Here is a 57,354-nt window from a genome sequence, read left to right as displayed (position 1 = left end):
GCGGCTGCAGCCCGTCTGATGGGCCGGGCCAGCGACCGCAGGCAGGTGACCCGCATCGACCTCGGCGGGCCGTCCACCGTGCGCCGTCAGGACACCCTGGCCGCCGAAGAGCCCCTGGAGATCCGCGTCGGGCACCGCCGCGGCCCCCGCCCGCCGCTGGCCGTCACCATGCGGACCCCCGGCGACGAGCTGGACCTGGCCCTGGGCTTCCTGCTCACCGAAGGCGTGATCGCCCGCGCCGCGGACATCCTCACCGCCCAGCTCTGCGCCGGTCAGAGCGAAAGGAAGGGCATCGTCGGCTCGCGTCAGCGAGACGACGATCAGCTCCGCACATCGGAACACGTAGAGGAAGGGCGCCTTCTCGACATCGGCGGGGCAGGAGGTGCGGCGGGGCAGACGGTCGCGGCCGGCCTGCGGGCGGCGGGAGCGCGCATGCTCGGTAAGCCCGTTGCGGCCGAGGACGAGGAGACCGCGTCTCCGGCGAACACCTACAACGTCGTCGACGTGGTGCTCGCCGACCACGTGCCGCCGCCGGCCGCCGGGACGGAGCGCAACTTCTACACCACCTCCTCGTGCGGGGTATGCGGCAAGGCCAGCATCGACGCGATCCGCACCCGCTCCCCGCACGACGTGGCCGCCGACCCGGTGACCGTCGACGCCCGCACCCTGGCCCTGCTCCCGGACCGGCTGCGGGCCGCGCAGCGCACCTTCGAGCGCACCGGCGGGCTGCATGCGGCAGGCCTGTTCACCGCCACGGGCGAGCTGGTCGCGGTACGCGAGGACGTCGGCCGGCACAACGCGGTCGACAAGGTCATCGGCGCTCAATTGCAGGCCGGACGGCTGCCGCTGGCCGGGCACGTGCTGCTGGTGTCCGGCCGGGCCAGTTTCGAACTGACCCAGAAGGCCTGGATGGCCGGCATCAGCATGCTGGCGGCGGTGTCCGCGCCGAGCACCCTCGCCGTCGACCTGGCCGCCGAGGCGGGCATGACCCTGGTCGGCTTCCTGCGGGGCCAGACCATGAATGTGTACGCAGGCCCGCAGCGCATCACCAGCTGACCCTGCCCGCCGCCTGCCGCCCGCCCGACTTTCAGCCGCACCCCCGCTGCTCGCCGACCAGAAGCGTTAAGAAGGTGCCCTTCCTCTACGTAATTGGTTTGGAAGGTGCCCCTCCTTCGCCTACGGGCGGAGGGCGTGGGTGCGGTGGTAGTCGCCGTCGGGGGTGATGAGCCAGGTGTGCTGGGGGGTGTCGGAGACCAGGGCGGTGGTGCCGGTGAGGCGGCACAGGCGGGTGGCCAGTTCGAGTTCGCTGACGCCGGTGGCGCGGGCCAGGGAGTCGCCGGCGCTCAGTTCGCAGCCGAAGGACGGGTCGCCGGCGTCGGGGTTGATCCACACGGTGGCGCGTACGTCGGCGGCGCCCATCAGGTCCTCGGCGGTGCCGGCGAAGATGTCCGCGGGGTCCAGCCCGTAGGCCTCGTGCAGCGCCTGGCGCAGGGAGCCGGCCGGAGTCCCGGACGCGAAGGACACGCTGTAGTTCGCCCGGCCTTCCTGCGCGGCCTCCCACACCTGGTCGATCGCCGTGATCAGGTAGGCCGCCACCCCCTCGGGCTGCATGTTCAGCTCCCCGACCGCCTCCGCCGTGAACGGCACCCGCACCACGTCGTAGGTGCCCTTGGCCGGGTCGGTGAACTCGTGGCCGTGGCGGCCCGCGACGTCCATCGAGACGAGCCGGCATGCGAACAGGTGCTGGCGCTGCCAGCGGCCGTCCTCGCGCTGCGTGTCGACGAAGGTCAGCGGCACCGGCGGGGTCACCACCGCCCGCAGTTCCTCGTCGAGTTCCCGGTGGAGCGCGGCCAGCAGGTTCGCGTCGCCGCGGTCCACGCCGCCGCCGGGCGTAGCCCAGTAGCGCTGCGGCACGCCGGGCCGGGTCCGTTCGAACAGGATCATGTCGTCGCCGTCGAGGAGCACGGCGCGCACACGATGACGGTCGGGCACGGCAACCATGACTCCAGCGTCGCCGCCCGCGACGCCCTTGTCGACCGGAAAGCCGATTCCGGCTCCCTTCCGAGGAGCAATCTGTCGGCGGGCCGACAGCCGTGAGAAACGTGATTGAGTCTCGCCAAGCACGCGCCGTGCTGATATATGTGATTGCCGTAACCCCGGGTCACAGGAGGTGGAAATCATGGTGAGCTCAGCCGACCCCTCCGCGGGGGAGGAAGAGACCATCAACATGCTGTTCCACCTCTCCCGGCGCTCGCAGGCGATGGTCGACCGCCTGATCAGCTGCCTGGACCGGATGGAGCAGGTGGATCCGGACTCCGACCGCATGAAGGACGTCTTCGAGCTCGACTTCCTCGCCATCAGGATGCGCCGCAACGACGAGAGCCTGCTGGTGCTGGCCGGCGGCGAGTCCGCCCGGATCCGGCGGGAGCCGGTCGCCCTCGTCGACGTGCTGCACGGAGCCCGCTCCGAGGTCGAGGACTACCGCCGGATCGAGTTCGGCGTGATCGACGACGGCCTGATCGTGGTCGCGCCGGCCGTGAACGACCTGGTGCACCTGCTGGCGGAGCTGTTCGACAACGCGGCCGCGTTCTCCCCGCCGGACAGCACGGTGCTGGTCGAGGCGCGCCGGGTGGCCGACCGCGCGGTGCTGCTGATCGAGGACCGGGGCATTGGCATCGGCACGGAGCGCCTGCGCGAGCTGAACCACCGGCTGGCCCACCCGAGCCCGGTGACCGCCGCGATGTGCCGCCAGATGGGTATCGAGGTGGTCAGCCGCCTCGCCCAGCGCCACGAGATGCGCGTCGAGCTGGAGCCCTCCGGCGACCGCGGCATCGCCGCCTCGGTCGTCCTGCCCGCCCACGCCCTCGTGAACTGATCCGCCGCCCGGGTCGTCCTGCCCGCCCACGCCCCCGTGAACTGATCCGCCGCCCGCCACGCGTGGCGCGTGGCGCGGCGCGTCAAGATCCGCCGACTTGCCTGGCAGGTGGGCGAATGCGTGGTCAAGATACGCACAGGTGCCGGGCAAGTCCGGCGATCTTGGTGGCCGGCCGCGGGCGCGGGGACGGGGGCGCGGGGTGGCGGCGGGTCACGGTGGGTAGGGGCGTCGCGAAACGTGCTCGACCGATCCGGGAGAATGGGAGCATCCCGCTTCTCATGGAAGGACGTGCCGATCGTGGCCGCAACCCCGGAGGCCGACTGGGTCTCCCGCTTCGCTGACGAGGTCATCGCCGAGGCAGAGCGTCGCGCTCCGGGCAAACCGATCGTCTGCGCGTCCGGGCTGAGCCCGTCCGGCCCGATCCACCTGGGCAACCTGCGTGAGGTGATGACCCCGCACCTGGTCGCCGACGAGATCCGCCGCCGCGGGCACGAGGTCGTGCACCTGATCAGCTGGGACGACTACGACCGCTACCGCAAGGTGCCGGCGGGCGTGGACGAGTCCTGGGCCGAGCACATCGGCAAGCCGCTGACCTCGGTGCCGGCCCCGCCGGGCAGCGCGTATCCGAACTGGGCCGAGCACTTCAAGGCCTCGATGACCGAGTCGCTGGCGCAGCTGGGCGTGGAGTACCGCGGCATCAGCCAGACGCAGATGTACACCTCGGGGGCGTACCAGGAGCAGATCCTGCTGGCCATGCGCGAGCGCGGCAAGATCGACGCGGTGCTGGACCGTTACCGCACCAAGGGCCGCACCGGCTCGGGCGCGCCGCAGCAGGGCAAGCTGGACGAGGACGAGGCCGCCGCGGCGCAGGAGGCCGCTGAGGGCTCCGGCGCGGCCGCCGAGGACGACGGCACGGGCGCGACGGGCTACTTCCCGTACAAGCCGTACTGCGCGGTCTGCGAGCGCGACCTGACCACCGTAGTGGCCTATGACGACGAGTCGACCGAGCTGACCTACACCTGCCAGTGCGGGCACACCGAGACGGTGCTGCTGTCCGAGCACCACCGCGGCAAGCTGGTGTGGAAGGTCGACTGGCCGATGCGCTGGGCGTACGAGGGCGTGGTCTTCGAGCCGTCCGGCGTGGACCACTCCTCCCCCGGCTCGTCGTTCCAGGTCGGCGGGCAGATCGTCGGCGAGGTGTTCGGCGGGCAGCAGCCGATCGGCCCGATGTACGCCTTCGTCGGCATCTCCGGCATGGCGAAGATGAGCAGCTCGAAGGGCGGCGTGCCGACCCCGGCCGACGCCCTGCAGATCATGGAGCCGCCGCTGCTGCGCTGGCTCTACGCCCGCCGCCGCCCGAACCAGGCATTCAAGATCGCCTTCGACCAGGAGATCCAGCGCCTCTACGACGAGTGGGACACCCTGGGCCGCAAGGTCGCCGAGGGCACCGCGAACGCGGCCGACACCGCCGCGCACAGCCGGGCCGTCGGCACCGCAGCCGGCCTGCTGCCGGTCACCCCGCACCCGCTGCCGTACCGCACGCTGGCCTCGATCGTGGACATCACCACCGGCGACCCGGAGCAGACCCTGCGCATCCTGCGCGACCTGGACCCCGCCGACCCGGTGGCCTCACTCGACGAGACCCGCCCGCGCCTGGACCGCGCCCAGCACTGGATCACCACCCAGGTGCCGGCCGAGCAGCGCACCCGTGTGCTGTCCGAGCCCGACGCCACGCTGCTCGGCAAGCTCGACGACGACCAGCGCGAGTCCCTCCGCCTGCTCCTGGCCGGCCTGGACGACCACTGGTCCCTGGATGGCCTGACCACCCTCCTCTACGGCGTCCCCAAGACCCGCCTGGGCCTGCCCATGGACGTCAAGCCCACCCCCGAGCTCAAGGTCGCCCAGCGCGAGTTCTTCGCCCTCCTCTACCACCTCCTGGTGGGCCGCGACACCGGCCCACGCCTACCCACCCTCCTCCTGGCCGTAGGCCCCGCCCAGGTCCGCACCCTCCTCACCCCCTGACCACCACCACCAAGATCGCGACGATCTTGCGCCGACTGTGGGGATGACACGCCCTTTACGGGCATATCATCAACAGTTCGCGCAAGATCGTCGCGATCTTGGCGTTAGGCGGGTCAGGGCTCCAGGAGGTTGGCGCGTAGGCGGGCGATGTACTCGTCGTCGATACCGAGTCGCTGCTCGGCGTAGCCGCGCAGCGACTCGTGGTTCTCCCGCGCCCAGGCCAGGAACAGGATCATCACGTCGGCGGGCGCGCGGCCGTAGCCGGGCCAGGTCGGCGCGACGCCCATCAGGGCGGTGATGTCCGCAACCAGGCCCGCCGTGGCCAGCTCGGTCAGCGCGAAGTCTTCGACGATCACCTCGTCGGGCACGTCGAGCAGGGTCAGCACCAGCGCGGCCAGCAACCGGGTGCGGTCCTTGCCCGAGGCGCAGTGGAACACCACGGGCGCGTTCTCGTCGGCGGCGATCACGTCCAGCGCCTGCCGCAGTTCCACCACCCCGTCCTGCGCGACCTCGACGTACTTGCCCGCGAGGAACGGCCCGGTCTCGACCTCCGGACCCAGCTCCGCCTGCCGGTAGGGCCGGTGCTCCACGCTGAGGTTGTGGTACGCCAGCCCGTCGTGCTCGCGCACCCGCCCGCGACGGTCGATCTCGAACGGGTACCGCAGGTCGATCACGGTCTTGACGCCCAGTTCGAGGAAGCGCGCCCAGTCGGCGTCGTCCATCTTGGACAGTGCGTCGGACCGGTAGAGCCGGCCCCAGCGCACGGTCCGGCCCGCGAAGCCGCGGTATCCGCCCAGGTCCCGAAAGTTGTGCAGACGCGCGAACGCGATGTGTCTACTCACGGCAGCTCAGCCTACTTAAGTCTGCGACGTGCCGTTGCCCGTATCGGCCGGGACTGCGCCAATACGACGGCAGGGGGCGAATGTTAGCGTCGGCGTCCTTATTCGACATCGGCCGCACCACCCTCGCGACCGGTCCTCATGGGGAGGAAACCGCATGCACCGCACCATCGCCAGGAGTCGCAGCACCGCCCTGGTGCTCGCGCTCGCCCTGGCCGCCGCCGGGTTGACCAGCGGCACCGCACAGGCAGTGAGCTGGGACAACGTCACACCGCACATCGACTCCAAGAGCGTCACCGGATTGCAGCAGCTCGCCTGGTCGCCGATCGCGGCCGACCGGCTCGCCGCCGTGGACACGGCTTACGCGAACGGCGCCCTCACCGCGACCGGCGGCCCCGGCCTCAGCCAGGTCTACGGCGACACCAACCAGCAGATGTACTACAAGTCCCACGCCAACTGCGCGCAGGCCAAGAGCGTGATCACCGCCGCGGACGCGGCGTACACGCTGGCCGCGTGGTGTTTCGCGGGCTCGGACGAGACCTCCGACGCGTGGCTGCCGCAGGCGGTCACCAGCTCGCAGGACGCGGCCCAGCGGGCCGGGTACACGCCGGGCGACGACCAGGTGGTGGCCCTGTGGCGGCAGGCGGCGGCCACCGGCAACCGGGCCCGCTGCCCGGGCGTCGCCGATGATCCGGAGGCCTCGGTGGGACTGCGGGCGACGTTCCTCAAGCGGCCGTACACCGACGGGACGCACAGCGAGTACCGGCACGTGATGCTGGCCGTCCCCGGTGCGCCTAACGCGTCCGGGCTGACCTACACCCCGGTCTGCAACGTGCACGGCGGCGGCGTGACCTGGTACGGCCCCTACCTGTTCGTGTCGCTTACCGGCTCGGGCATCCTGGTCTTCGACACCCGCAAGACCTACCGGGTACCGGCCGACAACGCGTGCGGGGCGAACGGGGCGGCCCCCGGCGTGAACGACGTCGGCCAGGTCACCGGCAGCGACGGCGTGACCCGGCTGTGCGCCGGCGGCTACCGGTACGTCATGTTCCAGGTCGGCAGCTTCCGCAGCACGCCCACCGGCAACTGCCTGCGCACCCCGGCGACGATCTACGCCAACCTGTGCTTCTCCTCGCTGTCGCTGCAGTGGTCGGACAACACCCTGGTCACCTCGGAGTACCGGACCAGCTCGGAGATGACCGACGCGCCCGTCGACGCCCGGATCGTCAACTGGCCCACCGACACGATGATCGACCGCATGACCAGCGGATCGACGGCTCCGGTGACCGCGACCAGGCTGGCCGCGACCAACTTCCAGGGCATGCAGGGCGTCGTCGAGTGGCCCAACGCCACGTCGGGCCGGCCCGAGTACTTCGTCGCCCGCACGCTGCCGGGCAGCGAGGGCAGCCAGCTCTGGTACGAGCACGACGGCGACGGCGACTGCCCGACCCCCGGCGTGTACGTGGAGAACGCCGAGGCGATCTCGTACTGGGTGAGCTCGGCCGGGGACGGTCACCTGTGGACGATCACCGAGTACAAGAACCGGCGCATGCTGGTCAGGGTGTACACGAAGGAGTACAACGGCAAGCCCAGCGGGTGCCCCACGCAGTGAGCCCGCCCCGCCCCGGCCGAGCCTGGATCCTACGGCCGGGGCGGGCCTTTTTCACCATCTACTCAAACCGGACGTATCCCTATAGAGTCGTGGCAGCCGCGGCAAGCACCTGCACGTCATCGCCAGGAATACGTCAGGAGACGGTGATGCAAGCGTTTGTCCTGCCCGACTTCTACCTGCCCCACCCGGCGCGGCTGAACCCGCACGAGCAGCACGCCCGGGACCACTCGAACGCCTGGGCCGAGCAGATGGGCATGCTCGACGCCCCCGGCCCGTCCGGCGAACCGGTGTGGGACCTGGAGAAACTGAACAAACACGACTACGCGCTGATGTGCGCGTACACCCATCCCGACTGCGACGAAACCGCGCTGGACCTGGTCACCGACTGGTACGTCTGGGTCTTCTTCTTCGACGACCACTTCCTCGAGTCGTTCAAGTACGACCGCGACCTCGCCGGGGCGCAGGATTACCTGGACCGGCTGGAACTGTTCATGACCGAGCCCGGTCAGACGCCGCCGGAGCCGCGCAACCCGGCCGAGGCGGGACTCGCGGACCTGTGGGCGCGCACCATCCCGCACATGTCCGACGGGTGGCGTCGCCGCTTCGTGGCCAGCACGCACAACCTCATGGTCGAGTCGATGTGGGAGCTGGACAACATCAACCGGCACCGCATCGCCAACCCGATCGAGTACATCGAGATGCGGCGGCGGGTCGGCGGCGCGCCCTGGTCGGCGAACCTCGTCGAGTACGCCTGCGGGGCCGAGGTGCCCGACCGGCTGGCCGGGCTGCGCCCGCTGCAGGTGCTGCGGGACACCTTCGCCGACGCGGTGCACCTGCGCAACGACCTGTTCTCGTACCAGCGGGAGGTCGCCGAGGAGGGCGAGAACTCCAACGCGGTGCTGGTGCTGGAGAAGTTCCTCGACGTGCCCACCCAGCGGGCCGGGGACCTGGTCGGCGAGCTGCTCACCTCGCGCCTGCACCAGTTCGAGCACACCGCGCTGGCCGAGCTGCCGGTGCTGTACGCCGAGCACGCGGTCACCCCGCCGGAGCAGCTGGCGGTGGCCCTGTACGCGAAGGGGCTGCAGGACTGGCAGTCGGGCGGGCACGAGTGGCACGCCCGGTCCAGCCGGTACACGAAGATCACCCCGCGCGCGGAGGGTCCGGCCGCGGTGCTGGCCCCGGGCCTGCCGACGCTGTTCGGGCAGTACGCGCACCTGCCGCACGGGCGGCAGCCGGGCCACCTGCCGATCCCGGCGCTGCACATGCCGTACCGGCCGCGCACCAGCCCGCACCTGACGCAGGCTCGGCGGCAGACCGTGGCCTGGGGCCGGGAGATGGGCATGCTCGACCCGGTGCCGGGCACCGGCGTGCACGGGCTGTGGACGGAGCAGGCGCTGGCCGGGTTCGACTTCCCGCACTGCGCCGCGATGATCCACGCCGACGCGACCCCCGAGCAGCTGGAGGTCTCGTCGAACTGGCTCACCTGGGGCACCTACGGCGACGACCTGTTCCCGGTGCAGTTCGGCCGCAGCCGGGACTTCCTCGGCGCGAAGGCGGCCAACGCCCGGCTGTCGCTGTTCATGCCGCTGGACGACGAGCCCGTCCCGCCACCGGCGAACCCCCTCGAACGCGGCCTGGCGGACCTGTGGCGGCGTACCGCGGGGCCGATGGCACCGGCCTCGCGGGCCCGCTTCCGCAAGGCGGTGGAGGACATGACCGCGTCGTGGGTGTGGGAGCTGGCCAACCAGATCCAGAACCGGGTGCCCGACCCGGTGGACTACGTGGAGATGCGCCGGGCCACCTTCGGCTCCGACATGACCATGAGCCTGTGCCGGCTGGCCCACGCCGGCCAGGTGCCCGACGAGATCTACGAGCACCGGGTGATCCAGCAGCTGGAGCACGCGGCACAGGACTACTCGTGCTTCACCAACGACCTGTTCTCCTACCAGAAGGAGATCGAGTACGAGGACGAGATCCACAACCTGGTGTTCGTGCTGGAACGCTTCCTCGGCTGCGACCGGTTCGCCGCCCGTGACCTGGTCGCGCGGCTGATGGCCGAGCGCATGCGGCAGTTCGAGCACATCGTGTCGGTCGAGCTGCCCGCCATGTGCGACCAGCTCGGGCTGGACGAGGACGTGCGGCGGCGGCTGACGGCGTACGCCGAGCAGCTCAAGGACTGGATGTCGGGCATCCTGCGCTGGCACGAGGAGTGCGTGCGCTACTCCCCCGCCAGCCTGTCGGCGCGCAGCCCCGGCCTGGCCGGACCCGCCGCGCCGGCCCTGCTGCCGCTGCCGTCGGGCCTGGGCACCTCGGCGGTACGCGTGCTGGAGCTGCTCTCGGCGCGGTAGCTCAGCCACACCTGTGGCGCCGCACCCGGATCAATCCGGGTGCGGCGCCACCGTGCGCTCGGCCCCACCGGCGAGCTTGCGAGCTGCGCCCGAAGCACTCAATGTATCGACGTTAATAGATTGTTTCAAGCCGTCGCCTCATATCGATATCTGACAGTCTATCGATCTACGGCCACGCTTAGTGTATCGGTGGTCGTCGAAGCGTGACTATCGGCGGCCGCACCCGTCCCCTAGATCGGAGGCCCCTGGTGGTCCGACTCGTCCGTGTCGCGCTCACCGCAATGCTGGTGCTCGGCGGCGCCCTGATCGCCGCCGCACCGGCGAACGCAGCGGTGCTCGACGTCCAGTGCACCTCGCCCAGCAGCACCAACACCATCACGTTCAGCCCGCCGCTGACGCTGGTGAACCAGCCCACCGTGGTGTCGCGCACCACGAACTACAAGCCCTGCCGGGCCCCGCGCTGGCCCAACCTGGTCTCCGGGTTCGAGACCAAGACGATCACCATGCTGGACGACTGCACCATGGTGCTCGGCACGCTGAACGTGAACTTCACGATCACCTGGAACACCGGCCAGACCACCACGGTCAGCGCCGTGCGCACCGCCTCGCTGTCCGGCACGAACCTGGTGGTGACGTTCAACGGCACCGTCACCGCCGGCCTGTTCCTCGGCAGCAACGTCAACCAGGTGTTCGTCGGCTCCGGGGTCGACCTGATCAACTGCCTCGCCGGACGCGGCGCGGTGAAGAGCATCGTCTCCCGGGTGAACCTGGTCATCTCGCACTGACACCCGCACCGGGGCCGTGGCGGCCGCAGCCCGAACCGCCGCCACGGCCCCGGTGCTCGTCCACCGCGTCGTAGCGAAGCAGCCCGGCCGCACCGCGAAGCGAGAGCTGCTCGTAGCGGTCGGGGTGCCGGCCGAGCCGCGTACCGCGTCGGTGTTCCTGTGGTGGCTGGCGTCGCTGTCGGAGCGCGGCGCGCAGCGCCACGCCGACCGCATCCTGGCGCTGACCGGGAGCCGTGAAACCGCAGACGCGGTGCGGCACACGACATCAGTCGAGAACGGACAGCCCGGGCTCAGTTGACGGCCGCTCTCGGGTTCGGCGTGCTCGCCTTCGATCGCGGTTTCGACGCGGGCACGGACAAGGGGCCTATGCTGCGGGAATGATCAAGCCCATTGAACTCGTCATATTCGACTGCGACGGGGTACTGGTCGACATCGAGCGCATCGCCGCTCGTGTCCAGGTCGGCCTCGGAGCCGAGCTTGGGTGGCCGCTGACAGAGGACGAGGTCGTGGAGCGGTTCATGGGGCGCTCACCCGCCGCCATCCACGAGCAGATCGCCGCCCAGCTCGGCCTGGACACGGCCGCGATCTGGTCGGAGAGGTTCGACCAGCTCCACCGGGAGGCCGTGGACGCCGAGCTTGCCCCGGTCGACGGCTTGCCGGAAGCACTCGATGCGCTCACTCTGCCGACATGCGTCGCCTCCAACGGCTCCCACGACAAGATGCGGCACACCCTGGGCCGCACCGGGCTCTACGAACGCTTCGCAGGCCGCATCTACAGTGCCACCGAAGTCTCCCGCGGCAAGCCCGCACCCGACCTGTTCCTGCACGCCGCCCAGCAGATGGGCGTCGATCCCGAAGCCTGCGTTGTCGTCGAGGACAGCCAACCCGGCGTCCACGCCGCCCGCGCCGCCGGTATGCGAACCTTCGGCTACGCCGGCGGACTCACCCCGGCCGAACGCCTCGAAGGCCCCGACACCGTCGTCTTCCACGACATGCGCCAGCTGCCGAACCTCATCACCGAACGGCAGCCAACCCTCCATCAGGCACTGCCCACCCACAAGATTTGACAACTGCTCCGGCAACGCCCTGGAGCGCCACTGCGAAGCTCCCATGCGCAGCCACGTCGGGATTCAGATGCGCCGGAGCGTGCGGCCACGGTGGAAGTCCGCCACTGCTCGTTTGCCCGCGTCGTCCGCCCATCCGGCAGCCGAGGCGCAGAGATGTGGCATGACGGAGTCCACGGTCCGGACAAAGCGAAACGCCCAGGTCACTTGACCTGGGCGTTTCTTCGGTGGAGCCGAGGGGACTCGAACCCCTGACCCCCACACTGCCAGTGTGGTGCGCTACCAGCTGCGCCACGGCCCCTTGTTCCTGGTAAGTCCCCGTTTGACGTTTCCGCCGCCCGGGCACCTGCGAAATATTACACGGCCCCACCCCCGGCGCAAAAACGGGTATCCCCGCGAGTCGACCCAGGCCACGCACCGGCCGATCATGAACCCAAGTTCATGATCGGCCGAAACTGCCGCAGGTCAGTTGAGGGCCACGTCGGACGGGAAGTTGGCCACCGCGGCGGTCAGGCCGCCCTGGCGGCGCAGCACCAGCGACCACAGCTCTTCGGGCTGGGTGCGGAACGGATCGCTGGGCAGGGCCTCGAACACCAGCCAGGCGTTCTCCTCGATCTCCTGCTCCAGCTGCCCGGCGCCCCACCCGGCATAGCCGTGGTAGACGCGCACGCACTCCAGCCGCTGGCCGACCCGGGCCGGGTCACGGCTGAGGTCCACCGTGCCGATCTGCCCCATCACCCGGCTGAAGCCGACGAACCCGGCCACGCCCGCGCGGGCACGGGCCACGCAGATCGCCGAGTCCGTGCCGACCGGGCCGCCCTCGAAGAGCACGCCAGGCTCGCGCAGCAGCGGTTCCCAGCCCGGCAGGATGTCGCCCACCAGCGCTTCGGTGGGCCGGTTCAGCACCACCCCGAGCGCCCCGTCGGCCTCGTGGGCCAGGACGAAGACGACCGTACGTTCGAAGTTGGGGTCCCGGAGCGAGGGCATGGCCACCAGAAGGTGCCCGGTCAGTGACTCCACTGCGTGCCGCCCCGTGCCCTTCCCCGCATTGTCGTGCCGCGTGGTGTGCGGCTCTCCCGACGCCATGAATGGCACCCTATCCGTCCGAGGGCGGCACGGTCAGGGTCTCGGCACGGCTTGTGCGGCAAACTTCCCCGTCTCGGTGACAAGGACCGCGTTGACCTGCGGCCGCCGGGCTACATGAGAGCTGTTCGACACGCCGCCTAGAATTCGCGGGTGACTCTTACCGGCACCGTGACCCCCGACCGGCCGCTGATCGTCGTCGCGCTGCCCGAGGAGGCCGCGCATCTGGACACGCCGTTTCCGGTGCTGCTGACCGGGGTGGGCAAGGTCTGCGCGACGCTCGCGGTGTCCCGCGTGCTGGCCGCGGGCGTGCTTCCCAGCGAGATCGTGAACCTGGGCACCGCCGGGGCGCTGCGGGCCGGCCTGTCCGGCATCCACGAGATCAGCCGGGTGGTGCAGCACGACTTCGACACCGTCACGATCCGCGCGCTGACCGGACGCACCTTCGGCGGCCCGCTGGAGCTGGCGGGCGCCGGGCCGGTGCTGGCCACCGGTGACGTGTTCGTCTCCGACCCGGTGCTGCGCGCGGCGCTGGCCGAGCAGGCGGACCTGGTCGACATGGAGGGCTACGCCGTCGCCGCGGCGGCGGCCGCGTACGGCGTGCCGGTGCGCATGATCAAGCAGGTCAGCGACGAGGCGGACGGCGGAGCGGTCATCAGCTGGGCGGAGTCGGTCGACGCGTGCGCGCGCATCCTGGCGGCTTGGCTCACCGACTGGCAGCGGGCCGCCGGCGTCCGCTGAGGCTCAGGTCTCCCCGCCGAGGTCGACGCCGTACGCCTGGTACAGCACGTCGGCCGTGCGCTGGCGGTAGGCGGTGAGTCGCTGCGAGAGCTGTTCCTCGGAGTGCCGGTCAGCGGAGGTCACCTCAGCGAGCAGCGCGCGGCGGTCCGATTCCAGCGCGTGCACGCTGTGGGTCAGCCGCGGCGCATCGGCGATCACCTCGCCGAGCCGGCCGGAGGGGCCGAGCACCGCGTTCGACAGCTCGTCCAGTGAATCGGTGGCCATACACACCCCCGGACCGCGAAACGTCCCTGCGTTCGATGGTCACGCGGGTGGGGCCCGAAGTCCATACCTTTGCCCAGGTTTGAACGGCCGTTCAGCCGGTCATCAGTGCAGCTACCAGGGCATATGTGGCGAACGGCCCCGGTCCTGGAGGACCGGGGCCGTTCACTGTCTGGTGGAGGTGCCGGGAATCGAACCCGGGTCCATCGCCGGTTTGACAGGGCTTCTCCGAGCGCAGCTCACTATGCCTCTACTCGGCCCCACCGATCACATGAGCAAGACGGTGTGACGGGCCCAGTCGCGATTGATCTCGCCTCAGCAGCCCCGCGACGGGACTGAATCGGCCAGCCTACTAACTGATGCCGGTACACGGGCCATAGGCACTCCCGGACCGACAGACTTGCTACTCGCCTCAGGCGGCGAGAGCGAAGTCGCGCTTGACGTTAGTCTTGGCGCTTATAGTTTTCCGACGACGATTATCGAGACGACGTCGGCTTCCTCGGCTCGCTTCTCCTGCCGCAACGTACGATGTCGAAACCTGTCACCCCCTGGTCATGCGCGAGCGCACGCACGGTGACGATCACCGCGTTCGTCAACAATAACGCCCGGCACGGCCAAAGTCATTCCGGTATCGGTCAACTCCCCGTGCAGGCGATCCCGTCCACGGTGCAGGCGGTCACCGCCTGGCCGAGGGCCAGCAGTGCCGGGAAGCGGATGATGAACGTCACCGATCCGTTCGCGGACACGGTGCGTGCCGCGCCGACCGGGGTCACCGTGACCTTCGTGCCGTCCTGGGTGAAGTTCACCGCCGAGGTGGACCGGTTCTCCACCGCCCGGTCGGCCGGCATGGTCAGCACCACGGTCCAGTTCTCCCGCGGGCTCGTGCCGGGGTTGCGCACCGTCACCTCGGTGTCGAAGCCGCCGAGGCCCAGCAGCGCGATCGTGCGGTAGCCGGCGGTCAGCGGCGTGCCCGCCGGCGTCGTGGCAGTCGCCTCCGCCAGCGGGGAGCTGCCCGGTGACCCGGACGCGCCCGGCTGCGCCGTCGCGCCCGGCACGCCCGGCAGGGGTGTGCCGGAGGCGGCCGCCGCGGGATCCGTCGGGAGCACCCCCGACTGCACACCCGAACCCAGCCCGTACACCGGCTCGGTGTCCCGGCCGGGCGTGCCGCCGCCGTCGCCCCCGATCATCACGGCCACCGCGGTGCTGATCAGCACGATCAGCACCACAGCACCGGCCAGCGAGAGCAGCCGCAGCCGCTTCGAAGCGCCCGCGGGCGGCGCGGGCGGCGCCAGGTCGAGCGCGACCGTCTCCCGCCGCCGCGGGATCGCGGTGTGCAGGTCGGCCTGCACACCGCCCAGGTCGACCTCGCCGGAGGCGAGCCGGTCCAGGGCCGCGGGCAGCTGGTCGCCGAACATGAACTGGTACGACCGCCGCAGCTCGCGCCGCCGCCGGGTGCCGTCGACGCCGAAGAACCCCGTCTGCAGCACAGTCAGCCGGCAGCCGGCCCCGTTGTCCGCCAGCGACCAGGTCACCTCGGTGTGCGTGTGGTCGTCGCGCCAGTGCATGGCCAGCCGCTCCTGCACCGACACCGCCGTCACGTCCAGATCGAACGGTGTCTCCAGCCCGGCCAGGCCCGGCGGCGGGAACGCGCGGAAGGTCTCCCCCGCGGTCGCCGTGAGGTCGGTGGGCACGAACCACTCGCGCAACAGTCGCTGCTCGGTCAGCGCCCGCCAGACTCGCGCCCGGGGGTGGAGGAGATCGACATCGAGTCGCAGCTCGGTCACGGACCGACTATAGGGTCGCCCGGCGGCTCACGGCATCCCCGGAATCGACCAAGGTCACGATCCGGGTGTCCGTCACCCGACAGCGCGCTATCGGTTCGCGCAGCTCACGCCCTCGACCGCGCAGGTTTCCGGTCGCGTCGCGCCGGACGGGTCACCCACCTGGAACGCGAACACGAAGTCCTGTCCCGCCGGCAGCTCGCGGTGCACGGCCTGCGGCGTGAAGGTCACTCGCCGGCCGTCCTGGCGGAAGCCAATCCGGTCCCATGCGCTGGTCACCTGGGCTCCGGCGGGCAGCCTGACGACGGCCGACCAGCCGTCGACGGCGGCGGCCGGCCGGAAGGTGATCTCTCCGATGTAGCCGCCGCTCCAGGTCTCCAGCGTCCGGTAGGAGACGGCCAGGGTCGAGCCGCCGGCCCCAGTGGGAGCCGGACCGCCCGGCACGGACGCCGCCCCCGACGGGGAGGCCGCCGCCGACGTGCTCGGCGCGGCGACCGGGCCGGCCGAAACCGCGGCCGGCGAGGGCGTGGCGGACTCGCCCGCCTGCACCCCGGACCAGGGACCCCGGTCGCTTTCCAGCGGTTGCGCCGCCGGGCCGGGCGAGCGCAGCACCAGCGTCGCCACCGCGGTGACCGCGAGCACGGTGAGCACCATCGCCCCGGCCGCCGACAGCAGGCGCATCCGCCGGTCCACCGGCATGTGGAACACCCGGCCCAGCAGGCCGCCGGAAGGGGGCCGCGCGTCCCACGCCTCGTCGTCGCCGAGCAGGAAGGCTGGTTCGAAGCTCACCACTGGCGGCGTACGCGGGTCGAGGACCGCCGTGGCCGGGGTGGGCGAGGCGAGGCCCACCGGAGCCCGGGAGCCCGGGTCGAGGCCCGCTGCGGACGGCTCGGCGGCCTGGCGGGCGTGCCCGGTCGCCGCGGACGCCGTCACCACTGCCGCGGGTCGGCGCGGCATGTCCGCGGCGTCGTAGATGTCCGTGCTGCGCCGGCGGCGGGCCGGCAGCGCGGCCTGCTCCTGCCGGGCCAGCAGGGCGGGCAGCCGCTGCTCGAACATGGTCGCGTACGCCCGCTGCAGTTCGGCCCGGCGCACCTGGCCGGCGATACCGAGGAAACCGGTCTGGCTCACCCGCAGCCGGCTGCCCCCGACGACGGTGGACAGCTCCCAGACCACGTCGGCGTGCAGCTGCTCGCCGCGCCAGCGCAGCGCCAGCCGGGTCGGGCCGACCACCTCGATCACGTCCATGTCGAACGGGGCGGTGAATCCCGGCAGGTCGGCCGCGGGAAAGGCGCGGTACACACCACCCGGCACGGGCATCAGGTCGGTCTGCAGGAACCACTCGCCGAGCAGGCGGCGATCGGTCAGCGCCTGCCACACCAGCTCCACCGGGTAGGGAAGCTCCACATCGAGCCGCAGCACGGTCACGGCCCGAATATAGAGCCGGTTTCACCCACCTGCCGCCCGGTTTAGGGCGGAGTTAAGCCACCGCTCAGCCAGCCTGGCACGCGACGCCGTTCACGGTGCAGGTGACCGGGAAGTCGCCCGGCCCACGCCGGCCGAGGAAACCGAAGGTCACCGTCGCGCCGGGGGCGAGGTCGCCGCGCTCGGGGGTGAAGACCCAGGCGCCGTCCTGACCGGACCGGTCAGCCTCCCAGTCGCCGTCGACGCTGGCGCCCTGCGGCAGCTGGATACGCACCGTCCAGGCCAGCGGGGTGCTGCCGGTGTTGCGCACCCGTACCGAGATCACATAGCCGCCGCCCCAGGCGTTCACGTCGTACGTCGCCGTCGCGCCTCCGGCGGCCGGTGGCGCGGCGACGGGCGAGCTCGGCCGCGGGCCGCTGCTGCCGGGGGCCGGGCTCACCGCCGGGGAGGCGGTCGCCGCGGCGGACGCGGAGGCCGTCGGCCGCGCGGGCGCGACCTCGGGCGGAGCCTCGGCGCTGGGCGTGACCACGCCGAAGCCGTCGGTGAAGCCGGCGCCCGTGGTGCTGGGCCCGGCGGTCGGCAGCACCATGGACGGCTGCGGCGCGGGCTTGGTCAGGGCCCAGGCTGCCGCGCCCGACACGAGCAGGCACATGGTCGCCACGCCGATGATCAGCGGCTGCCGCCCGGACCTGCGCGATGCCGGCTCGTCCGCGACCGCCTGCCGCCCGGGTCCGAGCGGGGCGGACTCCTCCGCCACCGGCTCCACGACCGTACGGGGCAGCAGGGTGGTCTCGTCGTCCTCGTGCAGCCGATGCTTGCTCACGACCCGCGAGGCTACCGTCCCCGGGCACGCCTGCGCGATCGGCCATCCGACTGTGACATGGCGACCTGCGTCGCGAGCTGCTACCTCATGCCCTTGGCGCGGCGGCCGAGCTCGCGGCTGATCTCCCGGTCGGAGTCACGCTTGGCGATGTCCTGGCGCTTGTCGTAGGACTTCTTGCCCTTCGCCAACCCGATCTCGACCTTGGCCCAGCCGTCCTTGAAGTACATGGACAGCGGCACCAGGGTCAGGCCGCCCTCGCGGGTCTTGGTGATCAGGTGCACGATCTCCTTCTGCTTGAGCAGCAGCTTGCGGGTGCGCCGCGGCGCGTGGTTGGTCCACGTGCCCATGGCGTACTCGGGGATGTGCAGCGCGTGCAGGTAGAGCTCTCCGTCGCGTTCCTGGCCGAACGCGTCGACCAGCGACGCCCGCCCGGCTCGCAGCGACTTCACCTCGGTGCCCATCAGCGCGACGCCCGCCTCGAACGTCTCGAGGATGGTGTAGTCGTGGTACGCCTTGCGGTTCGACGCGATTACCTTGCGCCCCTTCTCCCGCGGCATGACGGCCCTCCTCTCCTCGATCCCGGCAACCCGACAATGCTACCGACGACAACCCCCGCCCCGCGATCGAGATAGCCCCACCCCGACCGCCACACCCCTGGCGCAACTCTTAAAGAGTCGCGCCATCAGGCATGGGCGATGACCCCGACTCCTTAAGAGTTGCGCCAAGAGGGCGCGGGCCGCGCCTGCGGAGGCGGGCGCCGGCAGGTCAGCAGAGGCAGCCGGGGAGCCAGTTCAGGGGCTGGACGGGGTTGCCGTTCTGGCGTACCTCGAAGTGGAGGTGGTAGCCGGTGGAGGCGCCGGTGGTGCCGACCTTGCCGATGAGCTGGCCGCCCCGGATCTTGTCGCCGACCTTCACCAGGATCTTCGACTGGTGGGCGTAGCAGGTGGAGATGACCTTGCCACCGGACTTGCCGTGGGTGAGACAGGTGTAGTTGCCGTACCCGCCGCGCCAGCCGGCGCTGCTGACCGTGCCACCCGCCGCGGCGAAGATGGGCTGGCCGCCGCCCGCGGCGATGTCGACCCCGGCGTGCAGTTGCCAGACCCCGTAGTACGGGTCGTAGCGGTTGCCGAAGTCGCTGGACTTCCAGCCCTTCGTCGGCATGAGGAACTTGGCCCCGGGCCGCAGGATCGGCACGAACTTGCCGTACTGCCCCTCCCACACCCGCAGTTCCTCGGCGATCTGCTCGCTCTGCTCCTTGACCTCCTGGTAGTGCCGCTGGACCTCGGCCTTCTCGGCCTTCGCGGTCTCCATCGCCTTCTTCTGGCGGGCGGCGAGTGTGTCGAGGTCGCGGCGGGCCTGCTCGGCGTCCTGGCGCGCCTTCTCGGCGGCCAGCAGGGCGGCGCGGGCGATGCGGGCCGCGTCGGCAGCCTCGCGCCGCTTCAGCTCGGCCTCGCTGGTGATCTGCTTCGCGGCGCGGCGGGCTGCGACGAACCCGTCGATCGCGTCGCGCCGGATGCGGGCGATCTGGTCGATGTAGTTGCCGCGGTCGAGGAACTCCTGTGGCCGGGTCGCGGCCATGAGCACGTTGAACTCGGTGAGGTTGGAGCCGTGCAGGGTGGCCACGGCGAAGCGGGCGAAGCGGTCCCGGCCCTCCTGGACCTGCCGGACCGAGGCCTGGTACGCCTGGTCGGTGACGGCCCAGGCGGCGGTGGCCTGGTCCGCGCGCCGCTGGGCGGACGCCGCCTTGGTCTCGGCGACCACCACGGCCGACCGGGTCTTCGCGATCCGCTCCTGGGCGGCGGGCATGGCCGCGTTGGCCTCGGCGAGTTCCGTCGCGGCGTGCTGCGCTTTGGCGGACAGCGCCTCCAGCAGCGCGCCGGTCTTGGCCAGCTCGGCGTCGACGCGCTTCTTGTCGTTCTTGAGGTCGTCGGGGGCGGCATGTGCCGGCAGGCCGACCGCCAGCACGGTCAGCAGGGCGAATACCACCTGTACGAATCGCCAGCGCACGGGACCTCCCTCGCCTGTCCCGATCACCCTACTGCCGACATATGCCCTGATTCCAGGCAAAACCGACATTCAACAGGAGTGGCGCGGAAAAGGTGACGGCCCGCCCCCAGGCGAGGGGACGGGCCGCCGACGTGCGGTGAAGCGACTAGACGCGGATGTAGAAGCGCAGGGTCACCCAGGCCGTGACGGCACTGACCACCGAGCCGATGCCCGCCAGGATCGGCAGCATCAGGTTCACGTTGCCCCAGCTCACCGGTAGTAGCAGGTCGGTCAGCGCGGCCAGCTTGCCGTCGATCAGCACGATCTTGCCGACGACCAGCATCACCCAGGCCAGGATCGAGCCCAGCAGCGCGGCGAAGACGGCCTCCAGCACGAACGGCGCCTGGATGAACCAGTTCGACGCGCCGACCAGCTTCATGACCGCGACCTCGCGCCGCTTGCTGTACGCGGCGACCTGGATGGTGTTGGCGACCAGCAGCAGCGCGGCCAGGCCCATGAAGCCGGCGACGACCAGCGACAGGTTCTGCACCGAGCCCAGGATGTCGAAGATCTTCTGCAGCAGCTTCTGCTGGTCCACGACCGTGTCCACGCCCGGCAGGCCGGCGTAGGCGGCGTTGATCTGGTCGAACTTCTGCGGGTCCTTCAGCGCGACCCGGAACGACTCCGGCAGCTCGTCCGCGCCGATCGCGTTGACCAGGTCGGGGGCGTCGCGGAACTGCTCCTTGAAGTTCTCGTACGCCATCTCCTTGGTCTCCCAGAGCACGCTCTTGACCAGGGGGTCGCCGTCGAGCTGCGACTTGATCGCCGACCGCTGCGCGTCGTCGATCGACTTCTCCAGGTAGATGGAGACCTCGACCTGCTCGTAGTAGTGGCCCTTCATCTCGTCGACCTGCATGTACATCAGCAGGCTGGCGCCGAGCATGGAGAGCGACACGATCATCGTAATGATCATGGCGATGGTCATCGTGACGTTGCGCCACAGCCCGACCAGCATTTCGGCCAGGACATACTTCGCACGCATCGGGGGAAATCCTCCGGGGGAGACGGTCAGGACGTCAGGGACAGGGGCTCAACGGGGCACGGCTCAGCCGTACACACCGCGGGCCTGGTCGCGGACGATCCGACCGCCCTCGATCTCGATGACGCGACGGCGCATCTGGTTGACGATGTTCGAGTCGTGGGTGACCATGACCACGGTCGTGCCGGTCCGGTTGATCCGGTCCAGCAGGCGCATGATCTCGATGGAGGTGTCCGGGTCGAGGTTACCGGTGGGCTCGTCGGCCAGCAGGATCAGCGGCCGGTTCACGAACGCGCGCGCCACGGCGACGCGCTGCTGCTCACCACCGGACAGCTCGTGCGGGTAGCGGTGCTCCTTGCCGCCGAGGCCGACCAGCTCCAGCACCTCGGGCACCACGCGGCGGGCGACCGCCTTGGACTTGCCGATGACCTCGAGCGCGAACGCGACGTTCTCGTAGGCCGTCTTGTTCGGCAGCAGGCGGAAGTCCTGGAAGACGCAGCCGATCGAGCGGCGGAAGCTGGGGATCTTCCACGACCGCATCGAGCTGATCTCCTTGCCGTTCACGATGACCTTGCCCTTGTTGGGCTTGATCTCGTGCAGCATGAGCTTGACGATGCTTGATTTGCCGGAGCCGGACGGACCGATGAAGAAGACGAAGTCGCCCTTCTCGATCGAGACCGACACGTCGTCCAGTGAGGGCCGGGACGCCTTCGGGTAGGTCTTGGTCACGTGCTCAAGTCGAATCACGGCGGAGAGTCTACGCGGTGTCGCCGTTTCGCCAAGCCCGCAGGGGTTGAGATGCCGGTATTGCCGTGAATGTTCCTGGAAAATTCCGTGATCTGCCCGTGATCAACTGTCACCGACAGTAGTCGCTTCAAGGCATCTCACCCGGCCGGGCGATGCTCCAGCGACATCCATACATGAAAGAAACTCCGCCCGGCTGCGAGAACAGCCGGGCGGAGGGAGGCTCACTCAGCCGATCAGGCGGCGGCTTCCAGCTCGTTCTGCTTGCGCCAGCGGATGCCGGCCTCGACGAAGCTGTCGATCTCGCCGTCGAAGACCGCGGACGGGTTTCCCGTCTCGAACTCGGTGCGCAGATCCTTGACCATCTGGTACGGGTGCAGCACGTACGAGCGCATCTGGTCGCCCCAGGAGCCGGCCGCGTCGGTCTTCAGGCCCTCCATCTTGGCCCGCTCCTCCTGGCGCTTGCGCTCCAGCAGCCGGGCCTGCAGCACGCGCAGTGCCGACGCCTTGTTCTGCAGCTGGGACTTCTCGTTCTGGCAGGTCACCACGATGCCGGTGGGGATGTGCGTGATGCGCACCGCGGAGTCGGTGGTGTTGACGCTCTGGCCGCCCGGCCCGCTGGAGCGGTAGACGTCGACCTTCATCTCACCCTCGGGGATGTCGATGTGGTCCGTCTGCTCCACCACCGGCAGCACCTCGACCCCGGCGAAGCTGGTCTGGCGGCGGCCCTGGTTGTCGAACGGGCTGATGCGCACCAGGCGGTGGGTGCCCGACTCGACCGACAGCGTGCCGTAGGCGTAGGGCGCCTTCACCGCGAACGTGGCCGACTTCAGACCCGCCTCCTCGGCGTACGACGTGTCGTAGACCTCGGTCGCGTAGCCGTGGCGCTCGGCCCAGCGCAGGTACATGCGCAGCAGCATCTCCGCGAAGTCGGCGGCGTCCACGCCGCCGGCCCCGGCCCGGATGGCGACCAGCGCCTCCCGCGAGTCGTACTCGCCGGAGAGCAGGGTGCGCACCTCCAGCTCCTCGACCGCCTTGGCCAGCGAGACCAGCTCCGTGCCGGCCTCCGCCATCGAGGCGGCGTCGTCCTCCGACTCGGCCAGCTCCATCAGCACCGCGACATCGTCGATCCGCCCGCGCAGTTTCGTCAGCCTGTTGATCTCACCGGTCGCGTACGCCAGCTGCGAGGTGACCTCCTGCGCCTTGGCCTGGTCGTCCCACAGGTCCGGGGCCGAGGCCGCCTCCTCGAGCCGATCCTTGTCCCGGCGCAGCCGGTTGATGTCGAGCACGGACTCGATGTTGCGCATGGTCGCGTCAAGGTTCTTGAGCTGATCGGCGTAGTCGGCAGTCACGTCAACAAGACTAGTGGCACCCGCCGCACGGTTTTCCGGGGCGCACCCGCGACTTGACAGCGGCCACGGTCGCCGACAATAGTAAATCTACTTTCCTATTTACGTGGAGGGCACGTGGCACGGCTCGCCGGTTCGTCCAAGCTGCTCCGGGCCATGAACGAGAGCGCGACCATGGCGCTGCTCATCGACCGGGGCACGCTCACCCGTGGCGAGCTGCGGGAGTTGACCGGCCTGTCCAAGCCGACCACCTCCGACGTGCTGCGCACGCTCACCGAGGCGGGGCTCGCCGTCGTCGTGGGCCACACCAGCGGCGGCCCCGGCCCCAACGCCGAGGTGTACGCGGTCAACCCGGCCGCCGCGACGGTGCTGGCGATCTCGGTACGGGACGTGAGCGAGACGTTACACGCCCCGTTCGAGGCGGCGCTGTGCGATCTCAGCGGGGCGGTGCTCGCCCGCGCGGCGTACCCCAGCGACCCGGCCGACGGCGACCCGGTCGGCACGGTGCGCGCGATCGCGAGCGACCTGTGCTCGCGGGCCGGGCGTGCGCGCGTCACCCACCTCCAGCTGGGCGTGCCCGGCTCGTACGACCCGCAGACCGGCACCATCCGGCACATCGACGTCGCCGGCTGGGGCCGCCCGGGGCTGGTCACCGAGCTGGCCGCCGCGCTGGACCTGACCGTGGACGCGGACAACGACGTGAACCTGGCCGCGATCGCCGAACGGCATCGCGGCGCGGCCGCGGGCAGCGGCAGCTTCGCCCTGCTCTGGCTCGGCGCGGGCCTGGGCTGCGCCATCGACCTGGGCGCCTCGCTGCTGCGCGGGGCCACCGGCGGGGCCGGCGAGATCGGGTACGTGCCGCTCGGCCTGGCCGCCCCCGGCCAGCCCCGCGACCTGCAGAGCCTGGCCGGCGGCCCGGCCGTCGCGGCGCTGGGCGCGGCGCACGGCTTCACCGGGGCCACCCCGGAGGAGATGGTCGCCGACGCCGCCCGCGCGGACTCCCCCGCCGCGGACGCCTTCCTCGGCGCGCTGGCCGACCGGATCGCCGTCGTGCTGGCCGTGGTCGCCGCACTGCTCGACCCGCCGCTGGTGGTGCTGGCCGGCGAGGTCGCCCAGGCCGGCGGCGCGCGGCTGCGCGACCTGGTCACCGAGGCGTTCCACCGCAACACCCCGCTGCGCACCCCGGTCGAGGTCACCGCGCTGACCGACGACGCCGTGCTGCTCGGCGCCATGGACTCGGGCCTGCGCTCGGTGCGCGAGTCCATGGTCGAGTCGCTGAACGCCCGGCCGATCCCGGCCCGCTCCACCTGAACCACCCACCCTTCGACGGAAGAGCACCAATGAAGATCGCAGTCGTGGGTGGAGGTTCCACCTACACCCCCGAGCTGGTCGACGGGTTCGCCCGGCTGGCCGGCAGCCTCGACGTCACCGAGCTGTGCCTGATCGACCCGGCCGGTTCGCGGCTGGACGTCATCGGCCCGTACGCCCGCCGCCTGATGGCTCACCACGGCCACCCCGGCACGCTGACCTGGACCACCGACCTCGACGCCGGGCTGACCGACGCCTCCGTCGTGGTCGTCCAGCTGCGCGTCGGCGGGCAGGCCGCCCGGATCAGCGACGAGACCTTCCCGCTGGAGTGCGGCTGCGTCGGGCAGGAGACCACCGGCGCGGGCGGCCTGGCCAAGGCGCTGCGCACGGTGCCGGTCGTGCTCGACGTGGCCGAGCGGGCGGCGCGGCTGGCCGCCCCCGGCGCGTGGATCGTCGACTTCACCAACCCGGTCGGCATCGTCACCCGCGCCCTGCTCGACGCCGGGCACAAGGCGGTCGGCCTGTGCAATGTGGCCATCGGCTTCCAGCGCCGGTTCGCCGCGCTGCTGGGCGTCGAGCCGGGCGCGGTCACCCTCGACCACGTCGGCCTGAACCACCTCACCTGGGAGCGCGCCGCATACGTCGACGGCGTCGACCGGCTGCCCGAGCTGCTCGCCGGGCACCTCGACGAGCTGGCCGGGCCGGTGCAGCTGCCGCCGTCGCTGCTGCGGCTGCTCGGCAACGTGCCGTCCTATTACCTGCGCTACTTCTACGCCCACGACGAGGTCGTGCGCGAAGAGCGCGGCGCCCCGACGCGCGGGCAGAAGGTCGCCGAGATGGAGACCCAGCTGCTGGAGATGTACGCCGACCCGGCCCTGACCACCAAACCGGACCTGCTGTCCAAGCGCGGCGGGGCGTTCTACTCCGAGGCGGCCGTCGGCCTGATCACCTCCCTGCTCACCGGCGACGGCGCGGTGCACGCGGTCAACCTGCGCAACGGCGGCCACCTGCCGTTCCTGCCCGACGACGCGGTGATCGAGGTCAGCGCCCGGGTGGACCGCGACGGCCCGGTGGCGGTCAAGGCCCCGCCGGTCGCCCCCGAACTGTCCGGCCTCATCTCCGGCGTCGCCGCGTACGAGGAGCTGGCCGTGCGCGCCGCGGTGCACGGCGGCCGCGACCGCGTCTACGCCGCGCTGCTGGCCCACCCCCTGGTCGGCCAGCACGAGTACGCCGAAGCCCTCACGCAGAGCCTGCTCGCCGCCAACGCCGCACACCTGGCCTGGGCCCGATGAACGCCCGAACCGGACAGGTCGGCCCGTGGGACGGGGCACGAGCATGAGCCCCGCCGAGCTCTTTCTCGCCGTCGACGGCGGGAACTCCAAAACCGACGTGGTGCTCGCCGACTCGGACGGGCGGGTGCACGGCTACGTGCGCGGGCCCGGCTCGTGCCCGCAGGTCATCGGGTTGGACACGGCCGTCGCGCTGCTCGACCGCCTGGTCGGCGCGGCGTTGCGGGAGGCCGAGATGCCCCCGTCCGTGCCGATCACCCGCGCCGAGGTCTACCTGTCCGGTCTCGACCTGCCCGAGGAGGTCGAGGCGGCGGCGAAGGCGGTCGCCCTGACCGGCTGGGCGGAGTCGTACCGGCTGGACAACGACACGTTCGCGCTGCTGCGGGCCGGCACCGACAGCCCGGACGCGATCGCGGTCGTATGCGGGGCCGGGATCAACTGCGTGGGGCGCAGCGCCGACGGCCGCACGGCCCGTTTCCCGGCGCTTGGCCCGATCTCCGGCGACTGGGGCGGCGGCCTGCACCTGGCCTCCATGGCCATGTGGCATGCGGCGCGGGCCGAGGACGGCCGGGGCCCGGCGACGGCGCTGGCCGGGGCGGTGGCCGCCCACTTCGGTCAGGCCACCGTGCACGACGTGATCACGGGGTTGCACCTGGGCAGCCTCAGCCAGGACCGCATGATCGAACTGAGCGAGGTGCTGTTCGCCGCCGCCGGGCAGGGTGACGAGGTCGCCCGGCGCGTGGTGGCGCGTCAGGCGACCGAGATCACGTCATTGGTGACTGTTGCCGCGGACCGGCTCGGGCTGAGGGAGGAACCGTACGCCGTGGTCCTGGGCGGTGGCGTGCTGCGCGCCCGGCACCGGCTGCTGCAGGATGCCGTGGACGCGGGGGTGAAGGCCCACTCGTCGAAGGCCCGGTTGACCGTGCTCGCACAGCCACCGGTGGTGGGAGCGGGCCTTTTCGCACTGGACGCGCTGGGCGCGCCGCCGGCCGCCGCTGCCGCGTTGCGTTCCGCGCTGGAGGAGAGGCGACCGCACCTCGCCCAGCGCTGAGGCGCTACTTGGCGATGGCGGTCTTCAGCCAGTTCAACGCGGCCTTGTGGTAGGCGACGGCGAACTCCAGCCCTGCTGCGGTGAAGTCGTCGCCCTCCTTCTTGGCCTCCTTGGCCTGCTCGCGGGCTTCCGCGAGGGCCTCGGTGTGGTGCGAGTTGGCGCTGTTGAGCAGCGAGTCGAACTGGTTGGTCGCGTGCGTGGATCCGAACGCGACACGCAGTGCATACGGGTTGCGCACCAGCTCGCGGCCGGGCTCCTCGTTCAGCCAGCGGGCGAAGGCGCGCTTGCCCGACGCGGTGATCGCGTAGGGCTGGCTCGCCCGCGGGCCGGGCTTGCCGAGCTTGACGAAGCCGAGCTCGGCGAGGACCGGCAGTTCACGGTAGACCTGGGACCGGGTCATCGACCAGTACGGGCTGAGCCGGCGTTCGGCCGCCGCCATCAGCTGGCCACCGGTCATGGGGCCGTCGTGCAGCAGGCCGAGCACGGCCGCCGCAGTAGCGTTGATTCCTACCTCTGCCATGACTCAACGCTGCCACTTTCACAGCCTTCTGTCCAGGATATCGGCCCATCCACAGTGCACATTCCCCGCCGGACAGTCCCTTTCCGACTGTCTGATCAGACAGGAATATGTCCGTTTCCTGCCCTGGACGTCCCGCCTGACGGGATAACACAAACCGCCCGATATCTCTCCCCTCGGCGTGTCGCCCCTTTTCACCCCCTCCCCACACCCTCCCGATCTTGTACACCTCCTCAATGATCACCCCAAACCCGACATATCCACAGCTCAGTCCACAAGATCCTCGCGAAGATCGCCGTTTCGTGTCGGAAAGTGGGGCCAGACCCGAGATCTCGACACGAAACAGCGATCTTCACCGAGCGCGAAGCGCAGTGCGCGGCGCGGCGCGGGCCGCGCGGCGCGGAGGGCGCGAAGCAGGGCGCACGGCCGGGGGGCGAGGGCGCGAAGCGCGGCGCGGAGCGGGGCGCACGCCGGGGGGCGAGGGCACGAGGCGGGGCGCGCGGCCGGGCGGGGCGCGGGGGCGAGGCGGGGCGCGGGAGCGAGGCGGGGCACGGGAGCGGGTCAGAGGGCGGCGCGTAGGGACCAGAGGGCGGGGTAGAAGCGGGTGTCCAGGCGGGAGCGGAGGTAGGGGCTGCCGGCGGAGCCGCCGGTGCCGGGTTTGGCGCCGATCTGGCGTTCGGCCATCAGCACGTGCCGGGCCCGCCACAGTGACCACGCCTGGTCGTGGGCGATGAGCGCCTCGGCCAGGTCCCAGAGCGCGCCGTGATGCTCCCGGTCGCGGGCGATGGTGACCAGCGCGGCCAGCACCTCGTCGTCGGAACCGACGGCGAAGCCGTGCGCGGCCAGCAGCGCCAGGTAGCCGTCCCAGAGGGTCGGTTCGGCCAGCCGGCGGCGCAGCCGCTCCTCCTCGGCCGGGGCCAGCCCGCGCAGCCGCTCCACGAAGCCCGGGTCCTTGAGGCCGGAGATGAACTCGATCTCGCGGAACTGGGCGGACTGGAAACCGGAGGCGGGCGCGAGCAGGGTGCGGAACGCGAGAAAGTCCTGCGGGGTCATCGTGTCGATGACGTCGACCTGGCCGACCAGCAGCACCTCGACCGCGTGGCAGCGCTCCAGGCGCACCCGGGGCAGGTAGCTCTCCCCCGCCAGCATCCGGTCCCGGGCGTCGGCCAGCTCGTGCAGCAGCAGCTGGAACCACAGCTCGTACGCCTGGTGGATGGTGATGAACAGCAGCTCGTCGTGGGCGGCCGGGGCGGACTGGGGCACCTGCTGGGCCAGCAGCTCGGGCACGCGCAGATAGGTGCCGTAGGTCAGGCGTCCGCCCTGCTCCCCGAAGCTCTGCACGCGATCACGGTAACCCAGACATATACGAAAGAAGGGGCCGTATCCCCTGGATGCGGCCCCTTCTTCGATCAGCTGGTCACGGACGCGGGTGGTCGGTGTCCATGTGCGGGTAGCGGTGGTCGGTCGGCGGGACGAACGTCTCCTTGATGGTCCGCGGCGACATCCAGCGGATCAGGTTGTGCCAGGAGCCCGCCTTGTCGTTGGTGCCCGAGGCCCGGCCGCCGCCGAACGGCTGCTGGCCGACGACCGCACCGGTCGGCTTGTCGTTGAGGTAGAAGTTGCCCGCCGCGAAGCGCAGCTCGTGCGACATCCACTCCAGCGCCCGGCGGTCCTGCGCGAAGATCGCACCGGTCAGCGCGTACGGGGCCACGCTCTCCATCTGCTTGACGACCGAGGCGAAGTCGCCGTCCTCGTAGACGTACACGGCCAGGATCGGCCCGAAGTACTCGGTGGTGAAGACCTCGTTGGCCGGGTCGGTGCAGACGATCACGGTCGGCTGCACGAAGTAGCCGACGCTGTCGTCCACCTCGCCACCGGCGATGATCTCGCAGGACTCCGACGCCTTGGCCTTCTCCAGCGCGGCCGCGTGCCGGGCGAACGCCCGGTCGTCGATCACGGCGCCGCCGAAGTTGCGGAAGTCGGTGACGTCGCCGTAGGTCAGCGACTCGGTGTCGGCGACGAGCTGGTCGCGGACACCGGCCTCCCACAGCGAGCGCGGCACGTACGCCCGCGACGCGGCGGAGCACTTCTGCCCCTGGTACTCGAACGCGCCCCGGACCATCGCGGTGACCAGCGCGGCCGGGTCGGCCGACGGGTGCGCGACGATGAAGTCCTTGCCGCCGGTCTCGCCGACGATGCGCGGGTAGGAGCGGTAGCCGGCGATGTTGTCGCCGATCTGCTTCCACAGGTGCTGGAACACCCGGGTCGAGCCGGTGAAGTGGATGCCCGCCAGGTCGGGGTCGGCCAGCGCGACCTCGGAGACGGCCAGGCCGTCGCCGGTCACCATGTTGATGACGCCCGGTGGCAGGCCCGCCTCCTCGAACAGGCGCATCAGGAAGTGCGCCGAGAACTGCTGGGTGTGCGCCGGCTTCCAGAGCACCGTGTTGCCCATCAGGGCCGGGGTCGCCGGCAGGTTGCCCGCGATGGCGGTGAAGTTGAACGGGGTGACCGCGTAGACGAAGCCCTCCAGCGGGCGGTGGTCGAAGCGGTTCCACACCCCGGCCGAGGAGACCGGCTGCTCGGCCAGCAGCTTGCGGCCGAACTGCACGTTGAAGCGCAGGAAGTCGATCAGCTCGCAGGCCGAGTCGATCTCCGCCTGCTGCACGGTCTTCGACTGGCCGAGCATGGTGGCGCCGTTGAGGGTGTCGCGCCACGGGCCGGAGAGCAGATCGGCGGCCTTCAGGAAGATCGCGGCGCGGTCGTCGAAGGACATATCACGCCAAAGAGGGGCGGCTTTCTTCGCGGCCGTCACCGCCGCCACCGCATCGGCGTTGGTCGCATTGTGGGTGACTCCCAGCACATGCGAGTGCTTGTGCGGCTGGACGACGTGGATCGCGTTGCCGCCACCCATACGTTGCTGCCCGTCGATGGTCATCGTCAGCTCGAGCTGCTCCGAGGCGAGCTCCCCGAGACGTTTGTGCAGACGGGATCGCTCAGCGCTGCCCGGTGCGTAGGTGTGCACCGGCTCGTTGTGCGGCTCGGGCACCACGGATACGGCGTCCATCGATGGCTCCTCCGGTCGGAAGGTTCGTCAACGTTCTTTGCATACTTGCACGCAAAGTACCGCCACAGCCCGGCCCTGCGGCAGACATGTGATCCGTTCGACCTTGACCGGCTCGGCGACGACCGGAACAGCCGCAACCCGGTCCAGGTCACCGGGCCTGCCCTACCGCTCCAGCCTACCCACCCCTCAGGCCTGGCTAGGCTAGGTCGCCGGACCATGGGACCACGTCCGTCCGGGCTCGCCGCGCCGTCGGCGAGCCGGTCGGCCGGACCGGTTCCACCGGTGGCCCCGCGCCAGCCGTCCAGGCCCTTCCGACACGGGGCCGCCGCGGCGAGCACCATGCCGTCGGCAGGCCCACTGTCGCCCAACAGGAGACCACGATGACCGAGCCCGCGATCGCCACGCCCACCCAGTCCTCGCGCAGGTCCGGTGCGGAGCCGCCCGCGGCGCCGCAGCCGCAGCCCGCCCCGTCCACGACCGGCTGGCTGGCCTTCTCCGCCCTGGCCTGGCTCCTGGTGACCCTGCTCTTCTACCGGACCGCGTTCACCGGCGAGGGGGGCGACTGGAGCCTGGTCATGGCGGCGATCCTGCTGCCGCAGGTGATCCAGGCCAACCTGCTCGCCGGAGCCGCGGTAGGGCTGTGGTCCACGCTCGCGCTGGGCCGCCGCAAGCCGTGGGCGGAGCGCGGCGCCGGCCGCTGGGCCGTGGGCGCCGCCGCCGGCCTGCTGACCGGCACGCTGGCCAGCGGGGCGGTCCTGCTGGCGTACGGCATGTCGGCCCGCGCCGTGGGCGTGGTCGCGGTCGCCGTCGGGGTGGCCGGCGCGCTCGGCGGGGCGCTGGGCGCGATCCGCCCGGCCCGCATCATGGCCGCGGGCCTGTCCGCGGCGCTGATGGTGCTGGTCTTCCTCAACGTGGTGGCGCTGTTCTCCACGCCGCTGCTGAACGCGTTCGGCAGCGGCGACACCGCCGCCGAACGGTACTCCGCGAACGGGCTGCTGGCGGGCACCACTGCGGTCATCGCCGGGCTGATCGCCGGACTCGTCGCGTACTGGCGCATCCGGCGGGCGGCCGCGCGCAGCGGGGACACCCCGAAGTGGCCGGTGTTCCTGGCCGCGGGCGCGGCTGCCGGGCTGCTGCTGATCGTCGCCGAATTCTGCACCCGGCTGGGCGTCGCCCGGCTGCTCTCCTACGCCGAGAAGGACATCTCCGCGGACACCGAGATCCTGTCCTTCATCGCGGCGTCGCGCCTGAACACCGGGCTGGTCGTGCTGTTCGTCGGCGCGATCACCACGATCATCGCGTACGGCCGGACGCTGCCCAAGGCCGTCCGGGACTGACCGGGCTCACCGGAGGAGCTCGTCGAGCTCCTCCGGTGCGTACCAGAGCAGGTCCAGGTCCTCGGCGGAGTCGACGGTGAACTGCGCGTCCGGGTCGCCGCCCGCGGCCCGCTCGACCACCTCGGCGGCCTCGGCCACCACCGGCTCCGCGTCGGGCTCGTCCACGTGGAAAGCGGCGATCGCGGCGCGGCGCAGCGCACTGTTCAGCCGGACCGAGCTGGCGCCCAGGTCACGGCTCTCGACGGTCACCTGGCTCGCGGGCACGTCGGCGGAGACCACCACCCGCCGCCGGGGCGCCGAAGGGTCGTCGCGCAGCAGGCGCAGCGCGTCCTGGGCGGCCCGCATGAAGGCGACGTACTCCAGCTCCTCCTCGTCGCCCTCGGCGTACCACTCGCGCAGGGCCGGGGTCACCGCGTGCGCCGTCTCGCCGGGCAGCTCGTCGGCGTCGCGCAACGCCGCCACCAGCCGCACCGTCGCCGGCAGGTACACCCTCACGAGATCGTTGCCCACGTCGGATCCCTCCGTCCCCGTTCGCCTGCGCACAGTCTCGCACGGCGACACCGGACTCCCCGCGCCACACCATCCGATGGCAAACTGAGGCAACCGCACGAATCCGCCCCCTCTTCAGGAGATCGCCCGCCATGACCCAGCCGTTGCCCCGGTTCCTCACCCTGGAGCAGGTCGCCGAGGAGCTCAGCACCTCCACGGCGCAGATCTACGCGCTGGTCCGGCGAGGTGAGCTGGCCGCCATCCGGCTGGGCGGCCGCGGTCAGTGGCGCGTCGAGCGGGCCCGGCTGGAGGAGTTCATCGGCCGGCTCTACGACGAGACGCAGCAGTACGTGAAGGACAACCCGCTGGCCGGCGGCGAAGACTGAGCCCGGCGGGGTCCGCTGCTCACCAAGATCCCGAGATTGGCATTGACCGATGCCTCGTCCACAAGCTACAAATGTCAAACGGAGGCAAACTCAAGCAAACTCAAGATCAAAGGTGGTGGTCCCGATGACGGCGCTCGCCGTTGCTGCCGGATCCGTCCGCATCCATCGCGCGCCCCCGCTCGATCCGCCGTTCGACGACGAGCTGCGCCCCACCACCTACCGGCCGGTCCGGCCCGAGCCCCGCGAGGTCATTCCGCCGGAGGCCGTGGCCGGGGCCTCCCCTGAGTGCCACACCGCGGCCCTGCGCTTCCTGAACCTGTGCCTGGAGCTGTTCAACGGCTTCCGCTCCCCCAGCCAGCTGCGCCCGCTGCTGCGCGTCACCGAGGCCAACGACGTGCTCGAGGAGCTGTCCCGCGGCCTGCGCCGGCTGGCCGCGCTGCGGCAGACCGTGCCGGCGAGCGCGCCACGGCGGCCCGTCCGACGCCGCCAACTGCGCACCTGCGAGCCCCGTCCGGGCGTCGCCGAGGTCGCCGCAGTGCTCAGCGACGGCCGCAGCACCTGGTCGGTGGCGTACCGGCTGGAACGCGACGCCGCGAACTGGCGCTGCACCGCCCTCACGGTGCTGCTCTGACCCCCGGGGCGGGCGGCTGCGACCCCACACCCGCGTCGCTCGTTCCGGGCTCCACGACGAAGAAGGACCGGCCGCCAGGGCCGGTCCTTCTTCGTGTTTGTCAGGCGGTGCTCAGGCAGCGCCGTGGCAGCGCTTGTACTTCTTGCCCGAGCCGCAGGGGCAGGGGCTGTTGCGCGACGCCGGAGCGGCCACCGCGCCGCGGCCCGCGCTGCGCGGGGACGGCTTGCGGCCGCCGTCGCCGTTGCCGATGCCCAGCGCCGGAGCCTGCTGCACCTGCGGGGCGCCCGCCCCGGCCGCGCCGTCGATCGTCGGCGAGGTGTACTGCACCCGCTGCGGCTGCTGCCGCTGGCCCAGGCCCTTGGCCCGGACCTCGACGTGCGACTCGCCGTCGGGCAGCGGCACCCCGGGCGTGGACGGGGCGGCGGGCGCCTGCTCGACCTGGACCTCCAGGTTGAACAGGAAGCCGACGGCCTCCTCCTTGATGCCCTCCATCATCTGGGCGAACATGTCGAAGCCCTCGCGCTGGTACTCGACCAGCGGGTCGCGCTGGGCGTACGCGCGCAGGCCGACACCCTCCTGGAGGTAGTCCATCTCGTAGAGGTGCTCGCGCCACTTGCGGTCGATGACGGCCAGCAGCACCTGGCGCTCCAGCTCGCGCATCGCCTCCGGGCCGAGCTGCTCCTCACGGCGGTCGTACGCGTCGTGCGCGTCCCGCTTCATCCGCTCGACGAGGAACTCGTGGTCGAAGGTGGTGCGCTCGGCGCCCGCCTCCTCCTCCAGCTCCTCGATCGTGATGGTGACCGGGTAGAGCTGCTTGAGGTTGGTCCAGAGCTGGTCGAGGTCCCAGTCCTCGGCGTACTCCTTGCCGGTGCCGACGGTGCCGCCGGACACGTACGCCGCGACCACGTCGTCGATCATGCCGTCGATCTGCTCGTGCAGGTCCTCGCCGTCGAGCACGCGCTTGCGCTCCGCGTAGACCACCTGGCGCTGCTTGTTCATGACCTCGTCGTACTTGAGCACGTTCTTGCGGATCTCGGCGTTCTGCGCCTCGATCTGCGTCTGCGCGCCGCGGATCTGACGGGTCACCATCTTCGACTCGATCGGCACGTCGTCCGGGATGTTGAAGCGCTCCATGACCGCCTCGACCGCACCGGACCGGAAGCGCCGCATCAGGTCGTCCTGCAGCGACAGGTAGAACCGCGACTCGCCCGGGTCACCCTGGCGGCCGGCGCGACCGCGCAGCTGGTTGTCGATCCGGCGCGACTCGTGGCGCTCGGTGCCCAGCACGTAGAGACCACCGGCGTCGGTGACCTCCTCGGCCTCGGCCGCGCAGGCGTCCTCCCAGGTGGGCAGGATCTCCTCGAGCGCCTTGTAGTAGTCGTCGCCGTGCTCCTCCTCGGTGAGGCCGCGCTGGCGCAGCTCCGCCGCCGCGAGGAACTCGGGGTTGCCGCCGAGCAGGATGTCCGTGCCACGGCCGGCCATGTTGGTGGCCACCGTGACGCCGCCCTTGCGGCCCGCCTGCGCGATGATCTCCGCCTCGCGGGCGTGGTACTTCGCGTTCAGGACCGCGTGCGGAATGCCCTTGCGGCGCAGCAGCTGCGACAGGATCTCGGAGTTCTCCACGGAGACCGTGCCGACCAGCACCGGCTGACCGGTGGCGTGGCGCTCGGCGATGTCCTCGACGACCGCCTGGAACTTCGCCTTCTCGGTCTTGTAGATGACGTCCGACTTGTCCTGTCGGACCATCGGGCGGTGCGTCGGGATGCTCACCACGCCGACGTTGTAGACCTTGTTGAACTCGCCCGCCTCGGTCTGCGCGGTGCCGGTCATGCCGGAGAGCTTCTCGTACATGCGGAAGTAGTTCTGCAGGGTGACCGTGGCCAGGGTCTGGTTCTCCTGCTTGATCTCGACGCCTTCCTTGGCCTCGATCGCCTGGTGCATGCCCTCGTTGTAGCGGCGGCCGTGCAGGATGCGGCCGGTGAACTCGTCGACGATCAGGACCTCGCCGTCGGAGACGATGTAGTCCTTGTCCCGCTTGAACAGCTCCTTGGCCTTGATGGCGTTGTTCAGGTAGCCGACCAGCGGGGTGTTCACCGACTCGTACAGGTTGTCGATGCCCAGGCGGTCCTCGACCCGCGAGACGCCGCGCTCGGTGACGGCCACGGTTCGCTTGGACTCGTCGACCTCGTAGTCGCCCGAGCCGTCCTTGCCGCGCTCCAGGCGGGCCACCACCGCGGAGAACTCGCCGTACCACCGCTGCGACTGCTCGGCCGGGCCGGAGATGATCAGCGGGGTGCGCGCCTCGTCGATGAGGATCGAGTCGACCTCGTCGACGATCGCGAAGCCGTGGCCCCGCTGCACCATGTCCGCCGCCGACCAGGCCATGTTGTCGCGCAGGTAGTCGAAGCCGAACTCGTTGTTCGTGCCGTACGTGATGTCGCAGTCGTAGGCAGCCCGGTGCTCGTCGGACGGGCGATTGGGCAGCACCGTCCCGACGGTCAGGCCGAGGAAGCGGTGCACCCGCCCCATCCACTCGGCGTCGCGCTGGGCCAGGTAGTCGTTGACCGTGATGACGTGCACGCCCTTGCCGGCCAGCGCGTTGAGATAGGCCGGCAGGGTGGACACGAGGGTCTTGCCCTCACCGGTCTTCATCTCGGCGATGTTGCCGAAGTGCAGCGCCGCGCCGCCCATGATCTGCACGTCGTAGTGACGTTTGTGCAGCACGCGCTTGGCGGCCTCGCGCACCGTGGCGAACGCCTCGGGGAGCAGGTCGTCCAGGGTCTCCCCGTCGGCGAGACGCTCGCGGTACTGGTCAGTCAGCGCCCGCAGCTCGGCATCGCTGAGGTCGACGTAGTTCTCCTCGATGGAGTTGACGGCGTCGGCGATGGCCTTGAGCCGACGGAGCATCCGCCCCTCACCGGCACGGAGGATCTTCTCGAAAATCGACACGGGTGTTCAACGCTCCCTAGACAGTCTGCCGACCCATCGTAGGCGCATCGGACGGCGAATCGTCACCCCCAGGGAAGTGATCCGGCAGAATCGGTCACGAAGTCACAAACCTCCAGGCCCCACGCTCGGCCGAACGGGGTCGTTCGCGGGCGCCCGGTTCCCCGCCGCCGGGGAGACGGCCGCCACGGCAGACCCGCCGTGCCGGCCGCCCCCGTACCCCCTGACGCAGGGCCGGGCCGCTCCGCTCACGATCACCATGGTGGCGGCCCCTGCCCCAGCCGCGCTGCCGCTATGCTGCCGACTGCTGCGCTCCCGCTGCCGTGATCACGTCAGCCCAGGTCAACGTTGTGCAGGCAGCTCACTGCCCACGGGGCCCACGCCAGCCGACAGGAGGGACCGTGACCGACAGGCCGCTGCGCTTCGAGCTGCTGGGCCCGCTGCGGGCGTGGCACGGCAACACGGAACTCGACCTCGGACCCGGCAAGCAGCGGGCGGTGCTGGCGATGCTGGTGCTCAACGCCAACCGGCCGGTCGCCCCCGCCGCCATCATCGACGCGGTCTGGCAGTCCGACCCGCCGGAGAACGGCCCGAACGTGGTGCAGAAGTACGTCGCGGGCCTGCGCCGGGCGCTGGACCCCGAGCACTCGCCCCGCAACCCGGGCCGCCTGATCACGCTGACCCCGGCCGGGTACCTCCTCGCGGCGCCGGAAGGCAGCCTCGACACCGACGTGTTCGCCCGGCAGGTATCCCGCGCGCAGGCGCTGCACGCCGACCAGCGGCTCGTGGAGGCCGTCGCGGTGCTGCGGGAGGCGACGGCGCTGTGGCGGGCCGAGCCGCTGGGCGGCCTGCCCGGACCGGTCTTCGACACGGCCCGCGAGCGGCTGCTGGAGACCCGCGCCGCCGCCCTGGAGACCATGGTCGAACTGGAACTCGAACTGGGCCGGCACGTGGACGCCGCGACCCGGCTGGTCGAGCTGGTCGCCGAGTTCCCGCTCCGGGAAGGGCTGCGCCACCTGCTGATCCTGGCGCTCTACCGGTGCGGCCGGCAGGCCGAGGCGCTGGCCGCGTACCGCGACACCCGTGCGCTGCTGGCCGAGGAGTTCGGGGTGGAGCCCGGCGAGCGGCTGCAGCAGTTGCACCGCGCCATCCTGCAGGGCGACGCGGCACTGCTGCGCCCCGCCGCCGCGTACGCCGGGGCGCCGGCGCCTGGCACGCACGCCGGGCCGCCGGTCGGCTTCGCACCGCCGCCGTACCCGCATCCGCTGCCACCGGCCGGGCACCCGGGCGCCGTGTACGCGCCGCCCGGCGCCTGGCTGCCGTACGGCACACCGGCCTGGGCGCCGCCATATCCGCCTCCCCCGGCCCGACCGGCGGACACGGCGGGCACGCTGCGCATCGTGCTGGCCGCGATCGGCGGCGCGGTGCCGCTGCTGTCCTGCGGCTTCGCCAGCTTCGCGGTGATGGGCTTCTTCGCCGCGTACCGGCGCAGCTGGCGGATCGGCCTGTGCTCCGCCGCCTACCTGACCCTGGCCATCGTCTCGTGGACCTCCATCAGCACCGACACCGAGCAGACCACCGTCGGCGACGACATCTCCATGATGGCGGCGCTGGTGATGTGGGTCGGCGGCATCGCGCAGGGGGTGTTCCTGGGCCTGGACAAGCCGCGCCACCAGCCCTCGGCCACCACCGTGCAGGCCATCGAGCTGCGGGTACGCCGGGAGCAGGCGCGCCGGCTGCTGACCCAGCATCCCGACATCGCGCGCCGACTGCACATCGGCCGCCCCGACCTCGCACCCGCCTACGACGACGGCGGCCTGGTCGACGTCAACGGCGTGCCCGCCGAGGTGCTGGCCCGCGTGCCCGGGATCGGCCCGGACCAGGCCCGGCGCATCGTCGAGCACCGCACCGCGGCCGGGCCGCTGCTCACCGTCGACCAGCTCGTGGACCACCGGCTGCTGCCCCGGCAGATCGTCGACGAGCAGCGCGACGTGCTGGTCGCGCTCGTCTGACCGGTAATCGGCGTGCCGGTCCGCGGACGGATATGCCAGGGTGGGGGCCATGACCGACCCGTACGACGACCCCCAACCGGTCCTGCGCACCGTCACCGACAAGGGCGCGGCGCTGACCCTGCGGCCGGCCCAGCTCGCCGACACCTCCGGCGTCCTGGCCGCCTGCCTCGACCCGGAGACCCTGCGCTGGACCACCGTGCCCCTCGGCTACGACCACGAGAAGGCGGTCGGCTTCGTCACCGACTACGCCCCCGGGTGGTGGCAGCGCCGGCAGGGCGCCGCGTTCGTGCTCGCGGACGCCGACGACGCCTACGTGGGCCAGATCGACCTGCGCGTATCCGGTGACCCGGAGGTCGCCGACGTCGGCTTCCTCACCGCGCCGCACGCCCGCGGCCACGGCTACATGAGCGCCGCGCTACGCGCCGTCGCCGAGTGGGGCATCCGCGAACTCGGCCTGGCCCGGGTGGAATGGAAGGCGTACGTGGGCAACGACGGCTCGCGCCGGGTCGCCGAGAAGGCCGGCTTCCGGTACGAGGGCGTCCAGCGCAACGGCTGCGCGCACCGCGGCGAGCGCCGCGACGCCTGGGTCGCGGCCGTGGTCCGGGAGGACCTCTCCGCCGTCGAGGAAGAAGCATGAGCGAGCACCGCGAGCGAATCGGCGGCCTCCGCGATGCCGCCGACGAACGCAGTGAGGAGAAGGCATGAGCGAGCACCGCGAGCGAATCGGCGGCCTCCGCGATGCCGCCGACGAACGCAGTGAGGAGAAGGCATGACCGGCCCCCGTGAGCCGATGACGCTCGACGGCGGGACGGTGCGCCTGCGGCCCTGGCGCCTGCGCGACGCCGAGCAGTTGCAGGCGGCCTGCGACGATCCGGTGACGGCGCACTTCATGGCGCAGATGCCGACGCCGTACACGATGGATGACGCACGGTGGTGGATCACCGAGGGGTCGCTCGCCGACTGGCAGGCGGGCGGGGCGTCCTGGGCGGTGGTGGACCCGGTCACCGACGAGGTGCTCGGCGGCGCGGGCCTGAGCCACCTGCAGGAGGACCGCCGCCAGGCCGAGGTCGGCTACTGGGTCGCGCCGTGGGCACGCCGCCGGGGCGTGGCCACCGCGGTGACCCGCGCCATCACCGACTGGGCGTTCGGCACGCTGGGCATGATCCGCATGGAGCTGTTCACGGTGCCGTCGAACGCGGCCAGCCAGCGGGTCGCGCTGGCGGCGGGCTTCACCCGCGAGGGCGTACGCCGCGGCGCGTCGACCCGCCGCGACGGCTCCCACGGCGACTACGTGGCGTTCGTCCGCCTGGCGAGCGATCCGCCCGGCCCGGTGCCGCCCGGTCTGCCCGACTTCCCGGGCGGCGAGCTGACCGATGGGCGGGTGCGGCTGCGCCGGATCGCCGCGGCCGACGCCGAGGACTACTTCGCGCTGGCGGAGCTGCCCGAGGTGGCGCGCAGCAACGTGGGCGGCCCGACCACCCTGGACGGTGTGCGCGAGCGCTGCGCCTGCGCCGAGGCCGACTGGCTGGCAGGCGCCCGCGCCACCTGCGTCATCCTGGACGCCGACAGTGGCGCGTTCGCCGGTGAGATCGGCCTCTATTACCACGAGCGCTTCCTGCAGCAGGCGATCCTCGGCTACGCCCTGCGCCCGGAGTTCCGCGGCCGGGGCTTCGCCACCAGCGCCGCCCGGCTGCTCAGCGACTGGGCGATGGAGCAGGCGGACGTGGTGCGCGTGGTCGCCGGGACGTTCCCCTACAACGAGGCGTCGCGGCGGGTGCTGGAGCGGGCCGGTTTCGAACTGGAGGGCACGCTCAAGGCGCGGTTGCCCGTGCGGGACGGCACCCGGGTCGACGACATCCAGTACGTGCGGATCGCCGAGAAGCACCGCTGACACGAAGATCGGCCTGTCCCATCCTCGGACGGGACAGGCCGACACCTGTCTTATCGGCTGTTCTACCAGGCCAGGGTCAGCAGGCCGTAGTCGTACGCCTTGCGGCGGTAGACGACGCAGGGCCGACCGCTGTCCTTGTCGTGGAACAGGTAGAAGTCGTGCCCCACCAGCTCCATCTGGTAGAGGGCGTCGTCGACTGTCATCGGCTCACCGGAGAACTCCTTCTCCCGCACGATGTGCCACGGCTGGTCCTGGTCCTCCAGGGCGTCCATCGGTCCGCCCGCGCCGTTGGCGGAGCGCGCGAGCGTGGCGGTGGCCGTGCCGCCCGTGGGGGGTTCGAACAGGGCCAGGTTCGCGGTCGCCTCGGCGACGGAGATCGGGGCGCGACGGCCGCGGTGCACCCGGCGGCGGTCAGCGGCCTTGCGCAGTCGCCGGTCGAGCCGCTCCACGGCCTCGTCGAGTGCGGAGTAGAAGTCACCGGCGGCACCGGTCGCGCGGATCACGGGGCCGCGGGTGACGCAGGTGATCTCGATGTGCTGGCAGGAATCGGCTTGGCGCGGGTTGCGCTCGTGGATTAGCTCGACGTCGAATTCAATGATCTTCTGGTCGTAACGCTCAACTTTTTGCAGCTTGTCGGCTACATGAACCCGGAAATGATCCGGAACTTCAACATTACGACCCTTGACCTCGATGTCCACGCCTGACCTCCCACGGTCTGTCCGAGTGCGGAACACCCCGGCAACTGGTGTCCGGGGCGCACTTCTCTATGCCCCTTCCGACGCTCTCGTCACCACTTGCACGGTGACCTCCATCAGGTGGTTGGCTTCTGACGCTAGCCCCTTGTCAGCCACTCGTCATCCCTTGTACCAAGACTGTTTTGACGAGATTCGCCCTTTCGGTACCGCGCGTCACGGAGCCGTCACCCAGCATCGATCCAGCCATTATCCGAAGATTACGGCCATATTGCGCGCTGTGGCAGGTACCGGCGTGTCGCCGCCAGGGTCACGCAGGCCTCGACGCGCACCCCCTCAGCTGCCAGCAGCGAGGACGCGGCGGCCAGCGTCGCCCCGGTGGTGACGATGTCGTCCAGCAGCACCGTCACGGACCCGGGCGCGGCCCGACGCGCCCGCTCCAGCTCCCCACGCCGCGGCGCGAACGCACCCGCCGCCCCCGCGGCCCGCTGGGCCGACGTCAGGTGCGCCGAATCGGCCTTCGGCAGGGCGCGCAGCGGCGCGGCCGTCTCCGCCCGCCGGCCCGCCTCCCGCAGCCGGTCCGCCGCGCAGCGGGCCAGTGCACGCATGTGGTCGCCGTGCCGGGCGCGCGCCGCCTGCGCCGTGTCGGGGACGTAGAGCAGCAGCAGCGGGCGATCCGGAGCGGTCGACGCGGCGACCGCCTCGGCCAGCAGCGCCCCCAGCGGCCGGGCCAGCCGGTGCCGCCCGCGCTCCTTGAACGCGAGGATCAGCTCCCGCAGCTCGCCGTCGTACCCGCCCAGCGCCACGCAGGCGGGCAGGCCGGCCGGAGCCGGATCGGGACGGGTCGGCGAGGCGCGCAGCGACTCCACCGCACGGGCGCAGCCCGCGCAGACCTCGTGGCGCAGCGGCAGCCCGGAAGCTCCGCAACCGGCACAGGAGGTGGGCAGCACCAGATCGGCCAGTGCCTGCCACAGCGCCCCTACCGGCACAGCTCAGCCCTCGAAGCAGGCAGCCGTGATGACCGGTTCCACCGGCGGCCCGGGGGAGGCCGACGAGGACGGGGCCGGCGACACCGGAGGCGACGACGGCGGCGGTGCCAGCGAACTCCTGTCGATCGGCGAGAGCTTGTTGTTGAACGCCTGGTTGGCCTTGTCGTCCACGTCCAGCATCACCGGGCCGCTGAACTGGCGCTGGCCACCGTTGACGACGTACGCGGTGAGGTTGGCGACGACCGCGCGCCGATTGGTCGGGAAGACCTCCTCGATCGCGCCGTCGATGGTCACCTGCGCCAGCGCCGCCTTGTCGCCGGAGGCGCTGACGACCACCATGTCCTCCTGCAGGAAGGCCACCTCGCGCAGCCGCCCGTCCAGGCTGGTGGGCACCTTGCGTGGCTCGCCCACGACGAACGTGCCGAGCTTGAGCGACTGGCGCTGCAGCGCCGCGACGTAGAGCTCACCGCCGATCACCAGCGCCATGCGCCGTCCGTCCGGCGCGACGGTCACGCCGGTGACCTTCCCGAGCGCACGGGCGCTCTCGTCGTTCACCGGCGTGGCCCGGGTGTCCTTGACCCCCACCGACCAGAGCTTCCCGTCGGCCAGCACCAGCGCCGCCCCGGCCGCCCGATCCAGCCAGATCGGCCGCGACATCACGTCGGCGGTCAGCGCGACCTTGTTGACCGTGGCGTTGTTGCCGGCGTCGCTGCGCGGCCAGATGTACAGCTCCGGACGGCCCTTCGCCCCCTCGCGCACCACCGCGAAGGCCGCCTCTTCCTTGGCCACCGCCGCGGAGATCACCCTGCTGTTGACGGCGGTCGGAACCTGCCACCGCGGGTACGCCTGACCCGGCTTGGTGAGGCGGGTCAGCACACCGTCCACCACCGCGTACCGGTAGGCCTCGCGCGCCTTGGGCAGGGCCGCGGCCAGGTTCTTGTCGGGAAAGCGGTAGTCCGTGGTGACGTCACGCCCCTCCAGCTGCAACTGCAGACGCTGGTTGTCGGCCGGCCACAGCGTCCAGTGCAACTGGGCGGCGAGCCTGTCGCGCGCCGCCACATCGGCCAGCGCTCCCAGGTTCACCGTGATCTGGCGCGCGTCCTCGACGATGCTGCCCAGCCGCCCGGTGTCCTCCGGCACCTCCTCCACCGTCTTGGCCAGCCAGGGTGAAGGCCCCTTCTTCAACCAGTCGAACAGCCGGGTGTTGACCTGCTCCTCCGGCACGGCCCTGGCCAGGTATCGCACGTCGGGGACCAGCGAGGTGCGGTCGGTGTTCCAGAAGTAGATCGGCAGCTTGACGTAGTAGTTCTCCAGCGATTCCACGTTGAGCAGCAGATCTTCCGGCGGGTTGGTCAGCACCAGGCCGCCGCCGGGGGCGGGCTCGAAATTGAAGCGATAGGGGGAGCGCTGCGCGCCGGCGTACGGATCGACACGACCGTCGGTGGTCAGCACGCCGATCCGGCGCATCCGCACCTCGACCGCGTCGTTTTCGAGAGTCGTCGTCTCGAGCACCTTGACGAGCACCACATCGGGTCCGGGGTTCCACTCGTCATGCTTGGCATCGGCCACGTACGGCTTCACCGCCGCCATGACCGCGGTGTGTCCGGCGCCGTCGTGATCGCCGGCGGCCGCTTTGAGGAAGTTGCCCACCAGGACGGTCGGGTCCGTCTCGTTCGCGCTCCACGCCGGCGGTTTGACGCCGTCGGAGGAGGTCAACCCGGGACCCGCCGACGGGCCCACGCCGTCGCGCACCACGTCGCCGCGCACCCCGATGCCGCAGCCGGACAGCGCCAGCGCGGCCGTCACCGCCAGCAGTCCGCCGGTCAGCCGCCCGCCCGCCCGCACGGGCAGGGTCAGCCGGAACTGCGCACCGGCTCCCGGCGCGCCCCAGGCCTCCAGCCATCCGCCGTGCAGCCGCGCGTCCTCGATGCTGATCGACAGGCCGAGGCCGGTGCCACCGGTCTGCCGCGCCCGGGACGGATCCGCTCGCCAGAACCGGTTGAACACGAGCTTCTCCTCACCGGGCTTCAGACCGACGCCGTGGTCCCGCACGGTGATCGCGATGGCGCGTGCGTCGATGCCCAGGGTGACCGTCACCGGCCGGCCCTCGCCATGATCCACGGCATTGCCCACCAGGTTGCGCAGGATCCGCTCCACCCGGCGCGGGTCGATCTCCGCGATGACCGGCGGATCCGGTGAGACCAGCTCCAGGTTCACGCCGACCCGGTCGGCGACCGACTCCAGCCGCTCGGTCACCCGGCGCACCACGGTGACCAGGTCGGTCGGCTCGGAGTCGAGCATGGCGAAGCCGGCGTCGAACCGGCTGATCTCCAGCAGGTCGGTGAGCAGCTCCTCGAACCGGTCCAGCTCGGCCTGCAGCAGCTCGGCGCTGCGCGCCGATGCCGGGTCGAAGTCCTCGCGCTGGGAGTAGAGCAGGTCGGCCGCCATCCGCACGGTGGTCAGCGGGGTGCGCAGCTCGTGCGAAACGTCCGAGGTGAAGCGCCGCTGCAGCCGGGACATCTCCTCCAGCCGCACGATCTGGCGTTGCAGGTTGGCCGCCATCTGGTTGAACGCGTCGGCGAGCAGGGCCATCTCGTCCTCGCCCTTGACGACCATCCGCTGGTCGAGCAGTCCGGCGGACAGGCGCTGCGCGGTGCGGGCCGCGACCCGGACCGGGCTGACCGTGGCCCTGGTGACGAGTGCGGTGACCATGCCGAGCAGCAGCACCAGCGCCACCCCGACGAAGCTGACGGTCGAGGTGATGTCCTTGGCGACCTCGATCTCGGTGTCCACCGGGAAGAGGTAGTACAGCTCGACCGAGCCGCCCTTCCACTTCAGCGTGGGCACCGGTGAGCCCCACACCAGGTAGGTGTGTGCGCCGTCGCCCAGGTCCGCGCTGACGTACTGGTAGGACCGGCCGCCGGCCCGGACGTCGTCCTCCAGCTCCTTGGTGATCGCCGGGCGCAGGTCGAGGCCCTGCGGCCAGGCGAGCCCGGCACTGCTCAGCAGCGGCGCGTCCGTCACCTCGGAGAAGCGCATGGTCGTCACGACGCCCTCCTGGCCACCGGTCAGCGAGCTCAGCAGGCGGACCACCTGGCCGGGGGTGTCCGGGCTGGCCGCGATCGGAATCGCGCTCAGCTGCTGGCTGGCGGTGGTGACGCCGCTGAGGACCTGGCGTCGCGCGTCCTGCTCGGCCCCTTCCAGGAGGCTGTCGGTGCTGCTCTTGGCGATCAGGTAGCCGAAGCCGCCGACCAGCACGCTGGAGCAGAGCAGGGTGACGGTGACCATCCGCAGCTGCAGCGAGCGCCGCCAGATCCGCCGGGCCTGGCGCACCCCCGGGGCGAGCCGCCGCGCCGCGGGGCGCAATGCCGGCACCCGGGCCGTCTTCTTCACGAGCTGCTTGATCGTGGCGCGCGCCTGCACGAGAGGTGCGGGCACGCCCGAGGGCTGCCCGTCATCCCCCGCCTGGCGGGGTTCGGGCAGCTCAACAGGGGTGGGGGTGGGGGTGGTCACGGTCGGTCAAGGTTAGCTGGTGCCGGCCTTGTAACCCACGCCGCGCACGGTCAAGATGATCTCCGGGCGCTCGGGGTCCGGTTCGATCTTGGCTCGCAGGCGCTGCACGTGCACGTTCACCAGCCGGGTGTCCGCCGAGTGGCGGTAGCCCCAGACCTGCTCCAGCAGCACCTCACGGGTGAACACCTGGCGCGGCTTGCGGGCCAGGGCCACCAGCAGGTCGAACTCCAGCGGGGTGAGCTTGACCTCGGACCCGTTGCGGGTCACCGTGTGCGCCGGCACGTCGATGATGATCTGGTTGTCCGGCGGCCCGATGGTCAGCAGCTCGGGGGTCACGTCCTCGCCCCGGCGCAGCCGCGCCCGGACCCGGGCCACCAGCTCCTTGGGCTTGAACGGCTTGACCACGTAGTCGTCGGCGCCGGACTCCAGGCCCAGCACGACGTCGACGGTGTCGCTTTTCGCCGTCAGCATCACGATCGGCACACCGGACTCGGCCCGGATCGCACGGCAGACGTCCAGCCCGCTCATGCCGGGCAGCATCAGGTCGAGCAGCACCACGTCGGGGCGGGCCTCACGGAAGGCGGCCAGCGCCCGCTCGCCGTCGGCCACGAAGGCGGGCACGAAACCCTCGCTGCGCAGCACGATGCCGAGCATCTCGGCGAGCGCGGGATCGTCGTCCACCACCAGGACACGCGCCCTCATGCGGTAAACCTCGGCATCATCGGCTCGCTCATGCCGTCCAATATCCCATCCCACCCGCCGAGACACGAACCCGCTTCACCGATCTCGTCCGATCGGCCAGGGTAGGGGCCACGTATGTGGCCACGCCGTGCCAGGATGGCGGCGGCCTCCGCCACCCCCCGGAACATGGTCCGTCCCGGCCCGCCGCCGCTCGCGCGTCGTGCCCAGGGACTCCCCACGGTCCGCCGACACCCCCTCGGAGCGACGATTGGAACGCGCAGCGCCTTCGGCCGCGCGCCGGCTGCCGCGTGACGAAGCGCTGCCACTGCGCCCGCTCACCCTGGGCGAGCTGCTGGACACCGCTTCCGAGCTGGTACGCCGCCGTGCCGCCGGGCTACTGGCGACCGCCGCGGCGCTCGCCGTGCTGGAGCAGGCGGTGCTGGTGCCCGGACGGCTGACCCTGGGCATCCGCCTCAGCGACGGCATGCCGGGGCTCAGCGGCGGCTACTGGGTGCTGCTGGCCATCGGCGCGGGCCTGGAAGCCCTGATCATCGCCTGGCTCGGGCCGCAGGCGGGCCGCGCCGCGGTCTCCGCCGTCACCGGCCGACCGGTGGCGCTGGGGCGGTGGCGTGAGCGGTTCCGGGAGGTCGAGGCGGTCGCCCTGGTCGGCCTCGTCGCGGCGGTGCCTGCCGCGCTCGGGGCGTTCCTCGGGCCGGTGTGGCTGCTCGGATACCCCCTGTTCGGCCTGGCCGCGGTCGCGGTGACGATCGAACGGCGCGGGCCGTTCGGCGCGCTCAAGCGGGGGGCCGGGCTGGCCTTCCGCGGCGGTATGCGCGGCGCCGCCGTACGGGTCATCGGCTACTCGTCCTGGCTGCTCATCCGCTTCGCGTTCTACCTGGGCCTGCTGGCCGGGCTGGAGTACCTGCCGCTGCCCGCCGGGACGGCGGAGTGGCTGCTGGTGCCGATGATCGTGGCCGCCAACACGCTGGCGTACGCCAGCCTGGCCGCGCTGGACGCCGCGCTGCTGATCGAGTCGCGGGTCCGGTTGGAGGGCCTCGACCTCTGGCTGACCCGGGCCGCCCGGCACCGCGAGCCCGGCCCCGAGATGCTGGCGGCACGCTGATGCGATGGTGGAACGAGACGGTCGCGATCTTCGACGACGTCATCCCGTTCGGGCTGGCCGCGCCGTTGGCCCTGCTGCTGGCGGCCATCGTCGCGGTGCTGTGGTTCACCTACCCCGGCTGGCTGCCCAAGCGCTGGCGGATGCGCCGCAAGAAGCGGGCCGGCGAGCCGGGGCTGACCATCGCGAAGGCCGACGACCGGCCTGACCTGGACGAGGACGAGGCCGCGGCGGACGAGCTGCCTGCCCTGCCTGCCGAGGTCTACCTGTCCCAGGCCGACCGGTTCGCGGCCGAGGGCCGCTGGGCCGAGGCCGTACGCGAGCGGCTGCGGGCCATGGTCCGCGAACTCGTCGACCGGGGCGTGGTCGAGCACGTGCCCGGCTGGACGGTCACGGAGCTGGCGCGTGCCGCCGGCGGGGCCCGCCCCGAGCTGGGGCCCGCCCTGCAGAGCGCGACCGGGATCTTCTCCGGCATCTGGTACGCCGAGCGCCCGGCGACCGCCGGCGACGACGAGCTGATGCGGGGCCACCTGGCCACCGTGCACGAGCTGGTGCGAGGTGGGCGATGACGGCCAGGGCGCAACGGCGTCGCCGGTGGCGGCTGGTGCTGCCGATCCTGCCGGTGCTGGCGCTGATCCTGTTCTCGGTCGTCGCGCACGAGGTCGAGGAGCCGTCGCCGTCCGACGCGGCCTACCTGTCGCCGGTCGGTGACGGTCCTGACGGCTCGGCCTGGCTGGCCGAGCAGCTGCGCGCCCGGGGCGTGACGGTCCGCCGGGTCACCGGCAGCGACGACGCCTTCGCCGCGGCGCAGGCCGCCCGCGGGGACGCGACGCTGTTCGTGCCCAGCCCCGGCTTCCCCTACCGGAACCAGCTCCGCAGGCTGTACCGGCTGCCCGACCGCACCCGCGTGGTGCTGGTGGAACCCGACGACACCCAGGTCAGGCAGGCCGTCGACGCGCTCGGCGCGACCAGGCGGCGCTGGGCGACCGGCGCGGCCGACCGCGGCGCGGGCTGCGAGCTGACCGGCGCCGGGCCGGCCGCCGTGGTGCGGACCCGCTACGGGCGGCTGGAGGACTCGGACACCGCGGTCGAGAGCTGCTACGCCGGCGGCGTGGTCCGGGTCTTCGAGTACGGCAAGGAGTTCGTGCTCGTCGGCAGCGCCGACCCGTTCCGCGCGGAGCGGGCGGACGAGCACGACAACGCCGGGCTCGCCCTGGACCTGCTCAGCGCCAAGAGCACCGTGGTCTGGCTCGACCTGCACGAGCAGGAGGCAGTCCCTCCGCAGCCGCGGCAGGACATCCCCGACTTGCCTGACCAGCCGGAACGCGAGCAGGTCGGGCAGGAGGGACCCAGCCCGTTCCCGGACTGGCTGTTCTGGGTGGTGCTGACGCTGCTGGCCGCGACGCTGACGATCGTCCTGGCGCGCGGGCGGCGGCTGGGCCCGCCGGTGCCCGAGGCGCTGCCGGTGGAGGTGCCCGGCGCGGAGACCGCGGCCGGGCGGGGACGGCTCTACCGGCGGGCCAAGGCGCGCGGACCGGCGCTGGAGACGCTGCGGACCGCCGCCCGGCGCCGGCTGGCCGTGGCGCTTGGCCTGCCCACCACCGCGGGTCCCGAGACGCTGCTGCCGGCAGTCCAGGCGCGCACCGGCGACCATCCGCACCGCCTCGGCGAGATCCTCTACGGGCCGCCGCCGGAGACGGACGAGCAACTGCACACCTGCGCCGTCGAGCTGCGGCAACTGGTCGAATACGTGACCGCACGACCTGTCAAAGAAGGAGAGCACCGGTGACCGAGCCGTCGACAACCGAGACCGCCGAATTCGCCCGCGAAGCGCTCGGCCGGCTGCGCGCGGAGGTGTCCAAGGCCGTGGTCGGCCAGGACGGCGTCGTCGCCGGGCTGGTCATCGCGCTGCTGTGCCGCGGGCACGTGCTCCTGGAAGGTCCGCCCGGGGTCGCCAAGACCCTGCTGGTACGCAGCCTCGGTGCGGCCCTGGACCTGCAGATGAAGCGCATCCAGTTCACCCCGGACCTGATGCCCGGTGACGTGACGGGCTCGGTCATCTACGACCCGCGCAGCGCGGAGTTCCAGTTCCGGCCCGGCCCGGTCTTCACCAACCTGCTGCTCGCCGACGAGATCAACCGGACGCCGCCGAAGACCCAGTCGTCGCTGCTGGAGGTCATGGAGGAGCGCCAGGTCTCCGCGGACGGGGTGACCCGGCCGCTGCCCGAGCCGTTCCTGGTCGCCGCGACGCAGAACCCGATCGAGCACGAGGGCACGTACCCGCTGCCCGAGGCGCAGGTGGACCGCTTCCTGCTGAAGCTGACCGTGCCGCTGCCGGCCCGCGAGGAGGAGCTGGGCGTGCTGCGTGCGCACCACGGCGGCTTCGACCCGCGCGACCTCGGGGCGGTCGGCATCAAGGCGGTCGCCGGCCCGGTGGAGCTGGCCGCGGCGCGGGCGGCGGTCGGCCGGGTCACCGTGACCGAGCCGGTGCTGGGATACATCGTGGACGTCTGCCGGGCCACCCGGGCCACCCCGTCGGTGGAGCTGGGCGCCTCGCCGCGCGGCGCGACGTCGCTGCTGGCCACCGCGAAGGCGTGGGCCTGGCTGAGCGGCCGCGACCACGTGACCCCGGACGACGTGAAGGTCATGGCCCGGCCCACGCTGCGGCACCGGCTGCGGCTGACGCCCGAGGCGGAGCTGGAGGGGGTCAGCGCCGAGTCGGTCCTCGACGCTGTGCTCGCCTCCGTGCCGACCCCGCGGTAGGGCGACGTGCCCACCGCTCGTGCCGCCCTGCTGGTCGCGCTGTGCGCGCCGGTCGTCGGCGTGCTGTCGGCGCTGTACGGCGTCCCGCCGTGGGCGCTGGCCGGGGTGCTGCTCGCGCTCGTCGCGGCGGCCGTGCTCGCCGACTGGGCGCTGGCCGCCGACCCGCGCCGGGTCACCGTCCGGCGTGCGACGACCGGCGCCGTGGTGCGGCTCGGCGAGGACGTCGAGGTCGCGCTGACCGTGGCGAACCGCGCCGGCTCCGACGCCCGGCTGCTGGTGCGCGACGCCTGGGTGCCCTCGGCGGGGGCACAGCCGTACGCCCACCGCCTGGCCCTGGCCGCGGACGAGGCGGCGACGCTGACCACCACGCTGACCCCCACCCGGCGCGGCGACCGCACCGCCGAGCAGGTCACCGTACGCAGCCACGGCCCGCTGGGGCTGGCCGTGCGCCAGGCCTACCACCGCCCGCCGTGGGCCCTGCGGGTGCTGCCCCGGTTCGCGTCCCGCCGGCACCTGCCGGAGAAGCTGGCGAAACTGCGCACCGTCGAGGGCGCGACCGCGATCCGGGGCCGTGGCCAGGGCACCGAGTTCGACGTGCTCCGCGAGTACGTGCCCGGCGACGACGTGCGCTCGATCGACTGGCGGGCCACCGCCCGGCGGCGCGACGTCATGGTGCGCACCTGGCGGCCCGAACGCTCCCGGCGGGTGGTGTGCGTGCTGGACACCGGCCGCACCAGCGCGGTCCGGGTCGGCGACGAGCCCCGCCTCGACGCCGCCATGGACGCCGCGCTGCTGCTGGCCGCGGTCGCCCAGGAGGCCGGTGACCAGGTCGACCTGATCGCGGCCGACCACCGGGTGCGTGCGGTGGTGGCCGGTTCGCACGGCCGCGGCACGCTGCCGCGCCTGATCAACGCGGTGGCCCCGCTGCACCCCGCGATGGTGGAGACCGACTTCGAGCTGATCACCAGCGAGGTGCTGCGCCGGGAGCGCAAGCGCTGCCTGGTGGTGGTGTTCACCGCGCTGGAGCCGGGGGCGCTCGGCGAGGGCCTGCTGCCGGTGCTGCCGCGGCTGGCCGCCCGGCACCGGGTGCTCATCGCCGCCGTGCACGACCCGGCCCTCAACGAGCTCGCGGCCACCCCGCTGCACGGCCCGAACGAGGTCTACGCCGCCGCGGCCGGCACCCGGGCGCTGGCCGAGCGGGAGAAGCTGAGCGCCGCGCTGGCCCGGTACGGGGTGCAGGTGCTGGACTTCCCGGCGGACACGTTCGCCGGCGAGGTCACCGACGCCTACCTCGCGTTGAAGGCCACCGGCCGGCTCTGAGCGCCGGCGGGTGCGAACCCGTCGGCGAGCACGAGGTCCCCGGCGCGCTCGGCCCGGCGGCCCAGCACGAAGACGTACGCCAGGAAGGCTGTCCACACCAGCACGCCGATCGCGTCCCGCACGATCAGCGGCAGGAACGACGGCGTCACGAACGCCTCCAGCAGCCCGGCCACGGCGAGCACGCCGACCAGCCCGACCGCGCCGGTGATGCCCTGCCGGGCGGCGGCGGCCAGCGACTGCCCCCGGGTCAGCAGCGGTCCGGGCACCACCCACGCCCAGCCGACCCGCAGGCCGATGCCGGCCGCCACGAAGATCGCGGTCAGTTCCAGCAGGCCGTGCGGGGCGATCAGGCCGAAGAACACGTCGGCCCGGCCGTGGCCGATCATCAGGCCGCCGGTCATGCCGACGCTCAGCGCGTTCTGCCACAGGATCCACGCCACCGGCAGCAGCAGCACCCCCGCGGCCAGGCACTGCGCGGCGATCCAGGCGTTGTTGGTCCACACCAGCAGGCCGAAGTTGGGCGCGAAGTTCTCGCTGTAGTAGTTCTCGAAGTCGTGGTTGACCAGGCTGTCGATGTCCGCCTCGGACATCCCGAAGGCCTTCGGCAGGGTCGGGTCCTGGATCACCCAGGCCGCCACCGCGGCCGACACCAGCAGGAAGCAGACCGCAGCGGTGATCCACCAGCGGCGTGCCTGGTAGATGGCGAGCGGCAGGTCGTGGGCCAGGAAGCGGGGCACCCGCCGCCAGTCCACCGGCTGGGCCCCGGTGATCGCCGCGCGCGCCGACAGGACCAGCCGCGACAGCTCCGCCACCAGCGCCGGGTCCGGTGTGCGGCTGCGCACCACGGACAGGTGGGTGGCCACCCGCTGGTAGAGCAGCACCATCTCGTCGGCCTCGGCCGCGGAGGGCTTGCGCCGTCGGCTCAGCGCCTCCAGGCGCCGCCATTCGCCGCGGTGCTCGGCCACGTACGCGTCCAGGTCCACCAGTCGTCCTCTCCCCGGTTCTCCGCCGACCGGCAGCCTAGCGGGGGCGGTCGCGCCGCGCGGACCTGTGATTCACTGTGCCGATGCGGCAGGGGCGCCAGACGGCGGAGAGCACGGCGGGGCTGGTCAGCGGCGAGGCCGTACACCTGGAGGTCCGGCTGGCCCGCGCGGGATCGCGGGTGCCCGCCCTGATGATCGACATCGTCGCGCAGGCCGTGCTGTTCTTCGGGCTGGTGGCGGCGCTGCTGGCGTTCTTCGGCATCACCGGGCTCATGGACATGGCCAGCGCGAACGCCTCGTACATCATCGCCCTGGTGCTGACGGCCGTGGGCTATCCGACCCTGCTGCTCGTGCTGACCCGGGGCCGGTCGCTGGGCAAGCTCGCGATGGGCCTGCGCGTGGTACGCGACGACGGCGGCCCGATCACGCTGCGCCAGTCGTTCACCCGGGCGCTGATCGGGGCGACCCTGGAGTGGCCGGGCATGCTGCTGATCGTCAACTGGGCGGTGAGCCTGGCGGTGCTGACCGGATCGCCCCGCGGCAAGCGGCTGGCCGACGTGGTCGCCGGGACCATCGTCATCCACGACCGCACCCCGCAGGGCTGGGGCTGGATCCCGACGACCCCGCCGCCGCTGGCCCGCTGGGCGGCGACCCTCGACCTGACCGGACTCGACGACGAGCTGGCGCTGGCCGCCCGCCACTTCCTGGCCCGCAGCCGCGGGCTGCGCGAGCCCTACCGCACCCGGCTCGGACATGCGCTGGCCACCGAGATCTCCGCCTGCGTCACCCCGGCTCCCCCGGCGGACACGCCCGGCTGGGCGTACCTGGCCGCGGTGATCGGCGAGCGGCACCGCCGCGCGGCCCAGCGCCTGGCCCGCGACCGGGCCAGCCACGCCGTGCTGTGGCCGGAACTCTTCGCGCCCGTGCCCGCTGTCCCGGCGGCCGTCGCCCCGGCCGGTCCGGCCCCGCTCGTCCCCGGTCAGCCGACCGGCCCGGCCGTCGACCCGCGCTCGCTGCGGCCGGCCGCCCCGGCCTGACCCCGATCGCCTCCTGCCACGAAAACGAGGCTCCGCTCCGCCGGTAGCACGGCGGGGCGGAGCCTCGGTCGCTGACGCGGGCCGATCAGGCGAACAGCGCCCGGCCCCAGTGGTCGCCGTCGCCGGTGACGCCGGGCGGGCAGGCCCACAGGCCGCTGGAGACGTGCCGGATGTACTCGTTGAGGATGTCGGCGCGGGCCAGGCTGCGCTGCACCGGCACGAACTGCTTGTGCGGGTCGCGCTGGTACGCGATGAAGAACAGCCCCGCGTCGAGGCGGCCGAGGTTGTCGGAGCCGTCGACGAAGTTGTACCCCCGGCGCAGCAGGTGCGCCCCGTTGTTGAAGTCGGGATGCGCCAGCCGGATGTGCGCCTGTTTGGCGATGACCGGCTCGCCGTCGGCACCCTTGGCCTCGAAGTCCGGCTCGTCGAACTCCTTGGCCCGGCCCAGCGGCGCGCCCTCGCCCTTGTCCCGGCCGAAGATCGCCTCCTGCTCGGCCAGCGGGGTGCGGTCCCAGGTCTCGACGGTCATCCGGATGCGGCGGGTGACCAGGTAGCTGCCGCCGGCCATCCACGCCGCGCCGTCCTCGGCGCGGGCCCACAGCTGCTCGCGCAGCAGGTCGGTGTCTTCGAGTTTGAGGTTGCGGGTGCCGTCCTTGAAGCCCATCAGGTTGCGGGCGGTGGTCTGCTCGCGTGAGGTGCTGGAGGTGCGCCCGAAGCCGAGCTGGGAGTAGCGGATGCTGACCACGCCGAAGCCGATGCGGGCCAGGTTGCGGATGGCGTGGACGGCCACCTGGGGGTCGTTGGCGCAGGCCTGCACGCACAGGTCGCCGTCGCTGATCTCGGGCCGCAGCGCGTCGCCCGGGAAATGCGGCAGCGGCTCCAGCGCGGACGGCATCCGCGCGGCGATCCCGAACCGGTCTACACCGGCGGCATCGCGGAACAGGCTGCGGCCGAACCCGATGGTCAGGGTCAGCCCGGAGGCGGGCAGCCCCAGCGCCTCGCCGGTGTCGTCCGGTGGGGCTTCGGCCTGGCCGCCGACCGCGCCGAGCAGCCCCGCGTCGCGGCCCTGGGTCATCCGGGACGCCGCGGCGGTCCACTCGCGCAGCATCTCGACCAGCTTCGCGCGGTCCTTGGTGATCACGTCGAAGGCCGCGAAGTGCAGCCGGTCCTGCGCGGGCGTGACGATGCCCGCCTGGTGCTCGCCGTAGAACGGCACCGCGTCGCCCGGCGACGCCGACGCCGGAGACCGGTCGTCGTCCATCATCGCCGCTCCCACGGCGGCCGCGCCGGCCACACCCGCGATGCCGACTCCGGCCGCGGTCAGGGCCACCCGTCGCGAAACCATCTGCTCCACCTCTTCCGTATCCGGCGCCGGCCCGCCGCGACCGGCCCGGTGCGGGCGGCGCGGCGGACCGGCGGACGGGCGACTACTTGGCGACGACCGCGGCGACCTTGCTGATCGGCTCGGCAAGCGCGTTGATGACGTCGCTGAGCTCCTTCAGCTCGGCCTGGGTGAGCTGGTTGTGCAGCTTCCAGCCGTCACCGGCGCGGTGCTTGCCCAGCGCGGTCTCCACGTTCGCGAACGCGGCGTCCAGGGCGGTGACCAGCTCCGGCGCGCGCTCCTCCAGGGTCGGGCGCAGCGCCTGCACGGACGCCTTGGAACCCTCGACGTTGGCGGCGAAGTCCCACAGGTCGGTGTGCGAGTAGCGGTCCTCCTCGCCGGTGATCTTCCCGGAGGCGACCTCGTCCAGCAGTTCCTTGGCGCCGTTGGCCAGCTGCAGCGGCGACAGCTTCTCCGCGTTCGCCTTGGCCACGATCTCCTTCACGTCGACCAGCAGCTGGTCGGCGATCGGACCGGACTTGGAGATGTCCTTCTTCTCCCACAGGTCCTGCTCCAGGCGGTGGAAACCGGTGAAGGCCATGCCCTCCTCGATCACCTCGGCCCGGCCGTCGATCTTCGGGTCCAGGTCGCCGAAGATCTCGGCGACCGGCTCGATGCGCTCCCAGTAGGTGCGCGCGATCGGGAACAGCGCCTTGGCCTTCTCGACGTCGCCGGCCTTGACCGCGGCCACGAACTCCTCGGTCTTGGGCAGCAGCGCCGCGGTCTGGCTCTGGATGTAGCGCTGGTAGTTCGCGGTCGCCTCGGCCAGCTTCGCGTCGGCGGTCAGCGGCGCGGCCGAACCGGTCACCTTGAACGCGCCCCGGATGCCCTTGCCGATCATGCCCGGCTTGCACGCGGTCTCGTACGTGCCCGCGGTCAGCTCGACCTTCAGCTCCCGGGTCAGGCCCGGCGCGATGTTCTCGACCTCGCCCATCACCCGGTCACCGGCGGCGTAAACGTAGAACTCGGTGACCTTCGCGCCGCCGTTGGCGATCGTGAACGTCACCGTCCCGGCCGCGGTCTCGGCCCGGCCCACCTCACAGGTTGCGTCGGTCGCCTTGACCGCGATCGGGCCGGTCGTGTCGCCAGGGGCAGCGGGCTCGGGGTCGGTGGTACAGGCGGACATGCCCAGGCCGAGCACGGCGGTCGCCGTGAGCACGGAGAGCTTGCGCATGGGTGACTCCTGATTTTCGAGGTGTGGTTTCAGCGGTCGCCGCCGGTGGCGACCGGCGCGGGAGTGGCAGCGGGGGCGGCCGGCGGCGTCGCCGGCCGGTGCGGCAGCAGGAAGAGCACGAGCACCGGCACCGCGTACGCGACCCAGGCGACGGTCTCCAGCACGGTCGGCGCGGGGGTGAAGTTGAACGTGCCGCGCAGCAGCTCGGCGTACCACGTCGTCGGCGGCAGCGTGGTGGAGATGTCGAAGGCCAGCGTGTTCAGGCCGGGCAGCACCCCCGCCTCCAGCAGGTCGTGCACGCCGTACTTGAGGATGCCCGCGGCCACCAGCACCAGCAGCACGCCGGTCCAGGTGAAGAACTTCGTCAGGTTGATCCGCAGCGCGCTGCGGTACATCAGGAAGCCCAGCGCGACCGAGGTGGCGATGCCGGCCAGGATCGCGATCACCGACCAGGTCGAGGTGGCGCCCTGCACGGTCGCGAAGAAGATCAGCGAGGTTTCCAGCCCCTCGCGCGCGACGGCGAGGAAGGCGGTGACGACGACGGCCAGCGGACCGAGCGCGATCGCGGCGTCGAGCTTGGCGCGAAGGTCACCGGAGATGGAGCGGGCGGCCCGGCGCATCCAGAAAATCATCCACGTGACGAAGACCACGGCCAGGATCGAGGTGATCGCCTCGAACAGCTCCTGCCGCTCGAACTCCAGGTGCGCGCTGGTGTACTGCAGCACCGCCGCGAAGCCCACCGACAGCGCGGCGGCCACGGCCACACCGAGCCAGACGAAGCGCAGCCGGTCCCTGCGGTCGGTCTTGACCAGGAACGCCACCAGGATGGTGACCACGAGCGTCGCCTCCAGGCCTTCCCGCAACCCGATCAGGAACGTGGGAAGGAAGACGTTTGCGTCCATGGCACCACCTCAGCGAATAGACCAGCCTTGCCTAACTAAGGCGAGGCGTACCTTAGCGTAGGTGCCCATCAGCTGAGAAGTCGATCCCCGTCACTTCATTGGACCGGGTCCAGAACACGAGAAAGGGCGCCCGAGCGGGCGCCCTTTCTCCGTTTCGCCGATCCGGATCAGTACCGGTAGTGGTCCGCCTTGTACGGCCCCTCGACAGCCACGCCGAGGTAGTCGGCCTGCGACTTGGTGAGCTCGGTCAGCCGGACGCCGAGCGCGTCCAGGTGCAGCCGGGCCACCTTCTCGTCGAGTTCCTTCGACAGCGTGTAGACGCCGATCGGGTACTGGTCGAGCTTGGTGAACAGCTCGATCTGCGCCAGGACCTGGTTGGTGAAGCTGTTGCTCATCACGAACGACGGGTGCCCGGTGGCGTTGCCCAGGTTCAGCAGCCGGCCCTCGGACAGCACGATGATCGAGTGGCCGTCGGCGAAGCGCCACTCGTCCACCTGCGGCTTGATGTTGATCCGCTCGACGCCCGGGGTCTTCTGCAGCCCGGCCATGTCGATCTCGTTGTCGAAGTGGCCGATGTTGCCGACGATGGCCTGGTGCTTCATCCGGCTCATCTGGTCGCCGGTGATGACGTCCTTGCAGCCGGTGGCGGTGATGAAGATGTCCGCCGTGGCGACCACGTCCTCCATGGTGGCGACCTGGTAGCCGTCCATCGCCGCCTGCAGCGCGCAGATCGGGTCGATCTCGGTGACGATCACCCGGGCGCCCTGGCCGCGCAGCGACTCGGCGCAGCCCTTGCCCACGTCGCCGTAGCCGGCCACGACCGCGACCTTGCCGCCGATCAGCACGTCGGTGGCCCGGTTGATGCCGTCGATCAGCGAGTGGCGGCAGCCGTACTTGTTGTCGAACTTGCTCTTGGTGACCGAGTCGTTGACGTTGATCGCCGGGAAGAGCAGCGAGCCGGTCTGCTGCATCTCGTAGAGGCGGTGCACGCCGGTGGTGGTCTCCTCGGTCACGCCCTTGATGCCGGCCGCGATGGTCGTCCAGCGCTTGGCGTCGGCGACCAGCGAGCGCTGCAGCACGCCGAGGATGATCGCGTACTCCTCG

51 protein-coding genes, 1 tRNA gene, 1 other RNA gene and 1 pseudogene (2 of these 54 running past the window's edge) are annotated in these 57,354 nt (G+C 71.6%); 25 read left to right on the top strand and 29 right to left on the bottom strand.

Annotated elements, in window-relative coordinates; all coding sequences use genetic code 11:
- Together F6W97_RS08720 and fdhD are read left to right on the top strand one after the other, a co-directional pair.
- Positions 1–19, top strand: the end of a protein-coding gene (locus F6W97_RS08720; protein ID WP_155369701.1) for an FdhF/YdeP family oxidoreductase. The gene continues 2,252 nt to the left of window position 1, outside the view; only the last 19 of its 2,271 coding nucleotides appear in the window; its start codon lies off the left edge, out of view; its stop codon occupies positions 17–19.
- Complete coding sequence (gene fdhD / locus F6W97_RS08715) at positions 19–1,056, top strand: formate dehydrogenase accessory sulfurtransferase FdhD (protein WP_155369700.1); 1,038 nt, start codon at positions 19–21, stop codon at positions 1,054–1,056. Before F6W97_RS08720 ends, fdhD begins: the two co-directional genes overlap by 1 nt.
- A 120-nt stretch (positions 1,057–1,176) precedes the next feature.
- Here the strand turns inward: fdhD and F6W97_RS40010 are convergent, their stop codons facing one another.
- Positions 1,177–1,974, bottom strand: a complete 798-nt coding sequence (locus F6W97_RS40010; protein WP_230686516.1) for an NUDIX domain-containing protein — start codon at positions 1,972–1,974, stop codon at positions 1,177–1,179.
- 205 nt (positions 1,975–2,179) lie between these two features.
- On the opposite strand from F6W97_RS40010, the gene F6W97_RS08705 reads away from it, so the two are divergent.
- Together F6W97_RS08705 and lysS are read left to right on the top strand one after the other, a co-directional pair.
- Complete coding sequence (locus tag F6W97_RS08705) at positions 2,180–2,875, top strand: sensor histidine kinase (protein ID WP_155369699.1); 696 nt, start codon at positions 2,180–2,182, stop codon at positions 2,873–2,875.
- Between the two features lie 297 nt (positions 2,876–3,172).
- On the top strand, positions 3,173–4,897 hold the full coding sequence (gene lysS, locus F6W97_RS08700; RefSeq protein ID WP_230686515.1) for a lysine--tRNA ligase: 1,725 nt from the start codon (positions 3,173–3,175) through the stop codon (positions 4,895–4,897).
- A gap of 113 nt (positions 4,898–5,010) precedes the next feature.
- Here the strand turns inward: lysS and F6W97_RS08695 are convergent, their stop codons facing one another.
- Complete coding sequence (locus F6W97_RS08695; RefSeq protein WP_155369697.1) at positions 5,011–5,739, bottom strand: tyrosine-protein phosphatase; 729 nt, start codon at positions 5,737–5,739, stop codon at positions 5,011–5,013.
- Positions 5,740–5,893: 154 nt separating this feature from the next.
- Here F6W97_RS08695 and F6W97_RS08690 point away from each other — a divergent pair, with 154 nt between their 5' ends.
- The 5 genes from F6W97_RS08690 to F6W97_RS08670 all read left to right on the top strand — a co-directional run bounded on the left by F6W97_RS08690 (position 5,894) and on the right by F6W97_RS08670 (position 11,548).
- A complete protein-coding gene (locus tag F6W97_RS08690) occupies positions 5,894–7,348 on the top strand; it encodes a hypothetical protein (protein WP_155369696.1) in 1,455 nt (484 codons plus the stop codon).
- A 146-nt stretch (positions 7,349–7,494) separates the two neighbouring features.
- Positions 7,495–9,696 (top strand): terpene synthase family protein, encoded by a 2,202-nt coding sequence (locus F6W97_RS08685; RefSeq protein WP_155369695.1) that lies wholly within the window; start codon positions 7,495–7,497, stop codon positions 9,694–9,696.
- A 248-nt stretch (positions 9,697–9,944) separates the two neighbouring features.
- Complete coding sequence (locus tag F6W97_RS08680; RefSeq protein WP_155369694.1) at positions 9,945–10,481, top strand: hypothetical protein; 537 nt, start codon at positions 9,945–9,947, stop codon at positions 10,479–10,481.
- Positions 10,482–10,497: 16 nt separating this feature from the next.
- Positions 10,498–10,779 carry a hypothetical protein gene (locus F6W97_RS08675; protein ID WP_155369693.1) on the top strand — a complete coding sequence of 94 codons (282 nt, stop codon included), beginning with the start codon at positions 10,498–10,500 and terminating at the stop codon, positions 10,777–10,779.
- A 79-nt stretch (positions 10,780–10,858) separates the two neighbouring features.
- A complete protein-coding gene (locus F6W97_RS08670) occupies positions 10,859–11,548 on the top strand; it encodes an HAD family hydrolase (protein WP_155369692.1) in 690 nt (229 codons plus the stop codon).
- Between the two features lie 225 nt (positions 11,549–11,773).
- On the opposite strand, the gene F6W97_RS08665 is transcribed toward F6W97_RS08670, so the two are convergent.
- A tRNA-Ala gene (locus F6W97_RS08665) sits at positions 11,774–11,846 on the bottom strand.
- Positions 11,847–12,010: 164 nt separating this feature from the next.
- Positions 12,011–12,631, bottom strand: coding sequence for a YqgE/AlgH family protein (locus F6W97_RS08660; RefSeq protein ID WP_155369691.1), 621 nt, complete (start codon positions 12,629–12,631; stop codon positions 12,011–12,013).
- A gap of 150 nt (positions 12,632–12,781) precedes the next feature.
- On the opposite strand from F6W97_RS08660, the gene F6W97_RS08655 reads away from it, so the two are divergent.
- A complete protein-coding gene (locus F6W97_RS08655) occupies positions 12,782–13,369 on the top strand; it encodes a nucleosidase (protein ID WP_155369690.1) in 588 nt (195 codons plus the stop codon).
- A gap of 3 nt (positions 13,370–13,372) precedes the next feature.
- Here F6W97_RS08655 and F6W97_RS08650 read toward each other — a convergent pair whose 3' ends face one another.
- From F6W97_RS08650 to prfB, 10 genes are all read right to left on the bottom strand, one after another.
- Positions 13,373–13,633, bottom strand: a complete 261-nt coding sequence (locus F6W97_RS08650; protein ID WP_155369689.1) for a hypothetical protein — start codon at positions 13,631–13,633, stop codon at positions 13,373–13,375.
- Between the two features lie 170 nt (positions 13,634–13,803).
- Positions 13,804–14,179, bottom strand: a transfer-messenger RNA (tmRNA) gene (gene ssrA / locus F6W97_RS08645).
- A gap of 86 nt (positions 14,180–14,265) precedes the next feature.
- Positions 14,266–15,414 carry an SRPBCC domain-containing protein gene (locus tag F6W97_RS08640; protein WP_155369688.1) on the bottom strand — a complete coding sequence of 383 codons (1,149 nt, stop codon included), beginning with the start codon at positions 15,412–15,414 and terminating at the stop codon, positions 14,266–14,268.
- A gap of 87 nt (positions 15,415–15,501) precedes the next feature.
- The gene (locus F6W97_RS08635) at positions 15,502–16,836 is read right to left on the bottom strand and encodes a cellulose binding domain-containing protein (protein WP_155369687.1); all 1,335 of its coding nucleotides are present in this window, start codon (positions 16,834–16,836) and stop codon (positions 15,502–15,504) included.
- A gap of 64 nt (positions 16,837–16,900) precedes the next feature.
- Positions 16,901–17,656, bottom strand: a complete 756-nt coding sequence (locus F6W97_RS08630) for a cellulose binding domain-containing protein (protein ID WP_155369686.1) — start codon at positions 17,654–17,656, stop codon at positions 16,901–16,903.
- A gap of 80 nt (positions 17,657–17,736) precedes the next feature.
- Positions 17,737–18,213, bottom strand: a complete 477-nt coding sequence (gene smpB / locus F6W97_RS08625) for an SsrA-binding protein SmpB (RefSeq protein ID WP_155369685.1) — start codon at positions 18,211–18,213, stop codon at positions 17,737–17,739.
- Positions 18,214–18,421: 208 nt separating this feature from the next.
- Entirely contained in the window at positions 18,422–19,663 is a 1,242-nt protein-coding gene (locus F6W97_RS08620) for a M23 family metallopeptidase (RefSeq protein ID WP_155369684.1), read from the bottom strand.
- Between the two features lie 145 nt (positions 19,664–19,808).
- Positions 19,809–20,684, bottom strand: coding sequence for a permease-like cell division protein FtsX (gene ftsX, locus F6W97_RS08615; protein ID WP_155369683.1), 876 nt, complete (start codon positions 20,682–20,684; stop codon positions 19,809–19,811).
- Positions 20,685–20,747: 63 nt separating this feature from the next.
- Complete coding sequence (gene ftsE, locus F6W97_RS08610) at positions 20,748–21,428, bottom strand: cell division ATP-binding protein FtsE (RefSeq protein WP_144121995.1); 681 nt, start codon at positions 21,426–21,428, stop codon at positions 20,748–20,750.
- 233 nt (positions 21,429–21,661) lie between these two features.
- Entirely contained in the window at positions 21,662–22,777 is a 1,116-nt protein-coding gene (prfB, locus tag F6W97_RS08605) for a peptide chain release factor 2 (RefSeq protein WP_269059675.1), read from the bottom strand.
- Between the two features lie 114 nt (positions 22,778–22,891).
- On the opposite strand from prfB, the gene F6W97_RS08600 reads away from it, so the two are divergent.
- From F6W97_RS08600 to F6W97_RS08590, 3 genes are read left to right on the top strand one after another with little or no spacing between them, the layout of a single operon-like run.
- Positions 22,892–24,085 (top strand): ROK family transcriptional regulator, encoded by a 1,194-nt coding sequence (locus F6W97_RS08600; protein ID WP_155369682.1) that lies wholly within the window; start codon positions 22,892–22,894, stop codon positions 24,083–24,085.
- A gap of 29 nt (positions 24,086–24,114) precedes the next feature.
- Complete coding sequence (locus F6W97_RS08595; RefSeq protein WP_155369681.1) at positions 24,115–25,374, top strand: 6-phospho-beta-glucosidase; 1,260 nt, start codon at positions 24,115–24,117, stop codon at positions 25,372–25,374.
- A 43-nt stretch (positions 25,375–25,417) separates the two neighbouring features.
- Positions 25,418–26,422: an N-acetylglucosamine kinase gene (locus tag F6W97_RS08590; RefSeq protein WP_155369680.1), complete on the top strand. Its 1,005-nt coding sequence runs from the start codon at positions 25,418–25,420 to the stop codon at positions 26,420–26,422.
- Between the two features lie 4 nt (positions 26,423–26,426).
- Here F6W97_RS08590 and F6W97_RS08585 read toward each other — a convergent pair whose 3' ends face one another.
- From F6W97_RS08585 to pruA, 3 genes are all read right to left on the bottom strand, one after another.
- The gene (locus F6W97_RS08585; protein ID WP_155369679.1) at positions 26,427–26,942 is read right to left on the bottom strand and encodes a PadR family transcriptional regulator; all 516 of its coding nucleotides are present in this window, start codon (positions 26,940–26,942) and stop codon (positions 26,427–26,429) included.
- A 558-nt stretch (positions 26,943–27,500) separates the two neighbouring features.
- Positions 27,501–28,280 (bottom strand): tryptophan 2,3-dioxygenase, encoded by a 780-nt coding sequence (locus tag F6W97_RS08580; protein WP_230686513.1) that lies wholly within the window; start codon positions 28,278–28,280, stop codon positions 27,501–27,503.
- 76 nt (positions 28,281–28,356) lie between these two features.
- Positions 28,357–30,003, bottom strand: a complete 1,647-nt coding sequence (pruA, locus tag F6W97_RS08575; RefSeq protein WP_155369677.1) for an L-glutamate gamma-semialdehyde dehydrogenase — start codon at positions 30,001–30,003, stop codon at positions 28,357–28,359.
- Positions 30,004–30,383: 380 nt separating this feature from the next.
- Between pruA and F6W97_RS08570 the strand changes: the two genes are divergently transcribed.
- Complete coding sequence (locus tag F6W97_RS08570; RefSeq protein ID WP_155369676.1) at positions 30,384–31,340, top strand: hypothetical protein; 957 nt, start codon at positions 30,384–30,386, stop codon at positions 31,338–31,340.
- 6 nt (positions 31,341–31,346) lie between these two features.
- Here F6W97_RS08570 and F6W97_RS08565 read toward each other — a convergent pair whose 3' ends face one another.
- The gene (locus F6W97_RS08565; RefSeq protein WP_155369675.1) at positions 31,347–31,850 is read right to left on the bottom strand and encodes a DUF6912 family protein; all 504 of its coding nucleotides are present in this window, start codon (positions 31,848–31,850) and stop codon (positions 31,347–31,349) included.
- Positions 31,851–31,981: 131 nt separating this feature from the next.
- Between F6W97_RS08565 and F6W97_RS08560 the strand changes: the two genes are divergently transcribed.
- Positions 31,982–32,215 carry a helix-turn-helix transcriptional regulator gene (locus F6W97_RS08560; protein WP_155369674.1) on the top strand — a complete coding sequence of 78 codons (234 nt, stop codon included), beginning with the start codon at positions 31,982–31,984 and terminating at the stop codon, positions 32,213–32,215.
- Positions 32,216–32,339: 124 nt separating this feature from the next.
- Positions 32,340–32,846 carry an Rv3235 family protein gene (locus F6W97_RS08555; protein ID WP_155369673.1) on the top strand — a complete coding sequence of 169 codons (507 nt, stop codon included), beginning with the start codon at positions 32,340–32,342 and terminating at the stop codon, positions 32,844–32,846.
- A 111-nt stretch (positions 32,847–32,957) separates the two neighbouring features.
- On the opposite strand, the gene secA is transcribed toward F6W97_RS08555, so the two are convergent.
- Positions 32,958–35,795, bottom strand: a complete 2,838-nt coding sequence (secA, locus tag F6W97_RS08550) for a preprotein translocase subunit SecA (RefSeq protein WP_155369672.1) — start codon at positions 35,793–35,795, stop codon at positions 32,958–32,960.
- A 398-nt stretch (positions 35,796–36,193) separates the two neighbouring features.
- Here secA and F6W97_RS08545 point away from each other — a divergent pair, with 398 nt between their 5' ends.
- The 3 genes from F6W97_RS08545 to F6W97_RS08535 all read left to right on the top strand — a co-directional run bounded on the left by F6W97_RS08545 (position 36,194) and on the right by F6W97_RS08535 (position 39,695).
- Positions 36,194–37,804, top strand: coding sequence for a BTAD domain-containing putative transcriptional regulator (locus tag F6W97_RS08545; protein WP_155369671.1), 1,611 nt, complete (start codon positions 36,194–36,196; stop codon positions 37,802–37,804).
- Between the two features lie 49 nt (positions 37,805–37,853).
- Complete coding sequence (locus tag F6W97_RS08540; protein ID WP_155369670.1) at positions 37,854–38,441, top strand: GNAT family N-acetyltransferase; 588 nt, start codon at positions 37,854–37,856, stop codon at positions 38,439–38,441.
- Between the two features lie 132 nt (positions 38,442–38,573).
- Positions 38,574–39,695: a GNAT family N-acetyltransferase gene (locus F6W97_RS08535; RefSeq protein WP_155369669.1), complete on the top strand. Its 1,122-nt coding sequence runs from the start codon at positions 38,574–38,576 to the stop codon at positions 39,693–39,695.
- Between the two features lie 62 nt (positions 39,696–39,757).
- Here the strand turns inward: F6W97_RS08535 and hpf are convergent, their stop codons facing one another.
- The 5 genes and pseudogenes from hpf to mtrA all read right to left on the bottom strand — a co-directional run bounded on the left by hpf (position 39,758) and on the right by mtrA (position 45,591).
- Positions 39,758–40,393 carry a ribosome hibernation-promoting factor, HPF/YfiA family gene (gene hpf, locus F6W97_RS08530; RefSeq protein WP_155369668.1) on the bottom strand — a complete coding sequence of 212 codons (636 nt, stop codon included), beginning with the start codon at positions 40,391–40,393 and terminating at the stop codon, positions 39,758–39,760.
- 254 nt (positions 40,394–40,647) lie between these two features.
- Positions 40,648–41,376, bottom strand: coding sequence for a ComF family protein (locus tag F6W97_RS08525; protein WP_155369667.1), 729 nt, complete (start codon positions 41,374–41,376; stop codon positions 40,648–40,650).
- Between the two features lie 3 nt (positions 41,377–41,379).
- The gene (locus F6W97_RS41370) at positions 41,380–42,843 is read right to left on the bottom strand and encodes an LpqB family beta-propeller domain-containing protein (RefSeq protein ID WP_330164962.1); all 1,464 of its coding nucleotides are present in this window, start codon (positions 42,841–42,843) and stop codon (positions 41,380–41,382) included.
- Between the two features lie 222 nt (positions 42,844–43,065).
- A pseudogene (mtrB, locus tag F6W97_RS40505) lies at positions 43,066–44,742 on the bottom strand (MtrAB system histidine kinase MtrB); the annotation flags it as partial.
- Positions 44,743–44,901: 159 nt separating this feature from the next.
- On the bottom strand, positions 44,902–45,591 hold the full coding sequence (gene mtrA, locus F6W97_RS08515) for an MtrAB system response regulator MtrA (protein ID WP_144121978.1): 690 nt from the start codon (positions 45,589–45,591) through the stop codon (positions 44,902–44,904).
- Between the two features lie 247 nt (positions 45,592–45,838).
- Between mtrA and F6W97_RS08510 the strand changes: the two genes are divergently transcribed.
- Genes F6W97_RS08510 through F6W97_RS08490 form a run of 5 tightly spaced genes read left to right on the top strand, consistent with a single transcriptional unit; the run spans position 45,839 to position 50,773 of the window.
- The gene (locus tag F6W97_RS08510; RefSeq protein WP_155369666.1) at positions 45,839–46,693 is read left to right on the top strand and encodes a hypothetical protein; all 855 of its coding nucleotides are present in this window, start codon (positions 45,839–45,841) and stop codon (positions 46,691–46,693) included.
- The gene (locus tag F6W97_RS08505; protein ID WP_155369665.1) at positions 46,693–47,259 is read left to right on the top strand and encodes a DUF4129 domain-containing protein; all 567 of its coding nucleotides are present in this window, start codon (positions 46,693–46,695) and stop codon (positions 47,257–47,259) included. Before F6W97_RS08510 ends, F6W97_RS08505 begins: the two co-directional genes overlap by 1 nt.
- Entirely contained in the window at positions 47,256–48,479 is a 1,224-nt protein-coding gene (locus F6W97_RS08500; protein ID WP_155369664.1) for a DUF4350 domain-containing protein, read from the top strand. Before F6W97_RS08505 ends, F6W97_RS08500 begins: the two co-directional genes overlap by 4 nt.
- The gene (locus F6W97_RS08495; protein ID WP_155369663.1) at positions 48,476–49,453 is read left to right on the top strand and encodes an AAA family ATPase; all 978 of its coding nucleotides are present in this window, start codon (positions 48,476–48,478) and stop codon (positions 49,451–49,453) included. The genes F6W97_RS08500 and F6W97_RS08495 overlap by 4 nt, the downstream gene beginning before the upstream one ends.
- A 6-nt stretch (positions 49,454–49,459) precedes the next feature.
- Positions 49,460–50,773: a DUF58 domain-containing protein gene (locus tag F6W97_RS08490; RefSeq protein ID WP_155369662.1), complete on the top strand. Its 1,314-nt coding sequence runs from the start codon at positions 49,460–49,462 to the stop codon at positions 50,771–50,773.
- Here the strand turns inward: F6W97_RS08490 and F6W97_RS08485 are convergent.
- Complete coding sequence (locus F6W97_RS08485) at positions 50,740–51,756, bottom strand: stage II sporulation protein M (RefSeq protein WP_155369661.1); 1,017 nt, start codon at positions 51,754–51,756, stop codon at positions 50,740–50,742. The genes F6W97_RS08490 and F6W97_RS08485 overlap by 34 nt on opposite strands.
- Before the next feature lie 83 nt (positions 51,757–51,839).
- Here F6W97_RS08485 and F6W97_RS08480 point away from each other — a divergent pair, with 83 nt between their 5' ends.
- Positions 51,840–52,793 (top strand): RDD family protein, encoded by a 954-nt coding sequence (locus F6W97_RS08480; RefSeq protein WP_155369660.1) that lies wholly within the window; start codon positions 51,840–51,842, stop codon positions 52,791–52,793.
- 85 nt (positions 52,794–52,878) lie between these two features.
- Here F6W97_RS08480 and efeB read toward each other — a convergent pair whose 3' ends face one another.
- The 4 genes from efeB to ahcY form a co-directional block, all read right to left on the bottom strand.
- The gene (gene efeB / locus F6W97_RS08475; protein WP_155369659.1) at positions 52,879–54,138 is read right to left on the bottom strand and encodes an iron uptake transporter deferrochelatase/peroxidase subunit; all 1,260 of its coding nucleotides are present in this window, start codon (positions 54,136–54,138) and stop codon (positions 52,879–52,881) included.
- An 82-nt stretch (positions 54,139–54,220) separates the two neighbouring features.
- Complete coding sequence (efeO, locus tag F6W97_RS08470) at positions 54,221–55,348, bottom strand: iron uptake system protein EfeO (protein ID WP_155369658.1); 1,128 nt, start codon at positions 55,346–55,348, stop codon at positions 54,221–54,223.
- Between the two features lie 29 nt (positions 55,349–55,377).
- Positions 55,378–56,250 carry an iron uptake transporter permease EfeU gene (gene efeU / locus F6W97_RS08465; protein ID WP_155369657.1) on the bottom strand — a complete coding sequence of 291 codons (873 nt, stop codon included), beginning with the start codon at positions 56,248–56,250 and terminating at the stop codon, positions 55,378–55,380.
- A 167-nt stretch (positions 56,251–56,417) separates the two neighbouring features.
- Positions 56,418–57,354, bottom strand: partial view of an adenosylhomocysteinase gene (gene ahcY / locus F6W97_RS08460; RefSeq protein WP_155369656.1) — the 3' portion only. It continues 515 nt past the right edge of the window; the window shows 937 of its 1,452 coding nt (coding positions 516–1,452); its start codon lies off the right edge, out of view — the gene reads right to left on this strand; the stop codon is at positions 56,418–56,420.

The sequence above is a fragment of the Catellatospora vulcania genome (assembly GCF_009720385.1).
Lineage (GTDB): Bacteria > Actinomycetota > Actinomycetes > Mycobacteriales > Micromonosporaceae > Catellatospora > Catellatospora vulcania.
Note: the sequence above shows the minus strand (reverse complement) of the source record. Positions and strands in the feature narration are given on the sequence as shown.

Bases quoted from the DNA above. Each gene is read 5' to 3' on its own strand.
- mtrA (WP_144121978.1), bottom strand. From the start codon at position 45,591: ATGAGGGCGCGTGTCCTGGTGGTGGACGACGATCCCGCGCTCGCCGAG.
- F6W97_RS41370 (WP_330164962.1), bottom strand. From the start codon at position 42,843: ATGCGCCGGATCGGCGTGCTGACCACCGACGGTCGTGTCGATCCGTAC.
- efeU (WP_155369657.1), bottom strand. From the start codon at position 56,250: ATGGACGCAAACGTCTTCCTTCCCACGTTCCTGATCGGGTTGCGGGAA.
- F6W97_RS08480 (WP_155369660.1), top strand. From the start codon at position 51,840: ATGCGGCAGGGGCGCCAGACGGCGGAGAGCACGGCGGGGCTGGTCAGC.
- efeO (WP_155369658.1), bottom strand. From the start codon at position 55,348: ATGCGCAAGCTCTCCGTGCTCACGGCGACCGCCGTGCTCGGCCTGGGC.
- smpB (WP_155369685.1), bottom strand. From the start codon at position 18,213: ATGCCGCGGGAGAAGGGGCGCAAGGTAATCGCGTCGAACCGCAAGGCG.
- F6W97_RS08705 (WP_155369699.1), top strand. From the start codon at position 2,180: ATGGTGAGCTCAGCCGACCCCTCCGCGGGGGAGGAAGAGACCATCAAC.
- F6W97_RS08585 (WP_155369679.1), bottom strand. From the start codon at position 26,942: ATGGCAGAGGTAGGAATCAACGCTACTGCGGCGGCCGTGCTCGGCCTG.
- F6W97_RS08505 (WP_155369665.1), top strand. From the start codon at position 46,693: ATGCGATGGTGGAACGAGACGGTCGCGATCTTCGACGACGTCATCCCG.
- F6W97_RS08560 (WP_155369674.1), top strand. From the start codon at position 31,982: ATGACCCAGCCGTTGCCCCGGTTCCTCACCCTGGAGCAGGTCGCCGAG.
- F6W97_RS08570 (WP_155369676.1), top strand. From the start codon at position 30,384: ATGACCGAGCCCGCGATCGCCACGCCCACCCAGTCCTCGCGCAGGTCC.
- F6W97_RS08555 (WP_155369673.1), top strand. From the start codon at position 32,340: ATGACGGCGCTCGCCGTTGCTGCCGGATCCGTCCGCATCCATCGCGCG.
- F6W97_RS08670 (WP_155369692.1), top strand. From the start codon at position 10,859: ATGATCAAGCCCATTGAACTCGTCATATTCGACTGCGACGGGGTACTG.
- F6W97_RS08650 (WP_155369689.1), bottom strand. From the start codon at position 13,633: ATGGCCACCGATTCACTGGACGAGCTGTCGAACGCGGTGCTCGGCCCC.
- F6W97_RS08685 (WP_155369695.1), top strand. From the start codon at position 7,495: ATGCAAGCGTTTGTCCTGCCCGACTTCTACCTGCCCCACCCGGCGCGG.
- F6W97_RS08690 (WP_155369696.1), top strand. From the start codon at position 5,894: ATGCACCGCACCATCGCCAGGAGTCGCAGCACCGCCCTGGTGCTCGCG.
- F6W97_RS08500 (WP_155369664.1), top strand. From the start codon at position 47,256: ATGACGGCCAGGGCGCAACGGCGTCGCCGGTGGCGGCTGGTGCTGCCG.
- F6W97_RS08540 (WP_155369670.1), top strand. From the start codon at position 37,854: ATGACCGACCCGTACGACGACCCCCAACCGGTCCTGCGCACCGTCACC.
- F6W97_RS08535 (WP_155369669.1), top strand. From the start codon at position 38,574: ATGACCGGCCCCCGTGAGCCGATGACGCTCGACGGCGGGACGGTGCGC.
- F6W97_RS08590 (WP_155369680.1), top strand. From the start codon at position 25,418: ATGAGCCCCGCCGAGCTCTTTCTCGCCGTCGACGGCGGGAACTCCAAA.
- F6W97_RS08595 (WP_155369681.1), top strand. From the start codon at position 24,115: ATGAAGATCGCAGTCGTGGGTGGAGGTTCCACCTACACCCCCGAGCTG.
- fdhD (WP_155369700.1), top strand. From the start codon at position 19: ATGGGCCGGGCCAGCGACCGCAGGCAGGTGACCCGCATCGACCTCGGC.
- pruA (WP_155369677.1), bottom strand. From the start codon at position 30,003: ATGGACGCCGTATCCGTGGTGCCCGAGCCGCACAACGAGCCGGTGCAC.
- ftsX (WP_155369683.1), bottom strand. From the start codon at position 20,684: ATGCGTGCGAAGTATGTCCTGGCCGAAATGCTGGTCGGGCTGTGGCGC.
- efeB (WP_155369659.1), bottom strand. From the start codon at position 54,138: ATGGTTTCGCGACGGGTGGCCCTGACCGCGGCCGGAGTCGGCATCGCG.
- F6W97_RS08660 (WP_155369691.1), bottom strand. From the start codon at position 12,631: ATGGCGTCGGGAGAGCCGCACACCACGCGGCACGACAATGCGGGGAAG.